Below are 55,366 nucleotides of genomic sequence, written 5' to 3' on the forward strand. Positions count from 1 at the left end.
GGCTGCCATTGCCCGCGTCGGTGCACAAATCAACGAACAACTGGCCGACAGCAACCCGGTGGTGTTCTGCGTGATGAACGGCGGCCTGATCTTCTCCGGCAAACTGCTGACCCATCTGCAGTTCCCGCTGGAAGCGTCCTACCTGCACGCCACCCGTTATCGCAACGAAACCAGCGGCGGCGACCTGTTCTGGAAAGCCAAGCCGGAAGTCTCGTTCATCGACCGCGACGTGCTGATCATCGACGACATCCTCGACGAAGGTCACACCCTGGGCGCGATCATCGACTTCTGCCGTCACGCCGGCGCGCGCAAAGTGCACACCGCCGTGCTGATCGACAAGGATCACGACCGCAAGGCCCGTCCTGACCTGAAAGCCGATTTCGTCGGTCTGCCGTGCATTGACCGTTACATCTTCGGTTACGGCATGGACTACAAAGGCTACTGGCGCAACGCCAACGGGATCTTCGCCGTCAAAGGCATGTAAGAACCCCTGAAAGATCGCAGCCCCAGGCTGCGATCTTTTGCTTTTAAAGACTGCTAAAGTGCTCGGCCCCGCCCCCCCGGAGCCTGTCATGAGCCTCTTGATCCGCAGCTGCGCCGCCCTGTTGCTGACCCTCAGCCTGCCCCTGGCCGCCGCCCCGATGCACAGCCAATTCCTGCCGCCGGACGATCTGACCCTGCGTGATGCCGAACCCGAGCAGCAGCAACTGTTGCAGGTCACCGACTATTCAGTGGTCGTGGGGGCCCAGCGTCAGTCCAATCAGCAGCCGATCCCGGTGACCTCGCCTTTGATGATCCGCCTCAAGGGCAAATCCCTGAACAAGGGCGCGACGATCAATCAGGTGCTGGTCAACTTCGATGGCGAAAGCAAAAGCCTGAAAAAACCGGTGTATGACGACAAGAGCAAGACCCTGACGCTGTTCTACCCGCTGGCCCAGTACCGGGTGGTGATCGATCTGTTGCGCAATGACACCGTGTATTGCCAGTTCCTGACCTACGCCAACGGCCACATCTGGGCCGATTTGCACACCGGCAGCACGCGCTCGCGTTGAGCCTTGTGCCTGCGCAGGGGTAAACTGCCCGCCCCGTGAAATGTCTGCGAGCTGGAGTCGGCAATGCGTAAAGATAAGAAGCAAGTGATTGGTGACGAGATCGGCGATGAGCAGATCAAGCTGTTCCTCGATTTTGAGCCGGTCGACGCCACCTCGCCGTCGCTGCACAAACTGGTCAAGGCTTACCGTGGCCTGCGCATCGACGATTTCGAGCGTTTCCTGACGTTCTTCGTTGCAGCCGGTTATGACGTGGATGGCAAGGACGAGCACGGCAAGACCTTCGTCGACCAGATCCGCGATCAGCGCAACGCCCCGGAATACATCGAGCTGATCGAGAAAGCACGCGGCTGATCGCCCGAAGTTTTCCACAGGCATAAAAAAACGCCCCGCACTCATCGAGTGCGGGGCGTTTTTCATGGAGCCGAATCAGGCGTAGCTTTCGGTCTCGTTGCTGGCTTCAACCAGTTCCAGCGCGACGTTGTTCTGCGTGTTGATCTTGCGATACAGCGCAGCGTCGGTTTCCAGAACCTTTTCACGGGCCGGGAAGATTTCCGCCAGTTTGGCAGCCCACTCACCCTTGGCCTTGGCCGGGAAGCACTTCTCGATCAGTTCCAGCATGATCGAGACGGTCACGGAAGCGCCTGGCGAAGCGCCGAGCAGGGCGGCGAGGGAGCCGTCCTTCGCAGCCACCAGTTCGGTACCGAACTGCAGGATGCCGCCTTTTTTCGGGTCTTTCTTGATGATCTGCACCCGTTGGCCGGCCACTTCCAGGCGCCAGTCTTCGGCTTTCGCCTCCGGGTAGAAACGACGCAGGGATTCCAGACGCTGTTCCATCGACTGCATCACTTCGCTGACCAGGTACTTGGTCAGGTCCATGTTGTTTTTCGCCACGGCCAGCATCGGGCCGATGTTGCCGGCGCGAACCGACATCGGCAGGTCCATGAAGGAGCCGTGCTTGAGGAACTTGGTGGTGAAACCGGCGTATGGCCCGAACAGCAGGGATTTCTTGCCGTCGACCACGCGGGTGTCCAGGTGCGGCACGGACATCGGTGGCGAACCCACGGCGGCCTGGCTGTAAACCTTGGCCTGGTGATGCTTGACCACTTCCGGGTTGTCGCAACGCAGCCACTGGCCGCTGATCGGGAAGCCGCCGAAGCCTTTGCTTTCTTCGATGCCCGAGGCTTGCAGCAGCGGCAGGGCCGCGCCACCGGCGCCGAGGAATACGAACTTGGCGTCGACTTCACGGCTGCTGCCGCTGTTGACGTCCTTGATGCTGACGGTCCAGCCGTTGGCGTTGCGCTTGAGACCGGTCACGCGCTTGCAGTACTTGACCTGGGCATCGGGTGCGCTGGTCAGGTGCTTGAGCAGCTGATTGGTCAGGGCGCCGAAGTTGACGTCGGTGCCGTTGATCACGCGGGTGGCGGCGAGCACCTGGTCTTTTGGACGACCCGGCATCATCAGCGGCATCCACTCGGCCATCTTCGCCTTGTCTTCGGTGTATTCCATGTCGGCGAAGGCGTGGTGCTTGTGCAGCACGTTGAAGCGTTCCTTGAGGAACGAAACGCCTTTCTCACCCTCGACGTAACTCAGGTGTGGCACCGGGCTGATGAAGGATTTGCACGAGCCGAACGTGCCCTTCTTGGTCAGGTACGACCAGAACTGCTTCGACACCTCGAACTGGGTGTTGATGTGCACGGCTTTCTTGATGTCGACGGTGCCGTCGGCAGCCTGCGGTGTATAGTTCAGCTCGCACAGGCCGGCGTGGCCGGTACCGGCGTTGTTCCATGGGTTGGAACTCTCCGCGGCACCGGAATCCATCAGCTCGACGACTTCCAGCTTGATCGCCGGGTCGAGCTCTTTGAGCAGTACTGCGAGGGTGGCACTCATGATGCCGGCCCCAACCAGAACTACGTCGACTGCTTCGTTATGCGCCATTTAACGCGTCTCCAAAATCTGCAGCACCAAATTGTCGGCATGGCTGCCAGGCGTCCAGGGCAGGTCAGTTGAGCCCCGGGTATCCTTGGTCAGGTGTGCCATGTCCGAATCTTCGCAATTTTTCGCAACTTCGACGGATGCGTGCGGCCTGGCTTAAAGAGTCCCATGAACTCATTTCGGCACGGGGCTGGCAATTCGACTTATGGTCGAGACATCCGTTTGTGCAACCAAATCCGTAGCGGACAGGCTTCAGGCTCCGGTATTCGAGGCGTTCCCGTTCCTGTGTCGTTGGGCTGTTTCAGACGCTAATGGTGCATGTTCAGACGCAAAACTATTCATTTGCTCGCCACACTCTTGTGAAGTTGTGAAAACCCGTTTTTTTCACGCTCTTTTGAAGACGTGAACCTCAAAAAGGGCTGTCCGGGGCTGGCACCGTGCCCGAAGGGGCAAACAACTCAGTGGCCGAGCGTCATGACAGCTCTGCAGATTCGCGAAAAGCGGGATTTGCCAGGGAAACAGCAAGCACGCCAGCTTCACTCGATCTGTGTGGGCGGCTCTCTGTGGGCGATTTGGATGCCAATGCAAGCGCATTGACGCTGTTGCGGGGCCCGATCAGGAGACGTCCTTATAATCGGGGGGAGATTGTATCGAAGAAATGCAGGGAGTTGGTCGAGTTTAATGACTTTTATTAGGCATCCGGTCAGATGCTCAACATCGCCTGAGCACGTGCGCGTGGGCGCTGCTGCTCGACCCGGGCGCTGGCAGGCAAAGGCTGGTGCAACCAGTTGAGGCGGATTTCCTCGATTTCGACCCAACCGTCACCCATTGGCTGCAGGCTGCATTGCTTGAAGGCCTGGCAATGGCCGTTGCGGTCGAGCAGGGCGAAGCTGCGGTGCAGCGGGCGTGGGGCGAACAACGAGATCAGATAGCGCATGGCAGTGTTCCTTTTGGGGATCTGTGGCGAGATTGTCAAAGGAACGTGAAGCGAACGTGTATGGGGGGTGAAGAATGTGTGACAGGAACCGCTGGCGGCGGGGTTTGTCTGAGATTTCAGTGCTGGTGACCCACAGTGGCCCACCGCTATACTGCCGGCCTGTCTGTGCCTGATTCTGGAGAGAAGAGCATGTTGCAACGCCTGTTGTTCGGTTTGATCACTGTGACCAGTTTGACCCTGGTTGGCTGCGCCCACAGCCCGCAACAACTGAGCCCGGAACCGAAGCTGACCACTCAGCTGGCACCGGTCGGCCATGGCCAGCCTGTCGTGGTCCGCGTGGTCGACGGTCGTCCGTCGCCAACCCTCGGCACCCGTGGCGGCCTGTACCCGGAAACCAGCGCCATCACCGTGCAGCGCGAGCAGATCCTGCCGAAGTTGCAGGCCCAGGCCGAAGCGGCCGTGCGTCTGCTGGGCTTCACCCCGTCCAACGGCGCGATGAATGCTCCACAGCTGACCGTGACCCTGACTGAACTGAAATACCAGTCGCCGAAAGAAGGCATGTACGTGACCGAGGCTACCATCGGCGCGACCTTCCGTTCCGACGTACAGAGCGGCAACCGTCGCTACAGCGGCCGTTACGGTGCCTCGCTGGACCAGCGTTTCGGCATGGCGCCGAACCAGGAAACCAACACCAAGCTGGTCAGCGACGTGCTGAGCGATGCGCTGACCCGTCTGTTCAAGGATCCGACCGTGGGTCAGGTCCTCGCCGAGTAAGTATTCGGTTGATGTGAAAAAGCCCGGGGCCAGTGATGGCTCCGGGCTTTTTTCTGGGCGGTAGATTTATGTTGTCCGGGAGATCCTACCCCCTCACCCCAGCCCTCTCCCCCAAGGGGGCGAGGGGGAAAGGGAGCAGATTGGGGGCTACTCAAATTTTGAGTTCGACTCGATAGTTCAGGTCGGTGTAGCTCAAATATTCACCTCGGTCAGTCCCCTCTCCCTCCGGGAGAGGGCTAGGGTGAGGGTGCTTTTGCTTTTAGGCGGCTTGCGAATAGAAGTCGAGAACGCTGACACCAGTCAGCAGGTCGGTCTCGGGCAAGTCCGCATGCTGGTGCCCGCCGAGGGCGCAATACACCAGCCAGTGACGGTCCTGAACATTGAAGGCCAGGCTGCCGACGAGGGTCTGTTGTTCGTCGGACGGGGAGATGAGGTACAGGCGATCCTGGTTTTCAGCGTGAAGCATGTCGCGTTCCGTGTCGGTTTCGAGGCGCGCAGGGTGACTGAAACAAATGACGGTGCCGTGACACAGGACAGCCATCGGTCGATTGATGGGTTATTTGTCGCAAAGGCTAGGGCAGTCGGGGACGGTTTCGGTAGAATCCGCGCCGCGGTCGTCGGTCTGGCGTTCGCCATACCCGGTTTAGATTGAGGTCTGTGATGTCGCTGCACTTGATGACGCTGTTTACCGCCCATCCCGCCAAACTGATCAACCTGCTGGCCCTGCTGTTGGCCTTCCCCGGCAGTTGGCTGCTGCACGCGACCCGTCGCCGTGAACAACGGGCGATGGCCAGTATCGCGGCCCAGCGCCAGAGTCAGCCGAATCAGGAACCGGTGCTCGATTGGGCGACCCTGCGCATGAACCGCTTCTTCTACCGCTTCGGTTTTGCCTGCCTGGGCCTGGCGTTGCTGGTGTCCTGGATCAGTACCCGCTTCTGAACGAAAAACGGCGCCCGAAGGCGCCGTTCTTGTATCTGGCTGAAACCGCTTACAGCGGCAAACCAGCCTTGACCCGGTACTGATTGCGCACCGGCGTCGCATATTGCAGTACCAGATACGGACGATGCTCCTCGGGGCAGGCGTCCAGACGGTTCTGCCATTCTTCCTGGGCCTTGGCCAGCTCTTCGGCACCGAACACTTCGGCAGCCTTCGGCACGTTCAGTTGCGGATCGGCATCGGCCCACTGCGCGTACGCCAGGTAATGCACCGGGAACAACCGGTAGCCGCCGAGAATCTGCTTGTCCATCTCGACCGCCAACTGCTTGGTGTCCTCGAACAGCTCGGTGATCGGCGCGGCGAAGTTCACGTGCACCCGGCCCTTGTAGCCGGTGATGCCCTTGGCGATGCTCACGTCATCCTCGCCCGGTGCCTTGCTGTAGGTGCCGGTGGTGGCGCGGATGTACAGCTCGCGGGCCTTGGCCTGGTCGCACGGGTCGTATTCGTAGCTGATCGACACCGGGGTCAGGTTCAGCGACTGGATGACTTCGCCGAACGGCTCATCCTTGCGGCTCATGTGGAACATCTTGAGGATCGCCGACTCGGTACGGTCGTCGCCGTCCTTGGCGCGGCCTTCGGCCTGGGCGATCCAGATCGAGGCGCAGTCATTGCGGATCGAGTGGTTGATGTACGCCGACAGCAGTTGATAGGCGGCCATTTTCTCGCGACGCCCGGTGATCGAGCGATGAACGATGAAGCTCTTGTTCAGGCGCATCAGGTCGCTGACAAACGGCTTTTGCAGCAGGTTGTCGCCAATCGCGATACGCGGCGTCGGCAGGCCGGCGTGGTACACGGCGTAATTGACGAAGGCCGGGTCCATCACGATGTCGCGGTGGTTGGCGATGAAAAGATAAGCGCTGCCGGACTTGAATTGCTCGACCCCGGTGTAGGTCACGCCGTCGGTGGCGCGCTCGATGGTGTGGTCGACGTAGAACTCGACCTTGTCCTGCAAAGTGGCCACGGAGGTCACGTCGGCAAACTCACGACGCAGCCGATGGGCTATAAGTGGTTTGAGCATCCAGCCGAAGGCACCGGCAAAACGCGGGAAGCGGAAGTGGGTGAGGATATCTAGAAACGCCTTGTCGCCGAGCAGTCGCGCCAGTACCGCAGGTACTTCGCTGTCGTCGTAAGGTCGGATGGCATCGAATTCGCCCATCATGCTCTCTTGTTGGAAACGGCTAGGGTAAGTAAAGGTTTTGATCGAAAACCAACGGGGCACGGTCTGAAAAAGTAGCCAGACAAAAATAGCCCTGCAAATAGACCGGCGATTATACGCACAAGTCACCCGGGAGACCGCGATGCTGGAAAGCGCAGTATATGAATGTCCGTATTGTGGTGAAGAGGTCGAGACGACCGTGGATCTCTCCGCTGGCGACCAGACCTATATTGAAGACTGTCAGGTGTGCTGTCGGCCGATCACCTTTGTGTTGCAGGTCCATGGAGAGGACTGGTTTCTGGAAGTCTTCAGCGAAAACGAGTGAGGCGCGCCCATGCAGCGAATCTACGAACCGGAAAACCTGATGGAAGGCGAAATGCTCAAGGGCATGCTTGCCAGCGAGGGCATCGAGGCGCATCTGGTCGGGCGCGATCTGCTGGGCGGCACGGGGGAGTTGCCGATCTTCGGTCTGCTGGGCCTGTCGGTCGATAACGACCAGGCCGAATACGCCCGCGAGCTGATCAGTGCGTACAATGCCGCGCTGCCGCTGCCTGGCGATGAACCGGACAGCTATCCCGGGACGCTGGTCTGTTAGGCTGGCGTTCGTTTTATTTGTGAGTCGTGCTGCCCCATGTGTGGACGTTATGCCCTGTTTCGCTGGAACCGCGATTTCGCGAACCTGCCCGGTTTTCCTGCCGATCAGCAGGCGCAGTGGAACATTTCCCCCAGCGACTCGGTGTTGATGCTGCGCGCCGAACCCGACGGCCAGCGCACGCTGGCCCGTGCCCGCTGGGGGCTGACACCGCCGTGGCTGACCGACATGTCGCGCACGCCGGCCCATGCCCGGGCCGAAACCGTTGCCGAACAGCCTATGTTTCGCGAAGCCCTGCGCCTGCGTCGCTGTCTGCTGCCGGCCAACGGTTTCTACGAATGGCGCGGCAACGTGCGCAAGCGGCCGTACTGGCTGACACCGGGAGAAGGGGCGTCGTTGTTTTTTGCGGCGATCTGGGAAGCGTATCCGGTGCAGGAGCAGGTCTGGCTGAGCACGGCGGTGATTACCCAGCCTGCGGCCAGTCAGCGCCGGCCGTTGATTCTTGATGAGGCGGGGCAGGCGGCGTGGCTTGATCCTGAAACGCCGCTGCATGTTCTGCAAGGCCTGCTCGCCAGCGAACCTGCTGCTTTGCGCGAGCGGGTGCTGGCGAACCTGGTCAATGATCCGAAGCTCAACGGGCCGGAGTGTTTGACTCCGGCCTGATGCATCCAGATCAAAAGCCCCCTCACCCCAGCCCTCTCCCGGAGGGAGAGGGAGCCGACCGAGGTGTCTTGAGCGATCCAGCGACTTGATACACCGAGTTGATTATGGATTCAGCGAATATCTTTCAGGTCGGTGTCATTCTGAAATATCCCCCAATCAGTCCCCTCTCCCTCCGGGAGAGGGCTAGGGTGAGGGAGCTTTTGACTTTTAGCCTTCGACGTCACACCTTGAACTGATTGATCAACCGCCGCTGCTGCTCCGCCAGTTTGGTCAGATCCGCACTCGCCGAACTCGATTCATCCGCACCACCCGCCACCTCATTCGCCACCTGGCCGATGTTGATCACGTTGCGGTTGATGTCGTCGGCCACCGCGCTCTGTTCTTCGGCAGCGCTGGCGATCTGGGTGTTCATGTCGTTGATCACCGACACTGCCTGGGTGATGGTCTCCAGCGCCTCGGCTGCCTTGGCCGCGTGCTGCACGCTCTCGTCGGTGCGGTTCTGGCTGTCCTCCATGACCCGCACCACATCGCGGGTGCCCTGCTGCAGTTGCTGGATCATGCTCTGGATTTCTTCGGTGGCCTTCTGGGTTTTCTGCGCCAGGTTGCGCACTTCATCGGCCACCACCGCAAATCCGCGTCCCTGCTCACCGGCACGGGCCGCTTCAATCGCCGCGTTGAGGGCCAGCAGGTTGGTCTGCTCGGCGATCCCGCGAATGGCGATGAGGATCGCGTTGATGTTTTCACTGTCCTTGGCCAGAGTCTGAACAACGTCCACGGCCTTGCCGATTTCCACGGCCAGCACGCCGATCGAATTCGACGTATCGCGCACGATTTGCATGCCCTGACTGGCCGCCTGATCGGCGTGGCTGGCGGCTTGCGCGGCCTGGGTCGCGTTACGCGCCACGTCTTGCGCGGTCGCGGTCATTTCCTGCACGGCGGTGGCGACCTGATCAATCTCGGCCATCTGCTTCTGAATGCCGATATTGGTCCGGATCGCGATGTCCGCGGTGTGCTCCGAGGAATCGCTTACGCTCTGTACCGACGACACCACCTGCGTGATCATCCCCTGCAACTTGGCGAGGAAGGTATTGAAGCCTTTGGCGATTGAACCGAGTTCGTCTTTGCGATCACTGGTCAAACGACGGGTCAGATCACCTTCGCCCTGGGCAATGTCGTCGAGCATGGTCACCATCTGTTTGAGCGGGCGGGCGATGCCGTGGCCCACCAGCCAGATCACCAGCAAACCAAGACCGGCAATGATCAGACCGACCATGGCCATGCCGAAGGTGTCGGATTTGCGCTGGGCGTCGAGGTCGCCTTGGAGCTTTTGCAGATCTGCCATCACCGCGTCGAGCGGCAGTTGCAGCAACAGCGTCCAGCGCGCGTCGGTCTGGCCGATGCCGAACGGCAGGTACAACTCGATCCGGCCTTGCTCTTTATTGACGGTGTAGGTCACTTCGCCGCGCTTGAGATTGGCCATGTTGGCAATCTGCTGGGCGTCGAGGATGTCGCTGACCTTCTCGCCGAATTTGCTCGGATCCTTGGTGTAGGCAACGATTCGGCCGTTGCCGCCGATCAGGGCCATCTGTCCGGCGCCGCTGTACAGTTTCTGGTTGGCGCCCAGGAGCATTTCCTGGATGAAGTTCACCGACAGGTCGGCGCCGACGATGCCCTGGAAGGCGCCGTTGAGCATGATCGGTTCAATAAAGGAGGCGAGCATGACGATCTTGTCGCCGACCTTGTACGGGGCGGGATCGATCACGCAGGATTTTTTGGTTTCTTTCGAGCACAGGTAGTACTCGCTGGCGCGCACGCCGGTGGACAGGACTTTCTGGTCGTCGACGTCTACCAGTTTGTCCAGGCCCAGGGTGCCGTCGTCGTTGCGGAACCACCACGGCAGGAAACGTCCGTTGGCGGCGTCGATACCGACCACGCTGGTGCCGACGTAGGCCGCGTCATTGTGGTCCAGTGCGTTCTTTTCCCAACCGATGTAGGTGCCGAGAATCTTCGGGTTCTTCTCGACGTTTTCCTTGATCAGGCTGATCAGTTGCTCACGGCTGACGGTCAGTCGCGGCTGGCCATCGGCGCCCGGCGTGCCGAGCAGGGCGTTGACCCGTACCAGTCCGCCGGCGATCAACAGCGGCGCTTCCAGTTCGCGCTGGATCTGGCTGACCTGGGTCTGCGCCAGCGATGTCAGGCGCTGTTCGATGACTTGCTCGAACTGGGCCTGGGTCCGTTGCTGGACCATCTCCTGAGTGCGGGCACCGGAGAACAGCGCGTACAGCACCAGCGCGGCGACTACGCTGAGTACGATGGCGCCGGCCAGGGCGGCCACGGAAAACTGGATCGACTTGAACTTCATGTGAGCTCCGCACGCGAGAGGACGTCTGCGCTGCTGTATCGGCAGCCACTATTGAGCCATGAGGTATAGAGGGAGTAATTGCAGCGCAATGTCGCAAATGGATCAGTGCGCGACGCAGTTGCAGCGGGCCTGGTGGCGGATGTGAATTTTTTCCTACAGGGCTGGCGGGAGTTTTCTGAAAGTAGATGCAACACGTCCGTTGTATCTGGCGTCGATACAATTACCCGCCTAGGATACGCGGCAGGTTTTCAGGGAGCTTTTGAATGAACAAGACATTGGTTGTAAGTGCACTGAGCGCAGCGCTGTTGCTGGCCGGTTGTCAGTCGGTCAACACCACCAGCGGCGGTGCCGTGGGCGTGGAACGCAAGCAGTACATGTTCAGCATGCTGTCCTCGCAAGAGGTCGACCAGATGTATGCCCAGTCCTATCAGAAGACCGTGGGCGAGGCGTCCAGCAAAGGCGTGCTGGACAAGACCAGCAACGATGCCAAACGCATTCAGGCCATCGCCAACCGGCTGATCGCCCAGGCACCGAATTTCCGTCCGGATTCGGCGCAGTGGAAATGGGAAGTGAACCTGATCAAGAGCGACGAGCTCAACGCCAACTGCGGTCCTGGCGGCAAGATCATTTTCTACACCGGGCTGATCGACAGTCTGAAACTTACTGACGATGAAATCGCCGCGGTCATGGGCCATGAAATCGCCCACGCCCTGCGCGAGCATGGTCGTGAAGCAATGTCCAAGGCCTATGGCATCGAAATGGCCAAGCAGGGCGCCGGTGCGTTGCTCGGCCTGGGACAGGACAGCCTGGCGCTGGCCGACACCGTGGCCAACTACGGCATGACGCTGCCCAACAGCCGCGCCAACGAGAACGAAGCCGACCTGATCGGTCTGGAACTGGCGGCGCGTGCCGGGTACAACCCGAACGCTGCGATCACCTTGTGGAACAAGATGAGCAAGGCTTCCGAAGGGGCACCGCCAGAGTTCATGAGCACTCACCCGGCATCGTCCAGCCGGATCGCTTCGCTGGAAGCTGCCATTCCGAAGGTCATGCCGCTTTACGAGAAAGCGCCCAAGTCCTGAAGCCATGATCGCTCCCGCACTCGGTGCGGGAGCGATCTGCCGGATCAAACCCAGCCGCTGCTCTGCATCGCCTTGTACACCGCGACGATCGCCAGGATCAGGAACGCCGAGGCGGCCAGTCGACGGATCAGGGTCAGCGGCAGTTTTTCTGCTGCAAAATTCCCCGCCAATACCACTGGCACGTTGGCGATCAGCATGCCCGCCGTTGTACCGATGATCACCAGCCACAATTCCGGGTATTGCGCCGCCAGCATCACCGTGGCGATCTGGGTCTTGTCACCGATTTCCGCCAGGAAGAACGCAATCAGCGTGGTCAGGAATGGCCCGAACTTGCGGGCAGTGCTGGCTTCATCGTCATCCATCTTGTCCGGCACCAGCGTCCACAGGGCGGTGGCGGCGAAGCTCGCGGCGAGAATCCAGTGCAGGACCGAATCGGAGAAGAAGCTGCCGAACCAGGCGCCGACCGCGCCGGCTGCCGCGTGGTTGGCCAGGGTCGCAGCGACGATACCGGCGATGATCGGCCAGGGTTTGCGAAAGCGAGCGGCGAGAATCAGCGCGAGCAGTTGCGTCTTGTCGCCGATTTCGGCCAAGGCAACGATTGCGGTGGGAACGAGTAACGAGTCCAGCATCAGGATTTCCTAAGGGGCGGGTCGACACGGCTATGACACGTACAGCCTTCCCGCCCCGGGTAAGGTGTGCGTGTCATAGGTCTTGTCAAACCCTGCGATCCGTCTGGTGCGGACGCTTGGGTCGCATACGCCATGATCTGAGGATCAAGTATGTTGACGTATGCCGGACGAGCTTGGCGCTCGTGGGAGACTACTCCCCTAGGACGGAGCGGATTCTGCCTAGGCAGAATCCATTCGGCAAGTGCTAATTTTCAGCCGCGCTTGGCCCGGTAAATCCGGAAACCATTGCCTTCGGCCTTGATCGCGCAGACCCCGAGATGCTCTTCGATCAGCGGTTGATACTTCAGGAAGCTGTTGGCAACCAGGCGAAGTTCGCCGCCGTTTTTCAGATGTTTGGCTGCTTTTCGCAGCAAGTTCTCGGTGGCGAAATAGTCGGTATGAACGCCGACATGGAACGGCGGGTTGCTCAGAATCGCGTTCAACCCCATCGGCGCGGCATCGATGCCGTCACCGGTCAGCACCTCGGCTTCCAGACCGTTGGCGGCCAGGGTCAGACGGCTGCTGGCGGCAGCGAAGGCATCAACGTCGAGCAACGTGACCTGATTGTGCGGGTAACGACGCTTGACCGCCGCGCCGAGCACGCCGGCGCCGCAACCGAAGTCCAGCAAATGACCGCTCGGCAGTTTGTCCAGGTGTTCCAGCAGCAGGGCGCTGCCGCGATCCAGTCGGCCGTGGCTGAACACGCCCGGCAGGCTGATGACTTTCAACGGGCCTTCGGCCAGCGGCAGTTCATAGGTCTGCGCCAGGCTTTCCAGCGGTTTGGCTTCCGGGGCGTTGGCCACGGTCACTTGCCACAACTGGCAATGGCGCGCGCTGTCGAGCTTGCGCGGCTTGCCGAACGAGTTGAGCTGTTTGGAGGCGCCTTCAATGCCGCTGCGTTTTTCCCCGACCAGATACACCTCACGCCCGGCCAGACGCGAAGCCACGGCATTGAGGATGTAATCGGTCAGATCCTTGGCCTTGGGCAGAAACACCACGGCGTTGGTGAACTCGCGTTCCGGCACGTTCACGCCAAAATGGCTGCGGCCTTCGAAGCGCGCATCGAGTGCGGCCTGATCGCCGGCGTGCCAGCACCAGCCAAACGCATCGGGCAGGCGCCCCAGCAGATCATCGGCAGGCAAACCGGCCAGCAATACCGAACCCTGGAATAACTCGGCCTGACGAAGCAGTACTTCACTGCGCGGATCCATAACTGCTCCTGTGAAAAAAAGTGCCGCAGTTTATCAACTGACGACCCGCAGCGCCTTACCGCTGTAGAACGCCTGGGTGTTTTCGACCAGTTGGCCGACGATTCGCTGCCGCGCTTCGCGGCTGCCCCAGGCGTTGTGCGGGGTGACGATCAGGCGCGGGATGTCGGCGGCCAGCAGCGGATTGCCGTGAGTCGGCGGCTCGACGCTCAATACATCGGTGGCCGCGCCGCCCAGATGACCGCTGCGCAAGGCGTCGGCCAGGGCCTGTTCGTCAATCAGCCCGCCACGGGCGGTGTTGACCACGAACGCGCCGGGTTTCATCGAGGCGAGTTCGCGGGCGCCGATGAAATGTCGAGTGTGTTCGTTGAGCGGGCAGTGCAGGGTGAGGGCGTCGATCTGTGGCAACAGATCCTCCAGCGGCAGACGATCCGGGCGGGACGGGCGTCCTGGAATCTGCCCCAGCAGCACGCGCATGCCGAAGGCTTCGGCCAGTCGTGCGACCGCGCCGCCGAGTTCGCCGTGCCCGAGCAGGCCAAGGGTTTTGCCTTCCAGTTCGACAATCGGGTAATCCAGCAGGCAGAACTGTTTCGCCTGCTGCCAGCGACCTTCGCCGACGGCTTTTTGATAATCGGCCAGACGCGTGGCGAGATTGAGCAGCAGCATGATCGTGTGTTGCGCCACTGACGGCGTGCCGTAACCCTGACAGTTGCACACGGTGATGCCGTGGGCGCGGGCGGCGGACAGATCGACGTTGTTGGTGCCGGTGGCGGTGATCAGGATCAGCTTCAACTGTGGGTTGGCGGCCATGGCGGCGGCGTCGATCAGGATCTTGTTGCTGATCGCCACGGTCGCCCCTTGCAGGCGCTCGCTCACTTGCGCAGGCAGCGTCTGGGCGAACAGTTGCAGATCGCCGAAGCAGTCACGCAAAGGGCTCAGATCGAGATCGCCAAGATCCAGCGACGGGTGATCGAGGAATACGGCGCGGTGGGCGTTCGTCATCAACTGTACCTGTTGTGCTTTGAAGGGAAGGCGTAATCTGCCGAGCCTACCAGATGAAACAACTCGTTACGCTTGGCCGAAAGGAGCCCCCATGTACTGGACCGAATTCTTGACCGTTGCCCTGATTCACCTGCTGGCCGTCGCCAGCCCCGGTCCTGATTTCGCCGTGGTGGTGCGCGAAAGCGTGACCCATGGTCGACGTGCCGGAACCTGGACCGCGCTGGGCGTGGGCACGGCGATTTTCCTGCACGTCGGTTATTCGCTGTTGGGGATCGGCCTGATCGTTTCCCAATCGATCGTGCTGTTCAACGCCCTGAAGTGGGCGGCGGCCGCTTACCTGCTGTACATCGGCTTCAAGGCCCTGCGCGCGCAACCGGCGAAAACCGTGACCGATGATCTGCATAAAGAGGCCGGTGAGCGCACCGCACGTGGCGCCTTCACCTCGGGCTTCGTGACCAACGGCCTGAACCCGAAAGCCACGCTGTTCTTCCTGTCGCTGTTCACCGTGGTGATCAACCCGCACACCCCGCTGACCGTCCAGGCCGGTTACGGCATTTATCTCGCCGTTGCGACCGCCACCTGGTTCTGCCTGGTAGCCATGCTGTTCAGCCAGCAGCGCGTGCGCGCCGGTTTCGCCCGCATGGGCCACTGGTTCGACCGCACCATGGGCGCTGTACTGATCGCGATTGGCGTGAAACTCGCGTTCACCGAGATGCATTGATCGAGCGAAGCTGATTCAGGGCGTTGAGGTACTCCCGGGGATTGTCCCCGAGCAAACGGCGAAACATCGCGCTGAACGCCCGCGCGCTGCCGTAACCCAGATCCCGCGCCACGCTCTGCACGCTGTCCCCGGCGAGCAGGCGGGGCAGGGCTTCCATCAGACGCAGTTGCTGGCGCCAGGCATTGAAATTCATCTTCAGTTGTTGCTGGAACAGCCGCGCCAACGTGCGTGAGCTGGCGCCGACCTGCTGCGCCCAGTCTTCCAAAGTGTTGGGATGATCCGGCGTACGCAACAGCGCCAGGCAAATGCCTTGCAGGCGCCGGTCAGTGGGCATCGGGATGTGCAGCGGCAGATTTTCGAGGCTGGCGAGTTCCTCCAGCATCAGTTGCTGGATCAGCGGATTGTCGGCATGCGGCGGGCCCTGCACCGCACGCAGGATCAGTTCGCGCAGCAATGGCGTGACCGCCAGCACACAGCAGTTTCGCAGGCTGGCCGGCGCCAGTTCGGGGGCGATGAACAGTGAACGCATCTGCACATCGCCGGACATGAAAATCTCGTGGGCGACTTCGGGCGGAATCCACACCGCGCGACTCGGCGGAAGTACCCAGGCACCTTGCGCCGTCACCACCCGCATCACCCCGCTCACGGCGTAGAGCAATTGCGCCTCGCGGTGCAGGTGCAGCGGCTGGTGCGAGCCGTCCAGATAGTCCCGGGGATAGGCACTGACCGGTCCGTGTTCGAAATGGCTGATCAACATGTCGGATTCGATGACTTGGTTGGCAGGAATGCGCTTTCCGGCCAACTTAGCATGAGCGCTCACTACAACGTAAAGCGTGCCGTCATGAACCAGTCCAGAAACGTCATTCGCTACATCAACGCCGCCCATGTGATCGATCACATGTTCATGCTGATTTTCCCCGCCGCCGTGCTTGGCATGACCCAGGCCTTCGCCCTCGACTATGCCGCGCTGATCGGCCTGTCGCTGGGTGGCTTCATCGCGTTCGGCGCGTGTTCGCTACCGGCCGGCTGGCTGGGCGATCACTGGAGTCGGCGGCAGATGATGCTGGTGTTTTTCTTCGGCATCGGTGCCTCGGCGATTTTCACCGGCTTCAGTAACAGCCCGACGATGCTGGTCATCGGCCTGACCCTGATCGGCATTTTCGCCGCGATCTATCACCCGGTCGGCACGGCGATGCTGGTGGCCTATGCGCAGAATCGCGGGCGCGAGATCGGTATCAACGGCATGTGGGGCAACCTCGGTGTGGCGTTCTCCGCGCTGATTACCGGACTGCTGGTGGCGCAGTTCGGCTGGCGCTCGGCGTTTCTGATCCCGGGAGCGGTGGCGATCGTGCTGGGGATCGGTTTTGCCTTGCAGGTGCGCGAGGAGCCGATTCCCAAGCGCCCGCACACCGCGCTCAAAGGCGCAGGCGGCCAGCGCATTTCGATGGTCATGGTATTCGGCGTGTTGGCTCTGGCCACGGCCACCGGCGGGGTGGTGTTCAACGCCACCACCATGACCTACCCAAAACTGTTTCAGGACCGCTTGCATGACCTGTTCGCCTCGCCGCAAACCCTCGGTGTGGTGGTCAGTCTGGCCTATGCCTTCGGTGCGATTGCCCAGTTGAGCATCGGCCGGGTGTTGCACCGCGTCAGCCTGAAGTGGCCGTTTATCGCGCTGACGTTGTGCCAGGCGCCGTTGCTGTTTGCGTTGGCGTACGTCGACGGATGGGCGGTGATCGCCGTTGGTGCCGCGTTCATGTTCGTGGTGTTCGGCCAGGTGACGGTGAACGATTCGATGGTCGCCAACTTCGTGGCGCCGCAATGGCAGTCGCGGGTGTTTGCCTTGCGTTACTGTTTATCGTTCGGTGCCAGTGCGACGGCGATTCCGCTGATTTCTTATGTCGAACCGCGCCACGGTTTTGTGGGGCTTTATCTGATTCTGGCGGGTTTTGGCGCTTTGACTTTCCTCGCTGCGGTGGTTTTCCCACGCACACCTTCTGAAGCGGCCGTAGGGCAAACGGCCTAAGCGGTGACGAATACCGGAAAATGCTGGCGCAAAGCTAGCATTTGTACGGCTCTGCAAATCATTCCTTTGGCTGATTTGGCTGACGTATAAGGGTTCTAGAGTACGAAACTCCAAAGCCAACACCGTGCAGTCAGAAAAGGGATTCTTATGTTGCAGACTCGCGTTATTCCGCCCGCCGAAGGGGCGTACCAGTATCCACTGCTGATCAAACGGCTGCTGATGTCGGGCGCCCGTTACGAGAAAACCCGCGAGATCATCTACCGTGACCAGCTGCGCTACAGCTACCCGACCCTGATCGAGCGGGTCGCGCGGCTGGCCAACGTGCTGACGGCGGCCGGCGTGAAGGCCGGTGACACCGTGGCGGTGATGGACTGGGACAGCCATCGCTACCTGGAGTGCATGTTTGCGATTCCGATGATCGGCGCGGTGATTCACACCATCAACGTGCGCCTTTCGCCGGAACAGATTCTCTACACCATGAACCACGCCGAGGACCGCTTCGTGCTGGTCAACAGCGAGTTCGTCGGGCTGTACCAGGCCATCGCGCCGCACCTGACCACGGTGGAGAAAACCCTGCTGCTGACCGATCTGCCGGAAAAAACTGCCGATCTGCCGAATCTGGTCGGCGAGTACGAGCAACTGCTGGCGGCCGCGAGTCCGCAGTACGACTTCCAGGATTTCGACGAAAACTCGGTCGCCACTACGTTCTACACCACGGGCACCACTGGCAACCCGAAAGGCGTGTATTTCACCCATCGGCAACTGGTGCTGCACACCATGGGCGTGTCGACCATCATGGGCGCCATCGACAGCGTGCGGCTGCTGGGCACCAACGACGTGTACATGCCGATCACCCCGATGTTTCACGTGCATGCGTGGGGTCTGCCGTATGTGGCGACCATGCTTGGGCTCAAGCAGGTTTATCCGGGGCGTTACGACCCGGAATTCCTGGTCGAGCTGTGGCGCAAGGAAAAGGTCACGTTCTCCCACTGTGTGCCGACCATCCTGCAGATGGTGCTCAACGCCAAGGGCGCGCAAGGCACCGATTTTGGCGGCTGGAAAATCGTCATCGGCGGCAGTGCGCTCAATCGCACGCTGTATGAAACGGCCAAGAGCAAGGGCATTCAACTGACGGCCGCGTATGGCATGTCGGAAACCGGGCCACTGGTTTCGTGCGCGCATCTGAACGATGAATTGATGGCAGGCACCGAAGACGAACGCACCACCTACCGGATCAAGGCCGGCGTGCCGGGGCCATTGGTCGAAGCGGCGATCGTCGACACCGAGGGCAATTTCCTCCCGGCCGACGGCGAGACCCAGGGCGAACTGGTGCTGCGCGCACCGTGGCTGACCGAGGGTTATTTCAACGAGCCGCAGAAGGGCGCCGAGCTGTGGGCCGGCGGCTGGCTGCACACCGGCGACGTCGCCACGCTGGACAGCATGGGCGTGATCGACATCCGCGACCGGATCAAGGACGTGATCAAGACCGGCGGCGAGTGGATCTCTTCGCTGGACCTCGAAGACCTGATCAGCCGTCACGTCGCGGTACGTGAAGTAGCAGTGGTGGGCATCGCCGATCCACAGTGGGGCGAGCGCCCGTTTGCCTTGCTGGTGGTCCGTGAAGGGCACGCCATCGGGGCGCGCGAGCTCAAGGAACACCTCAAGCCGTTCGTTGAACTGGGGCACTTGAGCAAGTGGGCCATCCCGAGCCAGATCGCGCTTGTTACTGAAATTCCCAAGACCAGTGTCGGCAAGCTCGACAAGAAGCGCATCCGCCTCGACATCACCGAATGGCAGGCCAACAACAGCACCTTCCTCTCGACGCTCTGAGCGTCCTCTGGCGCGCCGAAAACGGCGCGCCAGACCCACCAAGCAAGCGCTTGGCTTGTGAAATCCGAATTTTCAGCCATCCTTGCCGTGCCGACATGTGTCGGACTGGCGAAAGGACTGTTCCAGAGTGGTCGGCAGCTGCAAATCACACTTTAGAGGGATCAAGCAGTACCACCTGCTGGCTATAGTCCGCTCAAGGATTTTTAAGAACGGGGCACACGCACAAACGGGGCGATGCAACATTGAAGCGATTTCGGGAAGCCTCTGGCGCCCGGTCCTTCAGGCGTTTTTAAAAGTACTCACTGCCATAACAATAATGCACATGGAGTAGCGTCGATGACCTCAGTAAACCAGTTCTGGCGCCGGGCAAAGCTGCCTCTGGCCGTCAGTCTTGCTTCTTCGCTCGCCGGGCCCGCATTCGGCGTCAGTTTCAACGTCGGTGAAATCGAAGGCCAGTTCGACTCCTCCCTGTCGATCGGTGCCAGCTGGTCCACCCAGAGCCCGAACAAGAACCTCATCGGCGTCAACAACGGCGGTCACGGTCTGTCCCAGACTTCCGACGACGGCCACGCCAACTTCAAGAGCGGCGAAACCTTCTCGAAGATCTTCAAGGGCATCCATGACCTTGAACTGAAATACGGCGACACCGGCGTGTTCGTCCGTGGCAAGTACTGGTACGACTTCGAACTGAAGGACGAGAGCCGCGAGTTCAAGGACATCAGCGACAACAACCGCAAGGAAGGCGCCAAGTCCGCCGGCGGTCAGATCCTCGACGCCTTCGTCTACCACAACTACTCGATCGCCGATCAGCCAGGCTCCGTGCGTCTGGGCAAACAGGTGGTGAGCTGGGGTGAAAGTACCTTCATCGGCGGCGGCATCAACTCGATCAACCCGATCGACGTGTCCGCGTTCCGTCGTCCGGGCGCCGAGATTAAGGAAGGCCTGATCCCGGTCAACATGTTCTACGTGTCCCAGAGCCTGACCGAAAACCTGTCCGCCGAAGCGTTCTACCAGCTTGAGTGGGACCAGACCGTCGTCGACAACTGCGGCACTTTCTTCTCCCAGCCGGACATCATTGCCGACGGTTGCGACAGCAACCTGCGGGTGCTGAACAAGCGTTCGACCATTCCTGCCATCGCCCTGGGCCCACTGGCTGCCAACGGTGTCGACATCAACCAGGAAGGCGTACTGGTGCGTCGCGGCGGCGATCGCGATGCACGGGACAGCGGCCAGTGGGGCGCGTCCTTCAAATACATGTTCGACCCACTCGACACCGAGTTCGGCGCGTACTTCATGAACTACCACAGCCGTGCGCCGATCTTCAGCGCTACGGGGGCGCCACAGTCGGTCTACAACACCGCCAGGGGATTGCCGGGGCCGTTCGCTGCGCTTGCACCACTGCTGGTGGCCGGCAATTCGGAGTACTTCGTTGAATACCCTGAAGACATTCGCCTGTATGGCCTGAGCTTCTCCACCACCCTGCCTACCGGTACCGCGTGGAGCGGTGAGATCAGCTACCGTCCGAACGCGCCGGTGCAACTGAACTCCACCGACATCCTGTTCGCCGGTGTGCGTCCGCTGGGCGGCGCATTGAGCAACGCATCGCTGCTGACCGGTGTGCCGGGCCAGGACCTGCACGGCTACCGCCGCAAGGAAATCACCCAGTTCCAGACCACCCTGACGCACTTCTTCGATCAGGTCATGGGCGCCAGCCGTCTGACCCTGGTGGGCGAAGTGGGCGTGACTCACGTCGGCGGCCTGGAAAGCACCTCCGACGTCCGTTACGGCCGTGATCCGGTCTACGGTCCGGGCGAGTTGCCGGCCACGGGCGGTGCCAACACCTGCGCCAACATCCTCAACGCCAGCACCATCAACGGTGCGGGGCCCGGCTCGCCGCAGAACAACCGTAGCCGCAACTGCACCGACGAAGGCTTTACCACTTCGACTTCGTGGGGTTATCGCGGTCGCGCCATCTGGGAATACAACGACGTGTTCGCCGGCGTGAACCTCAAGCCGAACGTGGCCTGGTCCCACGACGTCAGCGGTTACTCGCCAGGCCCTGGCGGCAACTTCGAGGAAGGTCGCAAGGCGGTGAGCCTGGGCGTCGATGCCGAGTACCAGAACACCTACACCGCGAGCCTGGCCTACACCAACTTCTTCGACGGCAAGTACACCACCGTGGATGACCGCGACTTCGTGGCGCTCAGCTTCGGCGTGAACTTCTAAGCACTGCATTTTCAGGACGAACGAATTTATGAAAATAACAAAAAGTCTGTTCCACGCCGGTGTTCTGGGCCTGTCGCTGCTGGCGACCGGTGTCATGGCGGCGGTGCCCGCCGCCGAAGCGGACAAGCTGGGCAAGAGCCTGACCCCGATGGGCGCCGAAATGGCCGGTAACGCCGACGGCTCGATCCCGGCCTGGAAACCGATGCCGAAAAATGCCGGCACCGCTGACAGCAAAGGCTTCCTGTCCGACCCGTACGCCAGCGAAAAACCGCTGTTCACTATTACCAAACAGAACGTCGATCAGTACAAGGCCAAGCTCGCGCCGGGTCAGTACGCGATGTTCCAGCGTTACCCTGAAACCTTCAAGATGCCGGTCTATCCGTCCCATCGCGGTGCCACCGTGCCGGATGCGGTGTTCGCCGCCATCAAGAAAAACGCCACCACCACTAATCTGGTGCAAGGCGGTAACGGCCTGGAAAACTTCGATACCGCCGTGCCGTTCCCGATTCCGAAAACCGGTGTGGAAGTCATCTGGAACCACATCACCCGCTATCGCGGCGGCAGCGTGACCCGTCTGGTGACCCAGGCCACGCCGCAACCGAACGGCTCGTTCAGCCTGGTGTACTTCCAGGATCAGTTCGTGTTCCGTGACCGGATGAAGGATTACGATCCGGCGAACCCGGGCAACATCCTGTTCTACTTCAAGCAGAAAGTGACCGCGCCGGCACGTCTGGCCGGTGGTGTGCTGCTGGTGCACGAAACCCTCGACCAAGTGAAGGAGCCGCGTTCGGCGTGGGTCTACAACGCCGGTCAGCGTCGTGTACGTCGCGCACCGCAAGTGTCCTATGACGGCCCGGGTACCGCGGCGGATGGTCTGCGGACTTCCGACAACCTGGACATGTTCAACGGCGCACCGGATCGCTACGACTGGAAACTGGTCGGCAAACAAGAGATGTACATCGCCTCCGACAGCTACAAGCTCGACGATCCGAAGCTCAAGTACGCCGACATCATCAAGGCCGGGCACATCAACCAGGATCTGGCGCGCTATGAGCTGCGCCGCGTCTGGCACGTGACCGCGACCCTGAAGGAAGGCCAGCGTCACATCTACGCCAAGCGTGACTTCTTCATCGACGAAGACACCTGGCAAGCGGCCGTGATCGATCACTACGACGGTCGCAACCAGCTGTGGCGCGTTGCGGAAGCTCACGCCCAGGACTACTACAACGTTCAGGTGCCGTGGTACACCCTGGAAACTCTCTACGATCTGCAGTCCGGCCGTTATCTGGCACTGGGCATGAAGAACGAAGAAAGCCGGGCCTATGACTTTGGTTTCACCGCCACCATCAGCGACTTCTCGCCGGCCGCCCTGCGCCAGGACGGTATTCGCTAAGCTGCTGTAAAACGAGGCCGCATCCTCGTGAAACGCCCCGACAGGTTCGGGGCGTTTTTTTGTCTGTCGCTTTTTCCGTAGCCTTTTTGTAGCCATTTGTAGCAACGACCTTCATAACCGTTCCGTTTAAGGCTAGTCTGCGGGCATCTGCTACGCCGCCAACAGCCCTACAAACAAGAGCCGGCCATGACTGATCTGTCCCCACTTCCGGGCCCTGCAAGCGTTGCCGTCGCGGCACTGGACGGACGTTTTTTCCGTCCGCCGCTACCCGACGGCTACGTGCTGCGACCCCGTTTGTGCGAGCGCCTGAGCGCCGGGCTCGGAGGGCGATTGTTGCTCGTCAGCGCCCCGGCCGGGTTCGGCAAGAGTTCGCTGGCGGTGGAGTTCTGTCAGAGTCTGCCGGCGCACTGGCAAAGCCTGTGGCTGGGGCTGAGCCCTCGGGACAACGATCCGGGGCGGTTTCTCGAGCGACTGCTCGAAGGTCTGCAGGATTACTTTCCGCAACTGGGCAGTCGGGCGCTCGGGCTGCTGAAAATGCGCCAGCGTCACCAGCCTTTTGCATTCGAAGAATGGCTCGATGGCCTGCTGGATGAATTGGCGCTGCATCTGCAACCGACGGCACCGCTGCTGTTGGTACTGGATGATTACCACCTCGCTCAAGGGCCGGTACTTGACCGCTGCCTGCAATTTTTCCTCAATCATTTACCCGACGGTCTGGTGGTCATGGTCACCAGCCGGCAGCGCCCGGACTGGCACCTGGCCCGTCTGCGCCTGTCGCGCCAGTTGCTGGAACTGCACGAACAGGACCTGCGACTGACCCACGATGAAGCCCTCGCACTGCTCGATCGTCACAGCAGTTCCCTGCGCGGCGAGGCGCTGGAAAACCTGATCCAGCGCAGCGAAGGCTGGGTGGCCGGGCTGCGTTTCTGGCTGCTGGCGATTGCTGAAGCCGGCACCGAATCGGCCCTGCCGCAAGCGTTGAATGGCGGGGAAGGGCTGATCCGCGAATATCTGCTGGAAGAAGTCATCGATTGCCTGCCCGCCGAGGTGCAGGCGTTTCTTTATGACACCGCACCGCAGGAGCGCTTTTGCAGCGAACTGTGCGATGCGGTGCGCGAAGCCCATGACAGCGCGGAAATCCTGCGTTTCCTGCTGGCGCATCAGGTGTTCCTGGTGCCGCTGGACGAGCACGGGCACTGGTATCGTTATCACCACCTGTTTTCCGACCTGTTGCGCAGCCGGCCCATTGCCCGGGCGCTGGTCCCCGCCGCGACGCTGCATCTGCGCGCCTGCCGCTGGTTCAATGCCCAGGGCCTGCTGGATGAAGCTGTGGAGCAGGCGTTGCGCGCAGGTCACCTGGACGTCGCGGCCAATCTGGTACAGAACCTGTCCGAGGAACAACTGCTGGCCGAGCAGAACGTCGGCATGCTGCTGCGCTGGAAAATGGACCTGCCCGACAGCCTGCTGATCAGCACGCCGCGCCTGATCGTGTTGTACAGCTGGGCGCTGGGCCTGGCCTGTCAGCTCGACGCGGCCGAAGAACTGGCCAGCCATTTGAGCCGGTTTCTGCCGGCGCCTTCGGCCACCGCACAGAAGTCGATGTTGGCCCAATGGCTGGCGCTCAAGGGCATCATCGCCCGCGGGCGGGGCCATCGCGAGCAGACCATCGAATATTGCAGCGAGGCACTGGAAAGCCTGCCGGCCAAACGCTACGGCCAACGCCTGATGTGCCTGTCGACCCTGTCCAACCTGGCGATCGCCGACGGTGATCTGTGGCGCGCACGGGGCCTGAACCGCGAGTCGCTTGAACTGGCGCAGCGGGTCGGCAATCCCTTGTTCGAGGCGCTGGCGCATTACGATCGTGCCCGTGTCCTGCAGGCCCGCGGCGAAATCCTGCGCGCGCTCGATGAAGTGCGCCAGGGGCTGGAGCGCTTGCGCGGATTGTCCGCACAGCGTTTGTACGCCGTGCGTGCGCGCCTGACGCTGTATGAGGGTTTTCTGCTGGCCATGCGATTGCAGCCGCAGGCGGCAAGGGTGCGATTGCAGGCGGGCTTGACGGAAGCGCGGGCCTGTCGTGACATCAGTGTGTTGATCGGCCACTGTGTGATTGCACGACTCGATGGCAGCAGCGGCGATTTTGCCAAGGCCTTCGCCGAGCTGGCCGAAGCCGAACGTCTGATGCACATCTGGGACGTTCCGCCGATCTACTATCTGGCGATGATCACTTTGGTCAAATGTGAGCTGTGGCTGGCTCAGGGGCGTATCGATCTGGCCGAAGCCTGGCTGGCGCGACTGGGCCAGACCTACACCGGTGAGCGTGCGGCGGCACCGCCGGAATTTCATCCGCAACTGCCCTTGCACGTCGAACTGCAACAGGCGTTGCTGGACGTCATCCAGGGACAACCGATGCTCGCCGAAGGGCGGTTGAACGTGTTGCTGGAGAACGGCCAGCAAACCGGGCGGCAACTGCTCAGCGTGATGGCATTGACGCAGAAAGTGGCGCTGCTGTTGGCGGGTGGGCGCGAGCCTGAAGCGCGCAAGGCGTTAGGTCAGGCGCTGGAAGCCGCGGCCGGCGGCGTCCTGCAGCCCTTTGATGTGCTGGTCAAGGAGCATGCGGATTGGTTGCGCGGGCAACTGTCACTGACTGCGCCGACAGTCGTCGGTCAGCAATTGCTCGAGCAATTCCCCCAGGTCCAGACTCGCCCCACCGTGGAATCTACCGCTACCGAACAGCTCAGCAGCCGCGAACTGGCGGTGCTGCGTCTGATCGCTCAGGGCTGTTCGAATCAGGAAATCAGTGATCAGCTATTCATCTCGCTGCACACCGTGAAAACCCACGCCAGTCATATCAACAGCAAGCTGGGTGTGGAGCGGCGCACGCAAGCGGTGGCGCGGGCCAAAGAGTTGGGGGTGTTGAACTGATTCTGCTGTTTTGCGCTGTGTCGGCATCCTGCGAGCCAACAACGTAAAATGGCGGAAATCAGCCTCTGCGCATTGTCTTCAATGTCTGTTCAGGATCTCCCATGACCGCTGCAAATCCCGCGCTCATCCGCGAAACCTTCCCCGTCGGCCCGCTCCAGTGCAACTGCACGATCATCGGCGATCCGATCACCAAAAAAGCCATCGTCGTCGATCCGGGTGGCAACCCTGACCTGATCATGGCCCGGCTCGATGCCCTCGGTCTGAAAGTGGTCAGCATCATCCACACCCATGCGCACCTCGATCACTTCCTGGCTTCCGGGCAAATGAAGGAAAAGACCGGCGCCACCTTGCATCTGCACAAGGAGGATCAGTTCCTGTGGGACAACCTCGAGATGCAATGCCAGATGTTCGGCGTGCCTTACACCCCGGTTCCCTCACCGGATCGCTGGTTGAGCGACGATGAAGAGCTGGCCTGCGGCTGTGGCGTGGCGTTGCACACGCCGGGGCATACGCCAGGTTCCATGAGCTTCTGGTTTTCCGAGGCTAAGCTGTTGATTGCCGGCGACACGTTGTTTCGTCGCGGAGTAGGGCGCACGGATTTGTGGGGCGGCGATCAGGCGACCATCGTGCGATCGATCAAGCAGCGGCTGTACACCCTGGATGAAGACGCGACCGTTGTGGCCGGGCATGGTCCGGATACGCGTCTGGGGGATGAAATGCGCGAGAACCCGTTTGTGCGTGCCTAAACATTTTGTCACGGGTGCCCGGCGGAATTTTTGTGCATTGTCATGATCCAACGCCCGCACGGGCCAGTTGCCAATGGCCGCTGCACCACAGAATGCAAAATGTAGGAGCACTCCATGTTCACCACGCGTCGTTTGATTATTGTCGCTACTGCCGTGGCCGTCTTGTCCGGCTGCGCCTCGCCCAATCCGTATGACAATCAGGGTCAGGCCGACGGTGGCTCCCAGGGCATGAGCAAAACCGCCAAGTACGGTGGCCTCGGTGCGCTGGCCGGCGCGCTGGCCGGTGCCGCCATCGATCACAACAACCGCGGCAAGGGTGCGCTGATCGGCGCAGCCGTCGTTGGTGCCTCGGCCGCCGGTTACGGCTACTACGCCGACCAGCAGGAGAAAAAACTGCGCGCCAGCATGGCCAACACCGGGGTTGAAGTGCAGCGTCAGGGCGACCAGATCAAGCTGATCATGCCGGGCAACATCACTTTCGCCACCGATTCGGCGAACATCGCTTCCAGCTTCTATCAGCCGCTGAACAATCTGGCTAACTCGCTCAAAGAGTTCAACCAGAACCAGATCGAAATCGTTGGCTACACCGACAGCACCGGCAGCCGTCAGCACAACATGGACCTGTCCCAGCGTCGTGCGCAGAGCGTGGCGACCTACCTGACTTCGCAAGGCGTCAGCGGTGCCAACCTGAGCGCCCGCGGTGCCGGCCCGGATAATCCGATCGCCAGCAACGGTGACGTCAACGGCCGGGCGCAGAACCGCCGCGTCGAGGTCAACCTCAAGGCGATCCCGGGCCAGCAGTACGGTGGTCAGCAGCAGCCGGGCACTGTTCAGCAGTACCCGTAACCGTCAGGTACAAAAAAGCCCCCGGACAAGTGATTGTCCGGGGGCTTTTTGTTGGCGCGAAGGCTGATTACTTCTTCAGGCCGTAATGCTCGTCGAGCATGCCCGGCGAGTTCGGGGTCTTCGGCGCGTAGTCACGCGGCGGTTCCTGATCCCGTGGTGGCGTCAGGCGTTCCCGTGGGGCCTGTGCCGCGTCGGCGTGCAGCGAGGCGAGCAAGCGTTGACGGGTCTGCTCGTCCAGGGCCAGACGGTTGGCACCCTCGGCGAGGTGGTCCTGCACTTCCTGATAGCTCTGGGTCAGTTTCTTGACCAGATTGGCGGTGCTGTTGAAGTGGGTCACCACTTCGTTCTGATAACTGTCGAAACGTTCCTGAATATCATCCAGTTGACGCTGCGTGCGGCTGGGCGCGGCGTTCGGCGCAACGCGAGCGATCAGGAAACCAATGGCGACACCCACAACCAGGGCAAGAGTCGGTAACAACCAAACTAAGAGCGAGTGTTCCACGAGTCCTTCCTCTATAAACGGCTTTGCTTTACGTTAACGGCTCGAACCTGCGCTGTATACCGCGATTCACTCGCAATAGACTGGCACAGACAATTTGCTAGACGAGTCGACCCGATTCGAGGTCACGGAGTTCCTTCCTTGCTGATGCGTGAAACCCCTGTAGTGATTGATGGCCCGGTGGGGCAACTTGAGTCTTTGTATCTGGACAACGAGCAGCCCCGCGGCATCGCGCTGATCTGCCACCCGAACCCGGTGCAGGGTGGCACCATGCTCAACAAGGTCGTCTCGACCCTGCAGCGCACCGCGCGCGACGCGGGCCTGATCACCTTGCGCTTCAACTACCGCGGCGTCGGTGCCAGCGAAGGCAGCCACGACATGGGCACCGGTGAAGTCGACGACGCCCAGGCCGCTGCCGCCTGGCTGCTGGAAAAACACCCGGATCTGCCGCTGACCCTGTTCGGTTTCTCCTTCGGTGGATTTGTTGCCGCAAGTCTCGGCGGCCGTCTCGAAGCCCAAGGCATCACGCTCAAGCACCTGTTCATGGTCGCGCCGGCGGTGATGCGCCTGGGCGATCAGGATCAACTGCCGCAGCAGGGCGAGCTGACCGTGATCCAGCCGGAAACCGACGAAGTGATCGAGCCGCAGCTGGTCTACGACTGGTCTGACAAACTCCAGCGCCCCCATGAGCTGCTGAAAGTGGCAGAATGCGGACACTTTTTTCATGGCAAGCTGACCGATCTCAAGGATCTGATCCTGCCGCGTCTCTCGAATTGATTGCAGTCTGACAAGCGATTACCCATGACGAACCGTACCCGCATCCTCACCGGCATCACCACCACCGGCACCCCGCACCTGGGCAACTACGCCGGCGCCATCCGCCCGGCGATTCTCGCCAGCCGCGACAGCAATGCCGACTCGTTCTACTTCCTGGCCGACTATCACGCCCTGATCAAGTGCGATGACCCGCTGCGCATCCAGCGCTCGCGTCTGGAAATCGCCGCGACCTGGCTGGCCGGTGGCCTGGATGTGGATCGCGTAACGTTCTACCGTCAGTCCGACATCCCGGAAATCCCCGAGCTGACCTGGCTGCTGACCTGCGTTGCCGCTAAGGGCCTGCTCAACCGCGCCCACGCCTACAAGGCTTCGGTGGACAAGAACGTCGAGACCGGCGAAGACCCGGATGCCGGCATCACCATGGGCCTGTACAGCTATCCGGTGCTGATGGCGGCGGACATTCTGATGTTCAACGCGCACAAGGTGCCGGTCGGTCGCGACCAGATTCAGCACGTGGAAATGGCCCGCGATATCGGCCAGCGTTTCAACCATCTGTTCGGCCAGGGCAAGGAGTTCTTCACCATGCCCGAAGCGCTGATCGAGGAGAGCGTGGCCACCTTGCCGGGCCTGGACGGTCGCAAGATGTCCAAGAGCTACGACAACACCATTCCGCTGTTCTCCAGCGCCAAGGAAATGAAGGACGCGATTTCGCGCATCGTTACCGACTCCCGCGCGCCGGGCGAAGCGAAAGATCCGGACAATTCGCACCTGTTCACCCTGTTCCAGGCCTTCTCCACGCCGACGCAGGCCGACGAATTCCGCAGCGAATTGCTGGGCGGTCTGGGTTGGGGCGAGGCGAAGAACCGTCTGTTCCAGTTGCTCGACAACGAGCTGGGCGAGTCCCGCGAGCGTTATCACCAGTTGATCGAGCGTCCGGCAGATCTGGAAGACATCCTGCAACACGGCGCCAAAAAGGCCCGTGCGGTGGCGACGCCGTTCCTCAACGAGTTGCGCGAAGCAGTCGGCCTGCGTTCCTTCGTCAATCAGGTTCAGGTGGCCGCGACCACCAAGAAGAAAGCCGCGAAAGCCGCGCGTTTCGTCAGCTTCCGTGAAGACGACGGCAGCTTCCGTTTCCGTCTGCTGGCGGCCGACGGCGAGCAACTGCTGCTGTCGCGTAACTTCGCCGACGGTAAAACCGCCGGTCAGGTGACCAAGCAGCTGCAATCGGGTCAGGCGCTGGATGTGCGCAGCGAAGACCTGAGCTTCAGCGTCTGGCTGGAAGGCGAGTGCGTCGGCGACAGCCCGGCGTTCGCCGACGTGGCTGCGCGAGATGCGGCCGTCGAGGCCTTGCGGATCGCTCTGACACCGGTTCAGGAATAATCAACGGGCCGGCCCGACCAAGGGCCGATTGCCATTCCCACGGGCCATCGCTACAGTGACGGCCCGTTTTTGTTGCCTTGCTAACGAATTATGACGCCCCTAGAACGATATCAAGCTGATCTGAAACGCCCGGACTTCTTCCATGATGCGGCGCAGGAAACTGCCGTGCGTCATCTGCAACGCCTGTACGACGATCTGATCGCGGCCGAGCAGAACAAGCCGGGTTTGCTGGGCAAGCTGTTTGGCAAAAAGGATCAGACGCCGGTCAAGGGCCTGTATTTCTGGGGCGGCGTGGGTCGCGGCAAGACTTACCTGGTGGACACCTTCTTCGAAGCGCTGCCATTCAAGGAAAAGACCCGTACTCACTTCCACCGCTTCATGAAGCGTGTGCACGAAGAGATGAAGACCCTCGGCGGCGAGAAAAACCCGCTGACCATCATCGCCAAGCGTTTCGCGACGGAATCGCGGGTCATCTGCTTCGATGAATTCTTCGTTTCCGACATCACCGACGCCATGATCCTCGGCACGCTGATGGAAGAGTTGTTCAAGAACGGCGTGACCCTGGTCGCCACGTCGAACATCGTGCCGGACGGCCTGTACAAGGACGGCCTGCAACGCGCGCGCTTCCTGCCGGCCATCGCGCTGATCAAGCAGAACACCGAGATCGTCAACGTCGACAGCGGCGTCGACTACCGTCTGCGCCACCTCGAACAAGCGGAACTGTTCCACTTCCCGCTCGACGAAGCCGCTCACGAAAGCCTGCGCAAGAGCTTCCGCGCGCTGACGCCGGAGTGCACGGCGGCGGTGGAAAACGATGTGTTGATCATCGAAAACCGCGAAATCCGTGCCCTGCGTACTTGCGATGACGTGGCCTGGTTCGACTTCCGCGAACTGTGCGACGGCCCGCGCAGCCAGAACGACTACATCGAGCTGGGCAAGATCTTCCACGCCGTGCTGCTCAGTGGCGTGGAGCAGATGAGCGTCACCACCGACGACATCGCCCGCCGTTTCATCAACATGGTCGACGAGTTCTACGATCGTAACGTCAAGCTGATCATTTCTGCCGAAGTCGAGTTGAAAGACCTGTACACCGGCGGACGCCTGACGTTCGAATTCCAGCGTACCCTCAGCCGTTTGCTGGAGATGCAATCCCACGAATTCCTGTCCCGGGCACACAAGCCTTAAGCGGATTCGGCAAACAAAAAGGGCCTGCAGATGCAGGCCCTTTTTTGTGTCTGGTCGAATCGTCAGGCAGCTTGCTGGAACTGCTGCCGGTACTGGTTCGGCGACAGTTCGGTGTGCTGGCGGAACAGCCGTGCGAAGAAGCTCGCATCGTCGTAGCCGACTTCGTAGCTGATGGTCTTGATGCTCTTGCGACTGCCGGAGAGCAAGCCCTTGGCGGTCTCGATGCGCAGCCGTTGCAGGTAGTGCAGCGGTTTGTCGCCGGTGGCGGTCTGGAAGCGGCGCATGAAGTTGCGGATGCTCATGCCGTGCTCGCGGGCCACGTCCTCGAAGCGGAACTTGTCGGCGAAATGCTCTTCGAGCCAGTGCTGGATCTGCAGGATGATCACGTCCTGGTGCAGTTTCTGGCCGCCGAAACCGATGCGTCCCGGGGCGTAGCTTCGCTGCACTTCATAGAGAATATCGCGGGCCACCGCCTGGGCCACATTGGCGCCGCAGAAGCGCTCGATCAGGTAAATGTAGAGATCGCAGGCGGAAGTGGTGCCGCCAGCGCAATACAGGTTGTCGGCGTCGGTCAGGTGCTTGTCCTGATTGAGATAGACCTGCGGGAAGCGCTCGGCGAAGGCATTGAAGAAGCGCCAGTAGGTGGTCGCTTCCTTGCCGTTGAGCAACCCGGCCTCGGCCAGCCAGAACACCCCGGTGGCCTCACCACAAAGCACGGCGCCCCGGGCATGCTGTTCGCGCAGCCACGGCAGGATCTGTGGATAACGTTGGCACAGCGTATCGAAATCGTCCCAGAACGCCGGGAGGATGATGACGTCGGCGTTTTCCAGGCCGCCGTCCACCGGCATGACCACGTCACTGAAGCTGTTCACCGGTTTGCCATCGGGGCTGACCAGCCGGGTTTCGAACGCCGGAGTCAGGCCGTGGCCCAGTTGTTTGCCGTAACGCAGGCTGGCCAGATGGAAGAAATCCTTGGCTTGCATGAGGGTGGAAGCGAAAACCCGGTCGATCGCCAGGATGCTGACGCGCCGCAAGGGCGTGGAGACTTGCTTGGACATAATTCAACTTTTGTTTTTATAAGGGAAAGTGGTCACCAGACGGCTGGATCGTCTTATTTTTTGTCGGATGTGTCCAGTGTCCTGTATCGGAAGCGCGGCTTAGTCTCTGAAGGTCTGATCCCTCCAACAATAAAGAAAAGGTGATGCATGATTCCCAGAACCCTGTTCAGCTCCGAGCACGAATTGTTCCGCGACAGCGTACGAACATTCCTCGAAAAAGAGGCCGTGCCGTTCCATGGGCAATGGGAAAAACAAGGCTACATCGACCGCAAACTGTGGAACAAGGCGGGGGAGGCGGGGATGCTTTGCTCACACCTGCCGGAGGAGTACGGCGGGTTGGGGGCGGACTTTCTCTACAGCGCGGTCGTGATCGAAGAAGTCGGGCGGCTGGGTCTGACCGGCATCGGTTTCTCGCTGCATTCGGACATCGTCGCGCCGTACATCCTGCATTACGGCAGCGAGGCGCTGAAGCAGAAGTACCTGCCGAAGCTGGTGTCCGGCGAGATGGTCACCGCGATCGCCATGACCGAACCGGGTGCCGGTTCCGACCTGCAAGGGGTCAAGACCACGGCGGTGCTGGATGGCGACGAATATGTGATCAACGGTTCGAAAACCTTTATCACCAATGGCTTCCTGGCGGATCTGGTGATCGTCGTCGCCAAGACCGATCCCAAGGCCGGCGCCAAGGGCACCAGCCTGTTTCTGGTGGAGGCGAACACCCCGGGCTTCGACAAAGGCAAGCGCCTGGAGAAGGTCGGAATGAAGGCTCAGGACACGTCGGAATTGTTCTTCCAGGACGTGCGCGTGCCGAAAGAAAACCTGCTGGGTCAGGCCGGGGCAGGGTTTGCCTATCTGATGCAGGAGCTGCCGCAGGAACGTCTGACCGTGGCGATTGGTGGTCTGGCTTCAGCCGAGGCGGCGCTGCAATGGACGCTGGATTACACCCGTGACCGCAAGGCGTTCGGCAAGTCGATTGCCGACTTCCAGAATACCCGTTTCAAACTGGCGGAAATGGCCACCGAGATTCAGATCGGCCGGGTGTTCGTCGACCGCTGCCTGGAGTTGCATCTGCAAGGCAAACTCGACGTGCCGACGGCAGCGATGGCCAAGTATTGGGGTACCGACCTGCAATGCAAGGTGCTCGACGAGTGCGTGCAGCTGCATGGCGGCTACGGTTTCATGTGGGAATACCCGGTGGCGCGAGCCTGGGCGGATGCGCGGGTGCAGCGGATCTATGCCGGGACCAATGAAATCATGAAAGAGATCATTGCCCGGTCACTGTAATGCAGCGTGATCGTTCCCGCGCAGACGGTTCGACGCCTCGACGTGGGAACGATCATCGTCTTGGATCAAGGCGCCGGGTTCGGATGATCCTTGTGAATCGCTTCGATCCCTTCCAGCACTTCCCTCGACAGTTTCAGCTCGTAGCTGGCGATGTTGCTGTCCAGTTGCTCCAGCGTCGTCGCCCCGATGATGTTGCTGGTGACGAACGGTTGCTGGTTCACAAAGGCCAGGGCCATTTGTGCCGGATCCAGACCGTGTTCACGGGCCAGTGCCACGTAACGGCTGCATGCCGCTTCCGATTGCGGGTTGAAATAGCGGCTGAAGCGGCTGTAGAGGCTCAGGCGGCCTTTCGGCGGGCGCGCCCCGCCTTCGTACTTGCCCGACAGGAAACCGAACGCCAGCGGCGAATAGGCGAGCAGACCGCATTGTTCACGGATGGCGATTTCCGCCAGGCCGATCTCGAAGCTGCGGTTGAGCAGGTTGTACGGGTTCTGGATCGACACGGCGCGCGGCCAGCCACGGGCTTCGGCCAGGGCGAGAAAACGCATGGTGCCCCACGGGGTCTCGTTGGACAGGCCGATGTGGCGGATCTTGCCGGCCTTCACTTGCTCATCGAGCGCTTCAAGGGTGTCTTCGAGCGGCGTCAGGTTGGCTTCGGTCTGGTGCTTGTAGCCCAGTTGTCCGAAAAAGTTGGTGCTGCGCTCCGGCCAGTGCAATTGATACAGATCGATGTAGTCGGTCTGCAGGCGCTTGAGGCTGGCGTCCACGGCTTCGGTGATGTGCTGGCGGTTGTGGCGCAGATTCTTGTCGCGGATGTAGTCGATGGTGTTGCCGGGGCCGGCGATCTTGCTGGCGAGGATCCAGTCGGCGCGGTCGCCGCGGCTCTTGAAATAATTGCCGATGTAGCGCTCGGTGGTGGCGTAGGTTTCGGCTTTCGGTGGCACCGGGTACATCTCGGCGGTGTCGAGGAAATTGATCCCGGCCTCTTTTGCCCGTTCGATCTGGGCGAAGGCTTCAGCTTCAGTGTTTTGCTCGCCCCAGGTCATGGTGCCGAGGCAGATTGCACTCACGTTCAGGTCGGTACGGCCTAGCTGGCGATAGTCCATCGGGTGCTCCTTGGGCAAAACAAGCATAAAAGCAGGTTGAAATTTTTTTCGCAATCTGCATAATTGCCGACCTCTTTCTGCAGTGGAAGTGATGCGCCGCCGCCGAAGAATCTTGCCGTTGAACGGACGCGCCGACCCGAGCCCCCGAAAGCGTCTGTATCCGGCTGCCTTTGACTTGTCAAAGTACGCACTATTCAGTAAGATCCGCCGTCTTATTTACAGGCGGCCCCTGAGGCTATAAAGAATGAAAACTTTTACTGCTAAACCGGAAACAGTAAAGCGCGACTGGCTTGTCGTCGACGCTGCTGGTCAGACCCTGGGTCGTCTGGCCACCGAAATCGCGAGCCGTCTGCGTGGCAAGCACAAGCCTGAGTACACTCCTCACGTTGACACCGGCGACTACATCGTCGTAATCAACGCTGAGCAGATCCGTGTTACCGGTGCTAAAACCACTGACAAAATGTACTACTCCCACTCCGGTTTCCCGGGCGGCATCAAGTCGATCAACTTTGAAAAGCTGATCGCCAAGGCCCCTGAGCGCGTGATCGAGACCGCGGTTAAAGGCATGCTGCCTAAAAACCCACTGGGTCGCGACATGTACCGTAAGCTGAAAGTCTATGCGGGCGCTGCACACCCTCATACTGCTCAGCAGCCCCAAGAACTGAAGATTTAACGGAATAGTTCATTATGTCGGCGACTCAAAATTACGGCACTGGCCGTCGCAAGACCGCAACCGCACGCGTTTTCCTGCGTCCGGGTACTGGTAACATCTCCATCAACAACCGCTCCCTGGACACGTTCTTCGGTCGCGAAACTGCCCGCATGGTAGTTCGTCAGCCGCTGGAACTGACTGAGACTGTCGAGAAGTTCGACATCTACGTCACCGTCATCGGTGGTGGTGTAAGTGGTCAAGCTGGCGCAATCCGCCACGGCATCACTCGCGCTCTGATGGACTACGACGAAACCCTGCGTAGCGCTCTGCGCAAAGCTGGCTTCGTTACCCGCGACGCCCGTGAAGTTGAACGTAAGAAAGTTGGTCTGCGTAAAGCGCGTAAGCGTCCGCAGTACTCGAAGCGTTAATTTCGCTTCCACGTTCAAAAAGAACGCCCGATTCCTCACGGAACCGGGCGTTTTTTTATGCGTGCGATTTCTTGAATAATTGCGCTGTGACAACTTGCCACATTCGTAGACCCCCTATACTACAAGGCTTGAGGGCCAGCCCTCCGGGTAATTACCTTGTCAGAATTGGGGGTTTTCATTACCATTCGGCAAAATTTTTATAAGTACATAGTTTCAATTTAGTAGATGCCTGATTTAACAGGCCACAAAGCTGATGGGAGAGGACTGAATGAGCAATGACGGCGTGAATGCAGGCCGGCGTCGCTTCTTGGTAGCAGCCACATCCGTGGTGGGTGCTGCAGGAGCGGTGGGGGCTGCGGTCCCGTTCGTGGGGTCATGGTTTCCCAGTGCCAAGGCGAAGGCTGCCGGAGCACCGGTGAAAGTGAATGTCAGCAAAATCGAGCCAGGGCAGCAGATGATTGCTGAATGGCGCGGCCAGCCGGTGTTCATTGTCCGCCGTACCGAGGAAATCCTGGGGAATCTCAAGAAGATCGAGGGCCAGCTCTCCGATCCGACCTCCAAAAACTCCACGCAACCCACTTATGTCGACCCTGAAGTGCGTTCGATCAAGCCGGAAATCCTCCTGCTGATCGGGATCTGCACTCACCTGGGTTGCTCACCGACCTTCCGTCCCGAAGTGGCACCCGCGGATCTGGGCAAAGACTGGGTAGGCGGCTATTTCTGCCCTTGCCACGGTTCCCACTACGATCTGGCTGGCCGCGTCTACAAGTCGCAACCTGCGCCTTTGAACCTGCCAGTACCCCCGCATTCCTATGAGACCGATGACCTGATTGTCATTGGCGTCGATACGGAGAAAGCGTGATGAGCAAGTTCATGGATTGGGTTGATGCGCGCTTTCCCGCCACCAAGATGTGGGAAGACCATCTCAGCAAGTATTACGCTCCAAAAAACTTCAACTTCTTCTACTTCTTCGGCTCACTGGCGCTGCTCGTTCTGGTCAACCAGATCGTCACCGGTGTCTGGCTGACCATGAGCTACACGCCGTCGGCGGAAGAAGCGTTCGCTTCTGTCGAATACATCATGCGCGACGTCGAGTACGGTTCGATCCTGCGCCTGCTGCACTCCACCGGCGCTTCCGCGTTCTTCATCGTGGTCTATCTGCACATGTTCCGTGGCCTGCTCTACGGTTCGTACCAGAAACCGCGCGAGCTGGTGTGGGTCTTCGGCATGCTGATCTACCTGGCGCTGATGGCCGAAGCCTTCATGGGTTACCTGCTGCCGTGGGGCCAGATGTCCTACTGGGGTGCCCAGGTGATCATCTCGCTGTTCGGTGCGATCCCGGTCATCGGCAACGACCTGACCCAGTGGATCCGTGGTGACTACCTGATTTCCGGGATCACCCTGAACCGCTTCTTCGCCCTGCACGTGGTTGCGCTGCCGATCGTGATTCTCGGTCTGGTGGTGCTGCACATCCTGGCGTTGCACGAAGTCGGTTCGAACAACCCGGACGGCGTGGACATCAAGAAGCACAAAGACGAAAACGGTATCCCGCTGGACGGCATCGCCTTCCACCCGTACTACACCGTGAAAGATATCGTCGGCGTCGTGGTGTTCCTGTTCATCTTCTGCTTCATTGTGTTCTTCTTCCCTGAAATGGGCGGTTACTTCCTCGAAAAGCCTAACTTCGAGCAAGCCAACCCGTTCAAGACGCCTGAGCACATTGCACCGGTCTGGTACTTCACACCGTTCTACGCAATCTTGCGTGCGGTCCCTGACAAGCTCATGGGTGTTATCGCCATGGGTGCGGCGATTGCGGTGCTGTTCGTCCTGCCGTGGCTCGACCGCAGCCCGGTCAAGTCGATGCGCTATAAAGGCTGGATGAGCAAGATCTGGCTGGTGGTGTTCTGCATTTCGTTCGTGATCCTCGGCATTCTCGGCGTTCTGGCCCCGACGCCAGGCCGTACGCTGCTGTCGCAGGTCTGCACCTTCCTGTACTTCGCCTACTTCATTCTGATGCCGTTCTACACCAGGCTCGAGAAGACCAAACCGGTTCCGGAAAGGGTGACTGGCTGATGAAAAAGTTATTTTTTGCTCTGATTTTTGCTGCTCTGCCAGTGCTGTCTTTCGCGGCCGAACACGGTGGTCCGGAACTGGAAAAGGTCGACATCGACGTTTCCGACAAGGCTGCCCTGCAGGATGGCGCGCGTACCTTTGCCAACTATTGCATGGGTTGCCACAGTGCCAAGTTCCAGCGTTACGAGCGTGTGGCCGACGACCTCGGCGTTCCGCACGAGCTGATGCTGGAAAAACTGGTGTTCACCGGCGCCAAGATCGGCGATCACATGAACATCGGCATGCAGCCGGCCGACGCCAAGACCTGGTTCGGCGCAGCGCCGCCGGACCTGACGCTGGTGGCTCGTGTTCGCGGCACCGACTGGCTTTACGGTTACCTCAAGTCGTTCTACGAAGATCCTGCGCGTCCATGGGGCGTGAACAACAAGGTCTTCCCGAATGTCGGCATGCCTAACGTGCTGGTCGGCCTGCAAGGTCGTCAGGTCGTGGGTTGCAAACAGGTACAGATCGTCGAAGACGGCAAGAAGCAATATGACCCGCTGACCGGTACGCCTCTGACTCATGAAGCGTGCGATCAGTTGACCATCGTGCCGAAAACCGGAACCCTCAACGAAGAGCAGTTCGATGAGAAGGTCAAGAATCTGGTAACCTTCCTGGCTTACTCGGCTAACCCGGTTAAGCTGCAACATCAGCGCATCGGTACTTACGTCTTGCTGTACCTGGCGTTCTTCTTTGTGTTCGCCTACCTGCTCAAGCGTGAATACTGGAAAGACGTGCACTGATAACGCTTCAAGCAATTGCTGTTAATCGCGCGCGCCCAAGGGCGCCTCTGAAAACGCAACGCCTGGTTCGCCAGCGGTTGCGGGAGGCGCCCTCTGGGCGCGCGCGTTTTTCCGGCTCCGACTATTTCAACAAGCGAGGAGGATCGCCATGGGCGTGACCAATCGGTTGGCCTGTTACTCCGACCCCGCCGACCACTATTCCCACCGAGTGCGCATCGTGCTTGCAGAGAAGGGTGTCAGCGCCGAAATCATTTTTGTGGAGGCTGGTCGTCAGCCGCCTAAACTGATTGAAGTGAACCCTTACGGCAGTCTGCCCACGCTGGTCGATCGTGACCTTGCGTTGTGGGAGTCGACCGTGGTGATGGAATACCTGGATGAGCGTTACCCGCATCCGCCATTGATGCCTGTGTACCCGGTGGCGCGTGCCAACAGCCGTCTGCTGATTCACCGCATTCAGCGCGACTGGTGTGGTCTGGTGGATCTGATTCTGGATTCGCGCACCAAGGAAGCGGCCCGAGCCGTGGCGCGCAAGGAATTGCGCGAAAGCCTGACGGGCGTGTCGCCGCTGTTTGCCGACAAGCCGTTTTTCCTCAGTGAGGAACAAAGTCTGGTGGATTGCTGCCTATTGCCAATACTCTGGCGTTTGCCGATTCTGGGTATAGAACTGCCGCGGCCCGCCAAGCCGCTGCTTGATTATATGGAGCGTCAGTTTGCGCGTGAGGCTTTCCAGGCGAGTCTGTCTGGTGTCGAACGCGACATGCGCTAAGGCTTAAGGAGCCGCTATGAACTCCAGTCGACCTTATCTGGTCCGCGCGCTCTACGAGTGGATTGTGGATAACGATTGCACCCCGCACATGCTGGTCAATTCCGAATACCCGGCGGTGCAGGTGCCACAGGGATTTGCCAGTGACGGGCAGATTGTCCTGAACATTTCGCCAAGTGCCGTGCGGCACTTGCACATGGACAACGACGTTGTGACCTTCGAAGGTCGCTTCGGTGGCGTCCCGCACAGTCTGTACGTGCCGATTGCTGCAATCCTGGGGATCTACGCCCGGGAAAACGGTCAGGGCATGGTGTTCGATCTGGAGTCGCCGATGGACGACGAAGACGAGATCGAACAGGATGACGATGTTCCGCCACCGGACAGCGAGCCGCCGCGCCCAAGCGGCCGGCCAAGCCTGAAAGTGGTGAAGTAATAAAAAAGGCGATCCGGTTGGATCGCCTTTTTTTGTGCCTGCGTTTTGCGGGTCAGTCGATGTATTCGAACAGCTTCACAATCTTCTGTACACCGGAGACGCCCTGAACCAGGTTGGTCGCCTGGGCGGCTTCCTGTTTGGTCAGCAGGCCCAGCAGGTAAACGATGCCGTTCTCGGTCACGACCTTGATGCGCGAGCCGGGAATGCTGGCATCGGCGAGCATCTGGGTCTTGATCTTGGTGGTCAGCCAGGAGTCGTTCTGGCGGGCAACAAAGCCAGAAGGTGCAATCACTTGCAACTCGTTGTGAACCTTCTTCACGCGCTGAACGTTGGCGGCGGCCTGCTCGGCCTTTTCCTTGAGGTCTGCGCGCGGGGTCTGGCCAGCCAGCAAAACGACGCCGTTGAAGCTGGTGACGACGATGTGCGAGTCGTTGTCCAGGGCCGGATCGGCCTTGGCCACGTTGACGCCGACTTTGGTTTCGATCAGCGAGTCATCGATCTTGCTGCCGAAAGTGCGGGTGCCACGATCGTCTTCGATCGGCGCTTCACGGCTGGCATTCACCACCGACGTGCAGCCGCTGATGCCGAGGCACAGGGTCAAGGCCAGAAGGCCAAGGCGATTAGGGGTCATTCTTCACTCCCGAACAGTTGGCTGTCGATCAGATCGCAAAGGCAATGGATCGCCAGCAAGTGGACTTCCTGAATACGTGCAGTGACGTTGGCCGGTACGCGAATCTCGACGTCTTCGGGCAGCAGCAGCGAAGCCATGCCGCCACCATCGCGTCCGGTCAATGCTACGACAATCATTTCGCGATCATGTGCGGCCTGGATCGCCTGAATAATGTTCGCCGAGTTGCCACTGGTCGAAATGGCCAGCAATACGTCACCCGGCTGGCCGAGTGCGCGGATCTGCTTGGAGAACACTTCGTTGTAGCTGTAGTCGTTGGCGATCGAGGTGATGGTCGAGCTGTCGGTGGTCAGCGCGATCGCCGGCAGGCTAGGGCGCTCACGCTCGAAGCGGTTGAGCAGTTCCGAGGAGAAGTGCTGGGCATCGCCGGCCGAGCCGCCGTTACCGCACGAGAGCATTTTCCCTTCGTTGAGCAGGGCGTTGACCATCACCTGGCTGGCTTGCTCGATGTGCGGTGCAAGTACGTCCATCGCCTGTTGCTTGGTGTCGATACTGGCCTGGAAAAGCTGGCGAATTCGGGATTGCATGTCCATCTGTGTGACCTTAATTAGCGCGGCTGTCCGGCACGTGAATGTGCAGCCCGCAAAGCAAAGAGCAAAAGTGTTGAGTGAAAGTGTCCGGGTCGGAGCAGGCGGTCAACTGTCGAACGCATTCTGCAACCAGTTCAGCTGACCCTGATGGCTGTCGATGGCCACCACGTCGAAGCGGCAGGGGGAATTGGCCCAACGCGACTCGCGCTGAAGAAAATACTGTGCGGCGAAAATCAGTTTCTGCCGTTTGCGCCCATCGATGCTGTCGAGTGCGCCACCCCATTGAGTGTTCTTTCGGTAACGGACTTCGACGAATACTACTGTATCGCCATCAAGCATGACCAGATCAAGCTCACCGCGTTTGCATAACCAGTTCTGCGCCAGCAGGCGCAGACCCTGGTGTTGCAGATGCTCGAGCGCCTGGCGCTCGGCATCCTTGCCGCTTTGCAGGTGTGACCTGTCGGGCATCAGCGAGGAGTGTCCGGCAGGCGCTGGATCTGGCCGCTGACGAACTGCGCCCATGGTAACTGACGGACGACGCGCTGGGACTGGGTCATGCCCAGGCTGCCCGACTGACCTTCGATGCGGCTGTCCGGCAGTGCCTTGAGCTGATCCAGGCGTGGCGCCAGACGATAGGCGTCGACGCCCATCGCATACAGACGACCGAGGCTGCCGGCGGCTTGTGGCCATTGCGCGGTGACCTGCTGACGCAGCGGATCGCTGGTTTCCAGCAGCCACGGGGTTTCGCAGAAGCGCACGCCGTTCATGTCGTTGTACTGATTCACGTCGCCGCTGGCGCTGAATACGTGGGAGGTCGCGTACACCGGCACGTCACCGGCGTACTGGAAGTTCAGGGTTGGCTTGATCTGCTGCGCCTGCTGCGGGGTGGCGGCAAGGAAGATGAATTCGATGTCCTGGCGACGCGAAGGCTGGGCGGCAACGTTGGTGCCGGCGGCGTTCTGCAGGCTCTTGGCGCGAGCTTCGCTCTGACGCAGCTGGAACATGTCGGCGATCTGCTGGGCCAGTTGCACTGGCTGATCGACACGTTCGGTGGCGACAATGCTGCCGCCGTTGGCTTGCCAGTCCTGGCTGAACGCGCGCAGCACGCGGTCGCCCCATTCGCCTTTCGGCACCATGATGGCGGCGCGATGCAGGCCGTCGGCACGGGCGCGGCGGGAGACTTCGCGGGCCTCGTCTTCAGCGGCCAGACCGAACTGGAACAGCTGCGCCGGGCCTTGATTGCCTTCGCTGTAGTTCAGGGCGAGGGTGGTGATCGGAAGTTGCGGACGGGTGCTCAGCTGTTTGACCAGCGGCTTCTCCAGCGGGCCGACAACCAGTTGCACGCCATCGGCCTGGGCCTTGCGGTAGAACTCGTCGAGGTTGGTCAGTTTCGAGCTGTCGTAGAACTCGATGGCCGGCGGTTTTTGGCCGGCTTGCTGAGCCTGATAGTGCGCGGCCATGAAGCCGTCACGCAGGGCCTTGCCGACCGAGGCCAGTTGGCCTTCCTGTGGCAACAGCAGGGCGATCTTGCTCAGAGGCTGGCTGGCCAGTTCCTTGAGTTTGGTCAGGGGCAGCGGCAGGTTGATTGCGGCCGGATGCTTCGGATGCTGGTTGCGCCAGTTGTCGATGGCGGCTTGCTGCTGTTCCAGGGTGCCGGCGGTTTTCACGGCCAGGGCCAGGCTCATCCAGCCGCCGAGGTCATCGGTGGTGTTCGCTTGCAGTTGATCGGCGGGCAGCGACGCAATCAGGGTCCAGATCGCTTCGTGGTTCTTGCTGGCGGCTTCGCCTTCCAGCATCGGCGCGATGAAGATGCGCTCGCGTGCGGCAGCCAGGGTCTGGCCGTCGGCTTCAAGGGCGCGGGCGTGAACGGTGCCGGCGCGAACTTGCAGTGGTACCGACATTTCACTCAGGCGTTGCAGGCTTGGATGGCTCAGGGCAGTCAGCGCGGCTTTCGGCTGGTTGCGGGTCATGGCCAGTTCGGCAGACAGGGTGCTGGCAAATGCCTGCTGGCCCGGCTGGAGTTGTTCCATCGGCACTTGCTGCAGGATTTGCGCGGACTGTCCGGCATTGCCCTGGCGGTACGCCATGTCTGCCGCACTCAGGCGCAGCAGCGCAGCCTTGTCCGGCGATTTGGCCTGGGCAGCCTGTTCGAGCAGTTGCTCGATGGTGGCATCCGGGGTCCGTGGAAGTTCGCCAAGGCTGGAGGAAGGGGAGCTGGCGCAAGCCGCCAGCAAGGCAGCGAGGCAGAGGGCAGTGAACAGCCGCAGGCAAGCGATCATGTAAGTGTTCCTGATACTCGATCAAATTAGCGTCGAATTGTACCCAAGCACTGGCCGGGGCGCGATGTTACTGGCGTGAAACCGTCAATTTAGCTGATACAAAGAGTGCGCAGCCTCACAATGGTGCGACAAACCGTGTCCGACCCGGACGCATCGACCGGCGCGCGACGCGCTACAATGGTGGTTTTTACCGATCATGAGGTGTGCGCTTTGACTGCTCCAGGTCCTTTGAATTCCGCTGCGGGCTCGCTTTATGTGGTGGCGACGCCCATCGGCAACCTGGATGACATCAGCGCCCGCGCGTTGAAGGTCCTGCGCGAGGTGGCGCTGATCGCCGCCGAAGATACGCGTCACTCCCAGCGCCTGATGCAGCACTTCGGCATCTCCACACCGCTGGCCGCCTGTCACGAACACAACGAGCGGGACGAAGGCAGTCGCTTCATTACCCGTCTGTTGGCGGGCGACAACGTCGCACTGATTTCCGATGCCGGTACACCGCTGATTTCCGATCCGGGTTATCACCTGGTGCGTCAGGCCCGTGCCGCCGGGATCAATGTGGTGCCGGTGCCGGGTGCATGCGCGTTGATCGCAGCGTTGTCGGCTGCCGGTCTGCCGTCCGACCGTTTTATCTTCGAAGGCTTTCTGCCGGCCAAGGCTGTGGGGCGCAAGGCGCGCCTGGAAGCTATCAAGGAAGAACCGCGCACGCTGATTTTCTACGAGGCGCCGCATCGCATTCTGGAATGCTTGCAGGATATGGAGGCGGTGTTCGGCGCAGATCGTCCGGCATTGCTCGCTCGTGAAATCACCAAGACCTTTGAAACACTCAAGGGATTGCCGCTGAGCGAGTTGCGGGCCTTCGTCGAGGCCGACAGCAATCAGCAGCGTGGCGAGTGCGTTGTGGTGGTGGCGGGCTGGACCGCGCCGGAGTCCGAAGACGCTGTCAGCAGCGAGGCGATGCGCATCCTTAACCTGTTGCTGGAAGAGATGCCGCTCAAGCGTGCGGCGGCTCTGGCGGCGCAAATCACCGGTGAGCGCAAAAACGTGCTGTATCAGGTGGCGCTGGATCAGCAAAAAGACGCGTAACCCGTCGCGCAGACCGGTTTGCGGGCTATTAGCGCTTGTTCTTCGGCCGCTCTGCCGTTAACCTGCGCGGCGGAGAGTCGATCGGACAGTCGCTGCCCTCTATGAAAATTAGGGGGGGGAGGAAAGTCCGGGCTCCATAGGGCGAAGTGCCAGGTAATGCCTGGGAGGCGTGAGCCTACGGAAAGTGCCACAGAAAATAACCGCCTAAGCGCTTCGGCGCCGGTAAGGGTGAAAAGGTGCGGTAAGAGCGCACCGCACGTCTGGCAACAGTTCGTGGCTAGGTAAACCCCACTTGGAGCAAGACCAAATAGGGTCCCAAGGCGTGGCCCGCGCTGGGACCGGGTAGGTTGCTAAAGATGTCCAGTGATGGCCATCGTAGACGAATGACTGTTCAAGACAGAACCCGGCTTACAGATCGACTCTCCACCTTTTTCTTTTCCCTGCTTGAATTAAAGGCGACAGGGCTGTTTATTATCAGCAGGCCTGCGCTGGAAACCGGCAGCGGCAAACGCAGTAATAGCCATTTCCCACCTTGCTTCAATCAACAGCAGAAGCGCTTTTGTAATACCGAAAAAATCTTACTCTTAACAAATTACTTTAACTTTCGAGCGCAGCTTTCAGTGCTGCTTCAAGTTATTGGATAAAAGCATCCGCCAGATTCTCGTTGCTCCTCCTTTTATGCTCCTAAATCTCCGTTCTGTAAGGGTTTTCCTTTAATCCGCGCCTTGACGGTGTGGTGGGCGCATTCCTATAGTGTGCGCAAGTGGCGGAAAGTGGCATGAAGTGGGTTTTTTGAGCTCAAAACGATAAAAATTGGAGAAACGCAGACGTGTTTCGCGGAGCTAACGCTATCAGTCTCGACGCAAAGGGCCGTCTCGCCATGCCGAGCCGGTACCGTGACGAGCTCGATTCGCGCAGTTCCGGCCAGTTGATCGTGACCATTGATGCCGTTGATCCATGTTTGTGTGTCTACCCGCTCGATGAGTGGGAAATTATTGAAACCAAGTTGCGCGCGCTTCCTTCGCTTCGCGAAGAGAACCGTCGTCTGCAACGTTTATTGATTGGTAATGCCGTTGACCTCGAGCTCGACGGCAGTGGTCGTTTCCTGGTGCCGCCGCGCCTGCGCGAGTACGCGAAGCTCGACAAGCGCGCGATGCTGGTGGGCCAACTGAACAAGTTCCAACTGTGGGACGAAGATGCCTGGAACGCGGTTTCTGCCGCTGACCTGGCTGCCATACAACAACCGGGCGCCATGCCTGACGAACTGCGTGATCTGATCCTGTGACTATTGATAGCGGCTTTAACCACATCACCGTACTGCTTGACGAAGCCGTCGAGGCTCTCGCCGTACGTCCTGATGGCTGCTATCTGGACGGCACGTTCGGGCGCGGCGGGCACAGCCGGTTGATCCTGAGCAAGCTCGGGCCGGATGGTCGGCTCATCGGATTCGACAAGGATCCTCAAGCGATTGCCACCGGGCAAACGCTAGCGGCCGAAGACGGCCGCTTTGTCGTTGTGCAGCGCAGCTTTGCCGAGCTCGGTTCGGTCGTTGCCGAACAGGGTCTGGCCGGCAAGGTCAGCGGCATTCTGCTGGATCTGGGCGTGTCTTCGCCGCAGCTCGATGATGCCGAGCGCGGCTTCAGCTTCCTCAACGACGGCCCGCTGGACATGCGCATGGATCCGTCCCGTGGCATCAGCGCAGCCGAGTTCGTCAATACCGCGCCTGTGGAAGAAATCGCCCGTGTTTTCAAGGAATACGGCGAAGAACGTTTCTCCGGTCGCATGGCCCGTGCCGTGGCCGAGCGCCGTGACATCACGCCGTTCGAGCGCACCGCTGATCTGGCCGAAGTCCTGAAAGTCGCCAACCCGGCGTGGGAAAAGGGCAAAAACCCGGCAACCCGCGCTTTCCAGGGCCTGCGCATTCACGTCAACAACGAACTGGGCGATCTGGAAGCGGGTCTTGAAGCCGCGCTCGAATGCCTGGAAGTGGGCGGCCGTCTGGTCGTGATCAGCTTCCACTCGCTGGAAGACCGTATCGTCAAACTGTTCATGCGCAAGCTGGTGAAAGGCGAAGCCGACAACCTGCCACGCAACCTGCCGGTTCGCCACGTTGCGTTCGAACCGAAAATCAAAGTCCATGGCAAAGCGCAGACGGCCTCCGACGCCGAACTCAAAGCCAACCCACGTTCCCGTAGCGCCGTCATGCGCGTCGCGGAGAAGCTGCGGTGAGCAAGCTTTTCGCCAAGCCACTGCCCGGCGGCAGCTTTTTCATGCTGCTGCTGTTCATCGGCGTGCTCGTGTCGGCCATCGGCGTGTCTTACAGCGCCCACTGGAACCGGCAGTTGCTCAACACCCTGTACAACGAATTGAGCGTGCGCGACAAGGCGCAGGCCGAGTGGGGGCGCCTGATTCTGGAGCAAAGCACCTGGACCGCCCATAGCCGGATCGAAGTGCTGGCCACCGAACAATTGAAGATGCACATCCCAGGCGCGGCTGACGTGAAGATGGTGGCGCCATGATGAAACTCGAAGGCGCACTGTTCCCATGGCGCTTCCGTCTGATGGTGGCACTGCTCGGCGTGATGGTCGCGGCGATCTGCTGGCGCATCATCGACCTGCAAGTAGTTGACCGTGACTTCCTCAAAGGCCAGGGCGACGCGCGCAGTCTTCGGCACATTCCGATTCCGGCTCACCGTGGTCTGATCACCGACCGTAACGGCGAGCCTCTGGCCGTGAGTACCCCGGTGACCACGCTCTGGGCGAACGCCAAGGAAATGCAGACCGCCAAAGAGAAGTGGCCGGCACTGGCCGCCGCGCTGGGGCAGGATCCGAAAGCCCTGGCCGAACGTCTCGAAGCCCAGGCCAACAAAGAATTCATTTATCTGGTGCGCGGGTTGACCCCCGAGCAGGGCCAGGCCGTGCTCGACCTGAAAGTGCCGGGCGTCTACGGCATCGAAGAATTCCGCCGGTTCTATCCGGCCGGTGAAGTGACGGCGCACATGGTCGGGTTCACCGACATCGATGACCACGGTCGTGAAGGCGTCGAACTGGCCTACGATGAATGGCTGGCCGGCGTGCCCGGCAAGCGGCAAGTCATCAAGGATCGGCGCGGACGGCTGATCAAGGATGTCCAGGTCACCAAAAACGCCAAGGCCGGCAAGCCCTTGGCGTTGTCGATTGACCTGCGCCTGCAATATCTGGCCAACCGCGAGCTGCGTAACGCGATCATCGAGAACGGCGCCAAGGCCGGCAGTCTGGTGATCATGGACGTGAAGACCGGCGAGATTCTCGCCATGGTCAACCAGCCGACCTACAACCCGAACAACCGTCGCAACCTGCAACCGGCAATGATGCGTAACCGCGCGATGATCGACGTGTTCGAACCCGGTTCGACCATGAAAGCGATCTCGATGAGCGCCGCGATCGAAACCGGCCGCTGGAAACCGAGCGACACCGTCGAGGTGTATCCGGGCTCCCTGCAGATCGGCAAATATACGATCAAGGACGTATCGAAGACCGAAGGTCCGGTACTCGACCTGACCGGCATTCTGATCAATTCCAGTAACGTCGGCATGAGTAAGGTCGCGTTCGATATCGGCGGCGAAACCATTTTCCGCCTCGCACAGAAAGTCGGCCTCGGCCAGGACACCGGCCTCGGCTTCCCGGGCGAACGTGTCGGCAACCTGCCGAACTACCGCGAGTGGCGCAAGGCCGAGACCGCAACGCTGTCGTACGGCTACGGTATTTCGGTGACTGCGATCCAGCTGGTGCACGCGTTTTCGGCGCTGGCCAACAACGGTCGTCTCGCACCGCTGACCCTGATCAAAACCGACAAGGCGCCGCAGACCACCCAGGTGCTGCCGGAAGCCGTCGCCAAAACCATGCAGGGCATGCTGCAACAAGTGATCGAAGCCCCGCGCGGCGTATTCCGTGCGCAGGTGCCGGCGTATCACGTGGGCGGCAAGTCCGGTACCGCGCGTAAAACGTCGGTCGGCACCAAGGGCTACGCCGAAAACTCTTACCGCTCGCTGTTCGCCGGTTTCGGCCCGATGAGCGATCCACGTTATGCAATCGTCGTGGTGATCGATGAACCGACCAAGGCCGGTTACTTCGGTGGTCTGGTCTCGGCGCCGGTGTTCAGCCGTGTGATGTCGGGCACCCTGCGCCTGATGAACGTCACCCCGGACAACCTGCCGACCACACAACAGGCCAACGCCACCCCGGCCGTTCCGCTGAAAGCCAATGGAGGGCGCGGCTGATGTCTCTGAGTCTGAACAAGATTTTCCCCCACGCCGGCCACGATCTGTTGATCCGTGAACTGGCGCTCGACAGTCGCAACGTACGCGCGGGTGACCTGTTCCTCGCCGTGCCGGGCGGCAAGTTCGATGGTCGTGCGCACATTGCCGACGCCTTGCAGCGCGGTGCTGCTGCCGTGGCCTATGAAGTGGAAGGCGCCACCGTGCTGCCGATCACCGAAGTACCGCTGATTCCGGTCAAGGGCCTGGCAGCGCAGCTGTCGGACATCGCCGGGCGTTTTTACGGTGAGCCGAGTCATCACCTGAATCTGATCGGCGTGACCGGCACCAACGGCAAGACCAGCGTAACCCAACTGGTAGCGCAGGCGCTGGACCTGCTTGGCCAGCATTGCGGCATCGTCGGCACCCTCGGCTCCGGTTTCCATGGCGCGCTGCAAAGCGGCCTGCACACCACGCCGAATCCGATTGTCATGCAAGCGACCCTGGGCGACCTGAAAAAGGCCGGCGCAAAAGCCGTGGCCATGGAAGTTTCGTCCCACGGTCTGGATCAGGGCCGGGTTACCGCGCTGGCGTTCGACGTCGCTGTGATGACTAACCTGTCCCGCGATCACCTCGATTACCACGGCACCATGGAAGCGTACGCCGAGGCCAAGGCCCGGCTGTTCGCCTGGAATGACCTGAAGTGCCGCGTGGTCAACCTCGACGACGATTTCGGCCGGCAACTGGCCGCTGAAAAACGTGAGTCGCGTTTGATCACTTATAGCCTGCTCGACAGCAGCGCCTATCTCTATGTGCGTGAAGCGCAGTTCGATGACCATGGCGTGCGCGCCACGCTGGTGACGCCGCAGGGCGAGCACCATCTGCGCAGCACGCTGCTCGGTCGTTTCAACCTGAGCAACGTACTGGCCGCCGTCGGCGCCTTGCTCGGTCTCGACTACGCGCTCGACGAAATTCTCAAGGTGTTGCCGAAACTCGAAGGCCCGGCCGGGCGCATGCAGCGTCTAGGCGGTGGCACCCAGCCGCTGGTGGTGGTCGATTACGCCCACACCCCGGACGCGCTGGAAAAAGTGCTGACCGCGTTGCGCCCGCACGTCAAAGGCCAGTTGCTGTGCCTGTTCGGCTGCGGTGGTGATCGCGATCGCGGCAAGCGTCCGCTGATGGCCGAAGTGGTTGAGCGTCTGGCCGACCGCGTGCTGGTGACCGATGACAATCCGCGCACCGAAGACCCAGCGGTGATTTTCGATGACATCCGCGCCGGTTTCACGGTTGTGGACAAGGTGACGTTCGTGGCCGGTCGCGGCCAGGCGATCGCGCAAATGATTGCCGGTGCTTCGGCGGATGACGTGATCGTTCTGGCCGGCAAAGGTCACGAGGACTATCAGGAAATCAACGGCGAGCGCCATGCGTTTTCCGATCTGGTCGAGGCTGATCACGCCCTGACCGCGTGGGAGGTGGCCCATGCTTAAGGCCCTGAAACTCAGCCAACTGACCAACGCGCTCGACGCCCGTCTGATCAACGCCGACGCCAGTTTTGACGGCGTGAGCATCGACAGCCGCGCGATCAAGGCTGGCCAACTGTTTATCGCCCTGACCGGCCCGCGTTTCGACGGTCATGACTATCTGAATGAAGTCGCTGCCAAAGGCGCCGTTGCGGCATTGGTCGAGCGCGAAGTCGCCGACAGCACGCTGCCGCAATTGCTGGTCAAGGACACCCGCCAGGCCCTGGGCCAGCTGGGTGCGTTGAACCGTGCCGCGTTCACCAAACCGATCGCGGCCGTTACCGGCTCCAGCGGCAAGACCACGGTCAAGGAAATGCTCGCGAGCATTCTGCGCACGCGCGGCTCGGTGCACGCGACCCGTGGCAACCTGAACAACGACCTCGGCGTACCGTTGACCCTGCTCGAACTCGCCCCGGAACACAGCGCGGCAGTGATCGAACTGGGCGCCTCGCGTCTGGGTGAAATCGCTTACACCGTCGGGCTGACCAAGCCGCACGTAGCGATCCTCAACAACGCTGGAACCGCCCACGTCGGTGAGTTCGGCGGGCCGGAGAAAATCGTCGAAGCCAAGGGCGAAATCATCGAAGGGCTGGCGGCCGACGGCGTCGCCGTGCTGAACCTCGATGACAAGGCGTTTGGCATCTGGAAGACCCGCGCCGGCGCCCGCAAGGTGCTGACGTTTGCCCTGAGCAACACTCAGGCGGATTTTTACGCCAGCGACCTGGCCACCGATGCCCGTGGCTGCCCGGCGTTTAACCTGCACAGTCCTGAAGGTGCGGAACGGGTGCAACTGAACCTGCTCGGCACCCACAACGTCGCCAACGCCATGGCTGCCGCCGCTGCCGCTCACGCTTTGGGCGTGTCGCTGTTCGGCATCGCCACCGGGCTTGGCGCAGTACAACCGGTCAAGGGTCGCACCGTCGCACAACTGGCGAAAAACGGCATGCGCGTGATCGATGACACTTACAACGCGAACCCCACCTCGATGTGCGCGGCCGTTGATATACTCGCCGGCTTTTCCGGCCGCACCGTCCTGGTGCTCGGAGATATCGGCGAGTTGGGCGACTGGGCGGAGCAGGGGCACCGCGACGTGGGCGAATACGCCCGGGGCAAGGTTTCCGCGCTTTACGCCGTCGGGCCGAACATGGTCCACGCCGTGAACGCATTCGGTGAAGAGGCGCATCACTTCGGCACACAAGCCGAACTGATCCAGGCCCTCGGCGCCGAGCAGGACACAAACACCACCATTTTGATCAAGGGTTCGCGCAGCGCAGCGATGGAAAACATCGTTGCGGCCCTGTGCGGGTCCAGTCTGGAGAAACATTAATGCTGCTGCTGCTAGCGGAGTATCTGCAACAGTTCTACAAAGGCTTCGCGGTCTTCCAGTACCTGACCCTGCGCGGGATCCTCGGTGTGCTGACCGCGCTGGTCCTGTCGCTGTGCTACGGCCCGTGGATGATCCGCACCCTGCAGAACCGTCAGATCGGTCAGTCCGTTCGTAACGACGGCCCGCAATCGCACCTGTCCAAATCCGGTACGCCGACCATGGGCGGCGCACTGATCCTGTCTTCGATCGGTGTCAGCACTTTGCTGTGGGCTGACCTGAGCAATCGTTATGTGTGGGTTGTGTTGCTGGTGACCCTGCTGTTCGGCGCCATCGGCTGGGTCGACGACTACCGCAAGGTGATCGAGAAGAACTCCCGTGGTCTGCCAAGCCGCTGGAAATATTTCTGGCAGTCGGTGTTCGGCCTCGGTGCGGCGATCTTCCTTTATATGACTGCCAGCACTCCGGTGGAAACCACCCTGATCCTGCCGATGCTCAAGGACTACAGCATTCCGCTGGGCGCCGGTTTCATCGTGCTGACTTACTTTGTGATCGTCGGTTCGAGCAACGCGGTCAACCTCACCGACGGCCTCGACGGTCTGGCGATCATGCCGACGGTGATGGTCGGCGGTGGCCTGGGCATCTTCTGCTACCTGTCGGGTAACGTGAAATTCGCTGAGTACCTGCTGATCCCTTACGTACCGGGCGCAGGCGAGCTGATCGTGTTCTGCGGCGCATTGATCGGTGCCGGCCTGGGCTTCCTGTGGTTCAACACCTACCCGGCGCAAGTCTTCATGGGTGACGTCGGCGCACTGGCGCTGGGCGCGGCCCTGGGCACCATCGCGGTGATCGTCCGTCAGGAAATCGTCCTGTTCATCATGGGCGGCGTGTTCGTGATGGAAACCCTGTCAGTCGTCATTCAGGTTGCGTCCTTTAAGCTGACCGGTCGCCGTGTGTTCCGCATGGCACCGATTCACCACCACTTTGAACTCAAGGGCTGGCCCGAGCCGCGCGTGATCGTCCGTTTCTGGATCATCACCGTGATTCTCGTGCTGATCGGCCTTGCCACCCTGAAGCTGAGGTAGAACGAGTGTCTCTGATCGCTTCTGACCACTTCCGCATCGTTGTCGGCCTCGGCAAGAGCGGCATGTCCCTGGTTCGCTTCCTGGCGAACCGGGGCGTGGCGTTTGCCGTGGCCGATACGCGGGAAAATCCACCGGAACTGGCCACGCTCCAGCGTGACTATCCGCACGTGGAAGTGCGTTGTGGCGAGCTGGACGTCGAATTCCTGTGCCGTGCCGACGAGCTCTACGTGAGCCCCGGCCTGGCGCTGGCGACCCCGGCCCTGCAAGCCGCGGCGGCCCGTGGCGTGAAGCTGTCCGGCGACATCGAGCTGTTCGCGCGTAACGCGAAGGCGCCGATCGTGGCCATCAGCGGTTCCAACGCAAAAAGCACCGTCACCACCCTGGTCGGCGAGATGGCGGCTGCGGCCGGCAAACGCGTGGCCGTGGGCGGCAACCTCGGTACGCCGGCGCTGGATCTGCTCAGCGATGACGTCGAGCTGTACGTGATGGAGCTGTCGAGCTTCCAGCTGGAAACCACCGACCAGCTCAACGCCGAAGTGGCGACCGTGCTCAACATCAGCGAAGACCACATGGACCGCTACAGCGGTCTGCCGGCCTATCACCTGGCCAAGCACCGGATCTTCCGTGGCGCCAGGCAGTTCGTGGTCAACCGTCAGGATGCGTTGACCCGTCCGCTGATGGGCGAGGGCCAGCCGTGCTGGACCTTCGGCCTGACCAAACCCGATTTCAAGGCATTTGGCCTGCGCGAAGAGAATGGCGAGAAATACTTGGCCTTCGAATTCCAGAACCTGATGCCGGTGCGTGAACTGAAGATTCGCGGTGCCCACAACCAGTCCAACGCCCTGGCGGCGCTGGCGCTCGGCCACGCGGTCGGGCTGCCGTTCGACGCCATGCTGGCAGCGCTGCGCACCTTCGCCGGTCTCGAACACCGTTGCCAGTGGGTGCGTGATCTGGACGGCGTCGGTTACTACAACGATTCCAAAGCCACCAACGTCGGCGCCGCACTGGCTGCCATCGAAGGCCTGGGCGCGGATATCGACGGCAAGGTCGTGCTGATCGCCGGTGGCGACGGCAAGGGTGCCGAATTCAAGGACCTGCGCGATCCTGCGGCGGCCCATTGCCGCGCCGTGATCCTGATGGGTCGCGACTCCGACAAGATCGGCGAAGCGATCGGCGATGCCGTTCCGCTGATTCGCGCGACCACGCTGGTCGATGCGGTCGCACAATGCCGCGCCGCCGCCCAACCGGGTGACGTGGTGCTGCTGTCGCCGGCCTGCGCCAGTTTCGACATGTTCAAGAACTACGAAGACCGTGGTCACCAGTTCGTCCGCGCCGTGGAGGATCTGGCATGAGCTTGAGAAACATCATCAAGCCATACCCGTCGCCGCTGATCACCGGACGCGGGATCGACCTCGACTTCCCGATGCTCGCCGGTTGCCTGGCGTTGCTCGGTCTGGGCCTGATCATGATCGCCTCGGCATCGACAGAAGTCGGCGCGGCGCAGTCGGGCAGTGCTCTGTATTACATGACCCGTCACCTGATCTACGTGGTGCTGGGCCTGGGCGCGTGCGTCGTCACCATGATGATTCCGATCGCCACCTGGCAGCGGCTGGGCTGGCTGATGCTGATCGGTGCGTTCGGTCTGCTGGTGATGGTGATCATCCCGGGGATCGGCCGTGAGGTGAACGGTTCGATGCGCTGGATCGGTTTCAGTTTCTTCAACGTTCAGCCGTCCGAGATCGCCAAGGTATTCGTGGTGATTTACCTGGCCGGTTATCTGGTGCGTCGCCAGAAAGAAGTGCGCGAGAGCTGGATGGGCTTCTTCAAGCCGTTCATCGTGCTGCTGCCGATGGCGGGCCTGTTGCTGATGGAGCCGGACTTCGGTGCCACCGTGGTAATGATGGGCGCGGCGGCGGCGATGCTGTTCCTCGGCGGAGTCGGGCTGTTCCGCTTCTCGCTGATGGTGGTGCTGGCCGTCGGTGCGGTGGTGTTGCTGATTCAAATGCAGCCGTACCGGATGGCGCGTCTGACCAACTTCGCCGACCCGTGGGCCGACCAGTTCGGCGCCGGTTATCAGTTGTCGCAAGCCTTGATCGCATTCGGTCGCGGTGAATGGCTGGGCGTTGGCCTGGGCAACAGCGTGCAGAAGCAGTTCTACCTGCCGGAAGCGCACACCGACTTCGTGTTCTCGGTCTTGGCCGAAGAGCTCGGCGCGGTGGGCTCGCTGTGCACCGTGGCACTGTTCGTGTTCGTGTGTATTCGCGGGATGTACATCGGTCTGTGGGCCGAGAAAGCCAAACAGTTTTTTGCCGCTTATGTTGCCTACGGGCTGTCGTTCCTGTGGATCGGCCAGTTCCTGATCAACATCGGCGTGAACGTCGGCCTGCTGCCGACCAAGGGCCTGACCTTGCCGTTCCTCAGTTATGGCGGCAGTTCCCTGGTGATCTGCTGCGCCTGCCTTGGCTTGTTGCTGAGGATCGAGTGGGAGAGCCGGACCCACCTGGGCAGTGAAGAGATGGAATTCCATGAGAGCGACTTCGCCGAGGAGCCGAACCATGGGCGCTAACGTATTGATCATGGCCGGCGGCACCGGTGGCCACGTGTTCCCGGCGCTGGCCTGTGCCCGCGAATTCCAGGCGCGCGGCTACACCGTGCACTGGCTCGGCACGCCGCGCGGGATCGAAAACGATCTGGTGCCGGCGGCGGGTCTTGAATTGCACCGCATCAACGCCACCGGCCTGCGCGGCAAGGGCAAGCTGTCGTTGCTCAAGGCACCGTTCATGCTGCTGAAATCGGTCTGGCAGGCGCGGGCGATCATTCGCCGCTTGCGTCCGGTGTGCGTGGTCGGATTCGGCGGCTATGTGACCGGTCCCGGTGGTCTTGCCGCCAAACTGGCCGGCGTGCCGGTGATCGTTCATGAGCAGAACGCTGTGGCCGGCACCGCCAATCGGTTGCTGGTGCCGTTCGCCGCCCGGGTGTGTGAAGCCTTCCCCGACACCTTTACCCTGTCGGACAGCCGCCGTACCACCGGTAACCCGGTGCGCAGCGAGCTGTTCCTCGAAACACCGC

Annotated in this window: 55 protein-coding genes, 1 other RNA gene and 1 riboswitch (2 of these 57 running past the window's edge); of the genes, 40 read left to right on the plus strand and 16 right to left on the minus strand. The window is 60.9% G+C overall.

What is annotated here, in order from left to right; translation table 11 throughout:
• The 3 genes from M5G18_RS28145 to M5G18_RS28155 all read left to right on the plus strand — a co-directional run.
• On the plus strand, window positions 1-484 hold the 3' portion of the coding sequence (locus tag M5G18_RS28145) for a hypoxanthine-guanine phosphoribosyltransferase (RefSeq protein ID WP_007951681.1). 74 nt of this gene lie to the left of the window's left edge; the window shows 484 of its 558 coding nt (coding positions 75-558); its start codon lies beyond the left edge, outside the window; its stop codon occupies window positions 482-484.
• Window positions 485-572: 88 nt separating this feature from the next.
• The gene (locus tag M5G18_RS28150; RefSeq protein ID WP_007951680.1) at window positions 573-1,052 is read left to right on the plus strand and encodes a hypothetical protein; all 480 of its coding nucleotides are present in this window, start codon (window positions 573-575) and stop codon (window positions 1,050-1,052) included.
• Between the two features lie 63 nt (window positions 1,053-1,115).
• Window positions 1,116-1,403, plus strand: a complete 288-nt coding sequence (locus tag M5G18_RS28155; RefSeq protein ID WP_007951679.1) for a PA4642 family protein — start codon at window positions 1,116-1,118, stop codon at window positions 1,401-1,403.
• 75 nt (window positions 1,404-1,478) lie between these two features.
• Here the strand turns inward: M5G18_RS28155 and mqo are convergent, their stop codons facing one another.
• Complete coding sequence (gene mqo / locus M5G18_RS28160) at window positions 1,479-2,987, minus strand: malate dehydrogenase (quinone) (protein ID WP_115079176.1); 1,509 nt, start codon at window positions 2,985-2,987, stop codon at window positions 1,479-1,481.
• Between the two features lie 700 nt (window positions 2,988-3,687).
• Window positions 3,688-3,921 (minus strand): hypothetical protein, encoded by a 234-nt coding sequence (locus M5G18_RS28165; protein ID WP_039766297.1) that lies wholly within the window; start codon window positions 3,919-3,921, stop codon window positions 3,688-3,690.
• A 189-nt stretch (window positions 3,922-4,110) separates the two neighbouring features.
• On the opposite strand from M5G18_RS28165, the gene M5G18_RS28170 reads away from it, so the two are divergent.
• The gene (locus tag M5G18_RS28170; RefSeq protein WP_011335900.1) at window positions 4,111-4,695 is read left to right on the plus strand and encodes a YajG family lipoprotein; all 585 of its coding nucleotides are present in this window, start codon (window positions 4,111-4,113) and stop codon (window positions 4,693-4,695) included.
• A gap of 259 nt (window positions 4,696-4,954) precedes the next feature.
• On the opposite strand, the gene M5G18_RS28175 is transcribed toward M5G18_RS28170, so the two are convergent.
• Entirely contained in the window at window positions 4,955-5,161 is a 207-nt protein-coding gene (locus tag M5G18_RS28175; protein WP_039766399.1) for a hypothetical protein, read from the minus strand.
• A 194-nt stretch (window positions 5,162-5,355) separates the two neighbouring features.
• Between M5G18_RS28175 and M5G18_RS28180 the strand changes: the two genes are divergently transcribed.
• Complete coding sequence (locus M5G18_RS28180; RefSeq protein WP_007951673.1) at window positions 5,356-5,634, plus strand: hypothetical protein; 279 nt, start codon at window positions 5,356-5,358, stop codon at window positions 5,632-5,634.
• A 49-nt stretch (window positions 5,635-5,683) separates the two neighbouring features.
• Here the strand turns inward: M5G18_RS28180 and M5G18_RS28185 are convergent, their stop codons facing one another.
• Window positions 5,684-6,847 carry a 1-acyl-sn-glycerol-3-phosphate acyltransferase gene (locus tag M5G18_RS28185; RefSeq protein ID WP_170929378.1) on the minus strand — a complete coding sequence of 388 codons (1,164 nt, stop codon included), beginning with the start codon at window positions 6,845-6,847 and terminating at the stop codon, window positions 5,684-5,686.
• Window positions 6,848-6,989: 142 nt separating this feature from the next.
• Between M5G18_RS28185 and M5G18_RS28190 the strand changes: the two genes are divergently transcribed.
• Genes M5G18_RS28190 through M5G18_RS28200 form a run of 3 tightly spaced genes read left to right on the plus strand, consistent with a single transcriptional unit; the run spans window position 6,990 to window position 8,102 of the window.
• Complete coding sequence (locus M5G18_RS28190) at window positions 6,990-7,172, plus strand: CPXCG motif-containing cysteine-rich protein (protein ID WP_011335896.1); 183 nt, start codon at window positions 6,990-6,992, stop codon at window positions 7,170-7,172.
• A gap of 9 nt (window positions 7,173-7,181) precedes the next feature.
• Complete coding sequence (locus tag M5G18_RS28195) at window positions 7,182-7,442, plus strand: putative signal transducing protein (RefSeq protein WP_011335895.1); 261 nt, start codon at window positions 7,182-7,184, stop codon at window positions 7,440-7,442.
• 36 nt (window positions 7,443-7,478) lie between these two features.
• Window positions 7,479-8,102: an SOS response-associated peptidase gene (locus M5G18_RS28200; RefSeq protein WP_273898683.1), complete on the plus strand. Its 624-nt coding sequence runs from the start codon at window positions 7,479-7,481 to the stop codon at window positions 8,100-8,102.
• Between the two features lie 220 nt (window positions 8,103-8,322).
• Here the strand turns inward: M5G18_RS28200 and M5G18_RS29125 are convergent, their stop codons facing one another.
• A complete protein-coding gene (locus M5G18_RS29125) occupies window positions 8,323-10,464 on the minus strand; it encodes a methyl-accepting chemotaxis protein (RefSeq protein WP_273898685.1) in 2,142 nt (713 codons plus the stop codon).
• Between the two features lie 263 nt (window positions 10,465-10,727).
• On the opposite strand from M5G18_RS29125, the gene M5G18_RS28210 reads away from it, so the two are divergent.
• The gene (locus M5G18_RS28210; RefSeq protein WP_085700865.1) at window positions 10,728-11,546 is read left to right on the plus strand and encodes a M48 family metallopeptidase; all 819 of its coding nucleotides are present in this window, start codon (window positions 10,728-10,730) and stop codon (window positions 11,544-11,546) included.
• Window positions 11,547-11,590: 44 nt separating this feature from the next.
• Here M5G18_RS28210 and M5G18_RS28215 read toward each other — a convergent pair whose 3' ends face one another.
• From M5G18_RS28215 to M5G18_RS28225, 3 genes are all read right to left on the minus strand, one after another.
• Window positions 11,591-12,175: a TMEM165/GDT1 family protein gene (locus tag M5G18_RS28215; RefSeq protein ID WP_007956837.1), complete on the minus strand. Its 585-nt coding sequence runs from the start codon at window positions 12,173-12,175 to the stop codon at window positions 11,591-11,593.
• Window positions 12,176-12,262: 87 nt separating this feature from the next.
• Window positions 12,263-12,387, minus strand: a riboswitch (yybP-ykoY riboswitch).
• A gap of 39 nt (window positions 12,388-12,426) precedes the next feature.
• Entirely contained in the window at window positions 12,427-13,425 is a 999-nt protein-coding gene (locus tag M5G18_RS28220) for a class I SAM-dependent methyltransferase (RefSeq protein WP_273898691.1), read from the minus strand.
• Window positions 13,426-13,458: 33 nt separating this feature from the next.
• Window positions 13,459-14,424, minus strand: a complete 966-nt coding sequence (locus tag M5G18_RS28225) for a 2-hydroxyacid dehydrogenase (RefSeq protein WP_273898694.1) — start codon at window positions 14,422-14,424, stop codon at window positions 13,459-13,461.
• Window positions 14,425-14,515: 91 nt separating this feature from the next.
• Between M5G18_RS28225 and M5G18_RS28230 the strand changes: the two genes are divergently transcribed.
• On the plus strand, window positions 14,516-15,145 hold the full coding sequence (locus M5G18_RS28230) for a LysE family translocator (RefSeq protein ID WP_007956831.1): 630 nt from the start codon (window positions 14,516-14,518) through the stop codon (window positions 15,143-15,145).
• On the opposite strand, the gene M5G18_RS28235 is transcribed toward M5G18_RS28230, so the two are convergent.
• Complete coding sequence (locus tag M5G18_RS28235; RefSeq protein ID WP_273898697.1) at window positions 15,129-15,902, minus strand: AraC family transcriptional regulator; 774 nt, start codon at window positions 15,900-15,902, stop codon at window positions 15,129-15,131. The two genes, M5G18_RS28230 and M5G18_RS28235, sit on opposite strands and share 17 nt — an antisense overlap.
• An 84-nt stretch (window positions 15,903-15,986) precedes the next feature.
• On the opposite strand from M5G18_RS28235, the gene M5G18_RS28240 reads away from it, so the two are divergent.
• From M5G18_RS28240 to M5G18_RS28270, 7 genes are all read left to right on the plus strand, one after another.
• Window positions 15,987-17,171 carry an MFS transporter gene (locus M5G18_RS28240; RefSeq protein WP_273898699.1) on the plus strand — a complete coding sequence of 395 codons (1,185 nt, stop codon included), beginning with the start codon at window positions 15,987-15,989 and terminating at the stop codon, window positions 17,169-17,171.
• A 147-nt stretch (window positions 17,172-17,318) separates the two neighbouring features.
• The gene (locus M5G18_RS28245) at window positions 17,319-19,001 is read left to right on the plus strand and encodes a fatty acid--CoA ligase (protein ID WP_085606947.1); all 1,683 of its coding nucleotides are present in this window, start codon (window positions 17,319-17,321) and stop codon (window positions 18,999-19,001) included.
• A gap of 336 nt (window positions 19,002-19,337) precedes the next feature.
• Window positions 19,338-21,227 carry a DUF1302 domain-containing protein gene (locus M5G18_RS28250; protein ID WP_273898702.1) on the plus strand — a complete coding sequence of 630 codons (1,890 nt, stop codon included), beginning with the start codon at window positions 19,338-19,340 and terminating at the stop codon, window positions 21,225-21,227.
• Between the two features lie 28 nt (window positions 21,228-21,255).
• Complete coding sequence (locus tag M5G18_RS28255) at window positions 21,256-22,620, plus strand: DUF1329 domain-containing protein (RefSeq protein WP_273898703.1); 1,365 nt, start codon at window positions 21,256-21,258, stop codon at window positions 22,618-22,620.
• Window positions 22,621-22,806: 186 nt separating this feature from the next.
• Window positions 22,807-25,542 (plus strand): winged helix-turn-helix domain-containing protein, encoded by a 2,736-nt coding sequence (locus M5G18_RS28260; RefSeq protein ID WP_273898705.1) that lies wholly within the window; start codon window positions 22,807-22,809, stop codon window positions 25,540-25,542.
• A gap of 101 nt (window positions 25,543-25,643) precedes the next feature.
• Window positions 25,644-26,288 carry an MBL fold metallo-hydrolase gene (locus tag M5G18_RS28265; protein ID WP_085745362.1) on the plus strand — a complete coding sequence of 215 codons (645 nt, stop codon included), beginning with the start codon at window positions 25,644-25,646 and terminating at the stop codon, window positions 26,286-26,288.
• Between the two features lie 114 nt (window positions 26,289-26,402).
• On the plus strand, window positions 26,403-27,134 hold the full coding sequence (locus M5G18_RS28270) for a YiaD family glycine zipper/OmpA-like lipoprotein (RefSeq protein WP_007956806.1): 732 nt from the start codon (window positions 26,403-26,405) through the stop codon (window positions 27,132-27,134).
• Window positions 27,135-27,201: 67 nt separating this feature from the next.
• Here the strand turns inward: M5G18_RS28270 and M5G18_RS28275 are convergent, their stop codons facing one another.
• The gene (locus M5G18_RS28275) at window positions 27,202-27,636 is read right to left on the minus strand and encodes a Z-ring associated ZapG family protein (RefSeq protein ID WP_007956803.1); all 435 of its coding nucleotides are present in this window, start codon (window positions 27,634-27,636) and stop codon (window positions 27,202-27,204) included.
• A gap of 144 nt (window positions 27,637-27,780) precedes the next feature.
• Here M5G18_RS28275 and M5G18_RS28280 point away from each other — a divergent pair, with 144 nt between their 5' ends.
• The 3 genes from M5G18_RS28280 (at window position 27,781) to zapE (ending at window position 30,975) form a co-directional block, all read left to right on the plus strand.
• Entirely contained in the window at window positions 27,781-28,410 is a 630-nt protein-coding gene (locus tag M5G18_RS28280; RefSeq protein WP_273898795.1) for an alpha/beta hydrolase, read from the plus strand.
• 24 nt (window positions 28,411-28,434) lie between these two features.
• Window positions 28,435-29,790 carry a tryptophan--tRNA ligase gene (locus M5G18_RS28285; RefSeq protein WP_102621239.1) on the plus strand — a complete coding sequence of 452 codons (1,356 nt, stop codon included), beginning with the start codon at window positions 28,435-28,437 and terminating at the stop codon, window positions 29,788-29,790.
• A gap of 90 nt (window positions 29,791-29,880) precedes the next feature.
• Window positions 29,881-30,975, plus strand: coding sequence for a cell division protein ZapE (zapE, locus tag M5G18_RS28290; protein ID WP_085606932.1), 1,095 nt, complete (start codon window positions 29,881-29,883; stop codon window positions 30,973-30,975).
• Window positions 30,976-31,037: 62 nt separating this feature from the next.
• Here the strand turns inward: zapE and M5G18_RS28295 are convergent, their stop codons facing one another.
• Window positions 31,038-31,934, minus strand: a complete 897-nt coding sequence (locus M5G18_RS28295; protein ID WP_170929381.1) for a GlxA family transcriptional regulator — start codon at window positions 31,932-31,934, stop codon at window positions 31,038-31,040.
• Between the two features lie 246 nt (window positions 31,935-32,180).
• On the opposite strand from M5G18_RS28295, the gene M5G18_RS28300 reads away from it, so the two are divergent.
• Window positions 32,181-33,317, plus strand: coding sequence for an acyl-CoA dehydrogenase family protein (locus M5G18_RS28300; protein ID WP_207983896.1), 1,137 nt, complete (start codon window positions 32,181-32,183; stop codon window positions 33,315-33,317).
• Between the two features lie 65 nt (window positions 33,318-33,382).
• Here the strand turns inward: M5G18_RS28300 and M5G18_RS28305 are convergent, their stop codons facing one another.
• The gene (locus M5G18_RS28305; RefSeq protein ID WP_085606928.1) at window positions 33,383-34,423 is read right to left on the minus strand and encodes an NADP(H)-dependent aldo-keto reductase; all 1,041 of its coding nucleotides are present in this window, start codon (window positions 34,421-34,423) and stop codon (window positions 33,383-33,385) included.
• 244 nt (window positions 34,424-34,667) lie between these two features.
• Between M5G18_RS28305 and rplM the strand changes: the two genes are divergently transcribed.
• The 7 genes from rplM (at window position 34,668) to M5G18_RS28340 (ending at window position 39,554) form a co-directional block, all read left to right on the plus strand.
• A complete protein-coding gene (gene rplM / locus M5G18_RS28310; protein WP_273898712.1) occupies window positions 34,668-35,096 on the plus strand; it encodes a 50S ribosomal protein L13 in 429 nt (142 codons plus the stop codon).
• 14 nt (window positions 35,097-35,110) lie between these two features.
• Window positions 35,111-35,503 (plus strand): 30S ribosomal protein S9, encoded by a 393-nt coding sequence (gene rpsI, locus M5G18_RS28315; RefSeq protein ID WP_007956794.1) that lies wholly within the window; start codon window positions 35,111-35,113, stop codon window positions 35,501-35,503.
• A gap of 268 nt (window positions 35,504-35,771) precedes the next feature.
• Window positions 35,772-36,365 (plus strand): ubiquinol-cytochrome c reductase iron-sulfur subunit, encoded by a 594-nt coding sequence (gene petA, locus M5G18_RS28320; RefSeq protein WP_007917031.1) that lies wholly within the window; start codon window positions 35,772-35,774, stop codon window positions 36,363-36,365.
• A complete protein-coding gene (locus M5G18_RS28325) occupies window positions 36,365-37,576 on the plus strand; it encodes a cytochrome b (RefSeq protein WP_007956792.1) in 1,212 nt (403 codons plus the stop codon). The genes petA and M5G18_RS28325 overlap by 1 nt, the downstream gene beginning before the upstream one ends.
• Entirely contained in the window at window positions 37,576-38,358 is a 783-nt protein-coding gene (locus M5G18_RS28330; protein WP_007956790.1) for a cytochrome c1, read from the plus strand. The genes M5G18_RS28325 and M5G18_RS28330 overlap by 1 nt, the downstream gene beginning before the upstream one ends.
• Before the next feature lie 148 nt (window positions 38,359-38,506).
• Window positions 38,507-39,124 carry a glutathione S-transferase N-terminal domain-containing protein gene (locus M5G18_RS28335; protein WP_011335872.1) on the plus strand — a complete coding sequence of 206 codons (618 nt, stop codon included), beginning with the start codon at window positions 38,507-38,509 and terminating at the stop codon, window positions 39,122-39,124.
• A 16-nt stretch (window positions 39,125-39,140) separates the two neighbouring features.
• Entirely contained in the window at window positions 39,141-39,554 is a 414-nt protein-coding gene (locus tag M5G18_RS28340) for a ClpXP protease specificity-enhancing factor (RefSeq protein ID WP_007956787.1), read from the plus strand.
• A 52-nt stretch (window positions 39,555-39,606) separates the two neighbouring features.
• Here M5G18_RS28340 and M5G18_RS28345 read toward each other — a convergent pair whose 3' ends face one another.
• From M5G18_RS28345 to M5G18_RS28360, 4 genes are all read right to left on the minus strand, one after another.
• Window positions 39,607-40,185, minus strand: coding sequence for a BON domain-containing protein (locus M5G18_RS28345; protein WP_007956785.1), 579 nt, complete (start codon window positions 40,183-40,185; stop codon window positions 39,607-39,609).
• Complete coding sequence (locus M5G18_RS28350) at window positions 40,182-40,775, minus strand: phosphoheptose isomerase (protein WP_007928463.1); 594 nt, start codon at window positions 40,773-40,775, stop codon at window positions 40,182-40,184. The genes M5G18_RS28345 and M5G18_RS28350 overlap by 4 nt, the downstream gene beginning before the upstream one ends.
• Before the next feature lie 102 nt (window positions 40,776-40,877).
• Complete coding sequence (locus M5G18_RS28355) at window positions 40,878-41,240, minus strand: YraN family protein (protein WP_007956783.1); 363 nt, start codon at window positions 41,238-41,240, stop codon at window positions 40,878-40,880.
• Window positions 41,240-43,051 carry a penicillin-binding protein activator gene (locus tag M5G18_RS28360; RefSeq protein WP_273898725.1) on the minus strand — a complete coding sequence of 604 codons (1,812 nt, stop codon included), beginning with the start codon at window positions 43,049-43,051 and terminating at the stop codon, window positions 41,240-41,242. The genes M5G18_RS28355 and M5G18_RS28360 overlap by 1 nt, the downstream gene beginning before the upstream one ends.
• A gap of 177 nt (window positions 43,052-43,228) precedes the next feature.
• On the opposite strand from M5G18_RS28360, the gene rsmI reads away from it, so the two are divergent.
• The 12 genes from rsmI to murG form a co-directional block, all read left to right on the plus strand.
• Complete coding sequence (gene rsmI / locus M5G18_RS28365) at window positions 43,229-44,134, plus strand: 16S rRNA (cytidine(1402)-2'-O)-methyltransferase (protein WP_273898796.1); 906 nt, start codon at window positions 43,229-43,231, stop codon at window positions 44,132-44,134.
• Between the two features lie 73 nt (window positions 44,135-44,207).
• An RNA gene (rnpB, locus tag M5G18_RS28370) (RNase P RNA component class A) lies at window positions 44,208-44,561 on the plus strand.
• 402 nt (window positions 44,562-44,963) lie between these two features.
• A complete protein-coding gene (gene mraZ, locus M5G18_RS28375) occupies window positions 44,964-45,419 on the plus strand; it encodes a division/cell wall cluster transcriptional repressor MraZ (protein ID WP_007917012.1) in 456 nt (151 codons plus the stop codon).
• A complete protein-coding gene (gene rsmH / locus M5G18_RS28380) occupies window positions 45,416-46,363 on the plus strand; it encodes a 16S rRNA (cytosine(1402)-N(4))-methyltransferase RsmH (protein ID WP_039766256.1) in 948 nt (315 codons plus the stop codon). The genes mraZ and rsmH overlap by 4 nt, the downstream gene beginning before the upstream one ends.
• Window positions 46,360-46,653: a cell division protein FtsL gene (ftsL, locus tag M5G18_RS28385; protein ID WP_007956777.1), complete on the plus strand. Its 294-nt coding sequence runs from the start codon at window positions 46,360-46,362 to the stop codon at window positions 46,651-46,653. Before rsmH ends, ftsL begins: the two co-directional genes overlap by 4 nt.
• A complete protein-coding gene (locus M5G18_RS28390) occupies window positions 46,653-48,392 on the plus strand; it encodes a peptidoglycan D,D-transpeptidase FtsI family protein (RefSeq protein WP_170929382.1) in 1,740 nt (579 codons plus the stop codon). Before ftsL ends, M5G18_RS28390 begins: the two co-directional genes overlap by 1 nt.
• Window positions 48,392-49,855: a UDP-N-acetylmuramoyl-L-alanyl-D-glutamate--2,6-diaminopimelate ligase gene (locus M5G18_RS28395; protein ID WP_273898732.1), complete on the plus strand. Its 1,464-nt coding sequence runs from the start codon at window positions 48,392-48,394 to the stop codon at window positions 49,853-49,855. The genes M5G18_RS28390 and M5G18_RS28395 overlap by 1 nt, the downstream gene beginning before the upstream one ends.
• Window positions 49,848-51,215, plus strand: coding sequence for a UDP-N-acetylmuramoyl-tripeptide--D-alanyl-D-alanine ligase (locus tag M5G18_RS28400; RefSeq protein ID WP_273898733.1), 1,368 nt, complete (start codon window positions 49,848-49,850; stop codon window positions 51,213-51,215). Before M5G18_RS28395 ends, M5G18_RS28400 begins: the two co-directional genes overlap by 8 nt.
• Entirely contained in the window at window positions 51,215-52,297 is a 1,083-nt protein-coding gene (gene mraY / locus M5G18_RS28405; protein WP_007956769.1) for a phospho-N-acetylmuramoyl-pentapeptide-transferase, read from the plus strand. Before M5G18_RS28400 ends, mraY begins: the two co-directional genes overlap by 1 nt.
• Window positions 52,298-52,302: 5 nt before the next feature.
• Complete coding sequence (gene murD / locus M5G18_RS28410) at window positions 52,303-53,649, plus strand: UDP-N-acetylmuramoyl-L-alanine--D-glutamate ligase (RefSeq protein WP_273898735.1); 1,347 nt, start codon at window positions 52,303-52,305, stop codon at window positions 53,647-53,649.
• Window positions 53,646-54,863, plus strand: a complete 1,218-nt coding sequence (gene ftsW / locus M5G18_RS28415) for a putative lipid II flippase FtsW (RefSeq protein ID WP_007956765.1) — start codon at window positions 53,646-53,648, stop codon at window positions 54,861-54,863. The genes murD and ftsW overlap by 4 nt, the downstream gene beginning before the upstream one ends.
• Window positions 54,853-55,366 carry the start of an undecaprenyldiphospho-muramoylpentapeptide beta-N-acetylglucosaminyltransferase gene (murG, locus tag M5G18_RS28420; RefSeq protein ID WP_011335863.1) on the plus strand. 557 nt of this gene lie beyond the right edge of the window, so only the first 514 of its 1,071 coding nucleotides appear in the window; it begins with the start codon at window positions 54,853-54,855; its stop codon lies off the right edge, out of view. Before ftsW ends, murG begins: the two co-directional genes overlap by 11 nt.

The sequence above is a fragment of the Pseudomonas aphyarum genome (assembly GCF_028657055.1).
Lineage (GTDB): Bacteria > Pseudomonadota > Gammaproteobacteria > Pseudomonadales > Pseudomonadaceae > Aquipseudomonas > Aquipseudomonas aphyarum.

What these genes read in the sequence shown, in the direction of transcription:
- M5G18_RS28285 (WP_102621239.1), top strand. Translation starts at nt 28,435, where the DNA reads ATGACGAACCGTACCCGCATCCTCACCGGCATCACCACCACCGGCACC.
- M5G18_RS28250 (WP_273898702.1), top strand. Translation starts at nt 19,338, where the DNA reads ATGACCTCAGTAAACCAGTTCTGGCGCCGGGCAAAGCTGCCTCTGGCC.
- M5G18_RS28330 (WP_007956790.1), top strand. Translation starts at nt 37,576, where the DNA reads ATGAAAAAGTTATTTTTTGCTCTGATTTTTGCTGCTCTGCCAGTGCTG.
- M5G18_RS28240 (WP_273898699.1), top strand. Translation starts at nt 15,987, where the DNA reads ATGAACCAGTCCAGAAACGTCATTCGCTACATCAACGCCGCCCATGTG.
- M5G18_RS28225 (WP_273898694.1), bottom strand. Translation starts at nt 14,424, where the DNA reads ATGACGAACGCCCACCGCGCCGTATTCCTCGATCACCCGTCGCTGGAT.
- M5G18_RS28300 (WP_207983896.1), top strand. Translation starts at nt 32,181, where the DNA reads ATGATTCCCAGAACCCTGTTCAGCTCCGAGCACGAATTGTTCCGCGAC.
- M5G18_RS28270 (WP_007956806.1), top strand. Translation starts at nt 26,403, where the DNA reads ATGTTCACCACGCGTCGTTTGATTATTGTCGCTACTGCCGTGGCCGTC.
- M5G18_RS28230 (WP_007956831.1), top strand. Translation starts at nt 14,516, where the DNA reads ATGTACTGGACCGAATTCTTGACCGTTGCCCTGATTCACCTGCTGGCC.
- M5G18_RS29125 (WP_273898685.1), bottom strand. Translation starts at nt 10,464, where the DNA reads ATGAAGTTCAAGTCGATCCAGTTTTCCGTGGCCGCCCTGGCCGGCGCC.
- M5G18_RS28150 (WP_007951680.1), top strand. Translation starts at nt 573, where the DNA reads ATGAGCCTCTTGATCCGCAGCTGCGCCGCCCTGTTGCTGACCCTCAGC.
- M5G18_RS28335 (WP_011335872.1), top strand. Translation starts at nt 38,507, where the DNA reads ATGGGCGTGACCAATCGGTTGGCCTGTTACTCCGACCCCGCCGACCAC.
- mraY (WP_007956769.1), top strand. Translation starts at nt 51,215, where the DNA reads ATGCTGCTGCTGCTAGCGGAGTATCTGCAACAGTTCTACAAAGGCTTC.
- M5G18_RS28360 (WP_273898725.1), bottom strand. Translation starts at nt 43,051, where the DNA reads ATGATCGCTTGCCTGCGGCTGTTCACTGCCCTCTGCCTCGCTGCCTTG.
- M5G18_RS28255 (WP_273898703.1), top strand. Translation starts at nt 21,256, where the DNA reads ATGAAAATAACAAAAAGTCTGTTCCACGCCGGTGTTCTGGGCCTGTCG.
- M5G18_RS28265 (WP_085745362.1), top strand. Translation starts at nt 25,644, where the DNA reads ATGACCGCTGCAAATCCCGCGCTCATCCGCGAAACCTTCCCCGTCGGC.
- M5G18_RS28340 (WP_007956787.1), top strand. Translation starts at nt 39,141, where the DNA reads ATGAACTCCAGTCGACCTTATCTGGTCCGCGCGCTCTACGAGTGGATT.
- M5G18_RS28185 (WP_170929378.1), bottom strand. Translation starts at nt 6,847, where the DNA reads ATGGGCGAATTCGATGCCATCCGACCTTACGACGACAGCGAAGTACCT.
- zapE (WP_085606932.1), top strand. Translation starts at nt 29,881, where the DNA reads ATGACGCCCCTAGAACGATATCAAGCTGATCTGAAACGCCCGGACTTC.
- M5G18_RS28395 (WP_273898732.1), top strand. Translation starts at nt 48,392, where the DNA reads ATGTCTCTGAGTCTGAACAAGATTTTCCCCCACGCCGGCCACGATCTG.
- M5G18_RS28305 (WP_085606928.1), bottom strand. Translation starts at nt 34,423, where the DNA reads ATGGACTATCGCCAGCTAGGCCGTACCGACCTGAACGTGAGTGCAATC.
- M5G18_RS28350 (WP_007928463.1), bottom strand. Translation starts at nt 40,775, where the DNA reads ATGGACATGCAATCCCGAATTCGCCAGCTTTTCCAGGCCAGTATCGAC.
- M5G18_RS28210 (WP_085700865.1), top strand. Translation starts at nt 10,728, where the DNA reads ATGAACAAGACATTGGTTGTAAGTGCACTGAGCGCAGCGCTGTTGCTG.
- M5G18_RS28155 (WP_007951679.1), top strand. Translation starts at nt 1,116, where the DNA reads ATGCGTAAAGATAAGAAGCAAGTGATTGGTGACGAGATCGGCGATGAG.
- M5G18_RS28175 (WP_039766399.1), bottom strand. Translation starts at nt 5,161, where the DNA reads ATGCTTCACGCTGAAAACCAGGATCGCCTGTACCTCATCTCCCCGTCC.
- M5G18_RS28260 (WP_273898705.1), top strand. Translation starts at nt 22,807, where the DNA reads ATGACTGATCTGTCCCCACTTCCGGGCCCTGCAAGCGTTGCCGTCGCG.
- petA (WP_007917031.1), top strand. Translation starts at nt 35,772, where the DNA reads ATGAGCAATGACGGCGTGAATGCAGGCCGGCGTCGCTTCTTGGTAGCA.
- M5G18_RS28190 (WP_011335896.1), top strand. Translation starts at nt 6,990, where the DNA reads ATGCTGGAAAGCGCAGTATATGAATGTCCGTATTGTGGTGAAGAGGTC.
- M5G18_RS28215 (WP_007956837.1), bottom strand. Translation starts at nt 12,175, where the DNA reads ATGCTGGACTCGTTACTCGTTCCCACCGCAATCGTTGCCTTGGCCGAA.
- mqo (WP_115079176.1), bottom strand. Translation starts at nt 2,987, where the DNA reads ATGGCGCATAACGAAGCAGTCGACGTAGTTCTGGTTGGGGCCGGCATC.
- M5G18_RS28325 (WP_007956792.1), top strand. Translation starts at nt 36,365, where the DNA reads ATGAGCAAGTTCATGGATTGGGTTGATGCGCGCTTTCCCGCCACCAAG.
- M5G18_RS28195 (WP_011335895.1), top strand. Translation starts at nt 7,182, where the DNA reads ATGCAGCGAATCTACGAACCGGAAAACCTGATGGAAGGCGAAATGCTC.
- M5G18_RS28200 (WP_273898683.1), top strand. Translation starts at nt 7,479, where the DNA reads ATGTGTGGACGTTATGCCCTGTTTCGCTGGAACCGCGATTTCGCGAAC.
- rsmI (WP_273898796.1), top strand. Translation starts at nt 43,229, where the DNA reads ATGGTGGTTTTTACCGATCATGAGGTGTGCGCTTTGACTGCTCCAGGT.
- M5G18_RS28170 (WP_011335900.1), top strand. Translation starts at nt 4,111, where the DNA reads ATGTTGCAACGCCTGTTGTTCGGTTTGATCACTGTGACCAGTTTGACC.
- M5G18_RS28165 (WP_039766297.1), bottom strand. Translation starts at nt 3,921, where the DNA reads ATGCGCTATCTGATCTCGTTGTTCGCCCCACGCCCGCTGCACCGCAGC.
- M5G18_RS28390 (WP_170929382.1), top strand. Translation starts at nt 46,653, where the DNA reads ATGAAACTCGAAGGCGCACTGTTCCCATGGCGCTTCCGTCTGATGGTG.
- M5G18_RS28245 (WP_085606947.1), top strand. Translation starts at nt 17,319, where the DNA reads ATGTTGCAGACTCGCGTTATTCCGCCCGCCGAAGGGGCGTACCAGTAT.
- rplM (WP_273898712.1), top strand. Translation starts at nt 34,668, where the DNA reads ATGAAAACTTTTACTGCTAAACCGGAAACAGTAAAGCGCGACTGGCTT.
- M5G18_RS28220 (WP_273898691.1), bottom strand. Translation starts at nt 13,425, where the DNA reads ATGGATCCGCGCAGTGAAGTACTGCTTCGTCAGGCCGAGTTATTCCAG.
- ftsW (WP_007956765.1), top strand. Translation starts at nt 53,646, where the DNA reads ATGAGCTTGAGAAACATCATCAAGCCATACCCGTCGCCGCTGATCACC.
- rpsI (WP_007956794.1), top strand. Translation starts at nt 35,111, where the DNA reads ATGTCGGCGACTCAAAATTACGGCACTGGCCGTCGCAAGACCGCAACC.
- M5G18_RS28345 (WP_007956785.1), bottom strand. Translation starts at nt 40,185, where the DNA reads ATGACCCCTAATCGCCTTGGCCTTCTGGCCTTGACCCTGTGCCTCGGC.
- M5G18_RS28355 (WP_007956783.1), bottom strand. Translation starts at nt 41,240, where the DNA reads ATGCCCGACAGGTCACACCTGCAAAGCGGCAAGGATGCCGAGCGCCAG.
- M5G18_RS28280 (WP_273898795.1), top strand. Translation starts at nt 27,781, where the DNA reads ATGCGTGAAACCCCTGTAGTGATTGATGGCCCGGTGGGGCAACTTGAG.
- M5G18_RS28400 (WP_273898733.1), top strand. Translation starts at nt 49,848, where the DNA reads ATGCTTAAGGCCCTGAAACTCAGCCAACTGACCAACGCGCTCGACGCC.
- M5G18_RS28235 (WP_273898697.1), bottom strand. Translation starts at nt 15,902, where the DNA reads ATGTTGATCAGCCATTTCGAACACGGACCGGTCAGTGCCTATCCCCGG.
- M5G18_RS28180 (WP_007951673.1), top strand. Translation starts at nt 5,356, where the DNA reads ATGTCGCTGCACTTGATGACGCTGTTTACCGCCCATCCCGCCAAACTG.